The sequence below is a fragment of the Streptomyces sp. NPDC001914 genome (assembly GCF_042891215.1).
Classification (GTDB): Bacteria; Actinomycetota; Actinomycetes; order Streptomycetales; family Streptomycetaceae; genus Streptomyces.
The window spans coordinates 1-56,844 of record NZ_JBIASW010000010.1; the positions used below are offsets into that span (position 1 = coordinate 1).

The window sequence follows — 56,844 nt, forward strand, 5'->3', positions numbered from 1 at the left end:
AGCGAACAAGCCCCACGGGGCTCCCTACGTTGTCTAGGCCCACCGTCAGGCATCGCCTGGGACCAGAACGTCAGGCATCAGCTGGGATCCGACAGGGACGAGGCGCTTCCCGTTGAGGCTCCGCATCTAGGGCCTGTTGCCGTTCGAGGCATCCAGTACTGGGATCGCGAAGACCTCGGACATGCGCTCCTGGACTTCATCGGGCGTGAGTCATGGAACGGCAGTGGACTCGCTGGTTGTGCGCACGGTGCCGGCCGATGGCGCGCAGCGGAGGACCAGCCTCGGTGACGTCCGCTTTCACGATCTCCGGCACACCGGGAACACCCTCGCCGCGACCGGTGGCGCCACCACCCGCGAGCTGATGCAGCGCATGGGCCACTCGTCGGTGCGGGCCGCGCTGGTCTATCAGCACCTCGTCAACGGGCGTGACCACGACGTCGCGGACTACGTGGACGGGCAGATCAGGAAGGTGAAGCGGCCTCCGCGCGGCCCATCTGGCACGTGAGTGGCACGGCGGCTCCGGACGGTCCGAAACGACAGAGGCCCAGATCACCGGATTCACACCGGTTGACCTGGGCCTTGTTCGTGTCCTGCGACTGGTGGGCGCGGACGGTTTCGAACCGCCGACATCCGCCTTGTAAGGGCGGCGCTCTACCGCTGAGCTACGCGCCCAGGACGAGTCGACAGCCTACATCGCCCGGGGGTGTGCCCCGCAAACCCGTATCGGGCGAGTTGGTGGTGGGGGCGCTGGTGGCGGGGCGGGGGTTATCCCCACCTCTCATTCGGGAGCGGTCCGGATCGTTCGGGGGGCCGTGCGCGCCTACCGTCGAAAGGACTTCGGCGACCGGCCTGGGAACAGGTGCCTGGGCACCCATCCAGCCCCGGGCGCCCATCGGACCCCGGGCGCGGATCGGGCCCGGGTCCGCATCGAGCCCGGCAGTCGCTGTGCCGAAGCGTCGACTTTTTCGTAGACCGTCCGTCACCAGGGGGAGATCGATCATGGCCCGCACGCGCACCCGCGGCACCAGCACCAGCACCAGCACCAGCACCAGCACCAGCAGGACCCGTACCCAGAGCGTCGCCCGCAAAGCCGGCCGCACCGGCGCCCTGGCCGCTCTCGTCGTCGGGATCGTCGCCGGTGTCTCCGCGTGCGGGGCGTCCGCCGGGGATGACAAGGAGCCCGAGCAGCGGTCCTTCGGGATGCACGGGCGGACCCTGACCGTGGACTCCGACGACTCCGCGCTCGACCTGGTGGTGTCGGACTCCGCGAAGGCCGGTGAGGTCCGGGTCACCCGGTGGTTCCAGGGGCACGTCGCCCTCGGTGGCGACCCCCGGGTCACCTGGGCCATGGAGGACGGCGACCGGCTGGTGCTGCGCATGAAGTGCTCCGGTGTCGTCGCCGACTGCTCGGCCCGGCACCGGATCGTGGTGCCGCGGGGAGTCGCGGTCAAGGTCGACGACGGGGACGGGCGGGTGACCGCGAAGGGCTTCACCGAGGCGCTGAGCATCCGTACGGCGGACGGCTCGGTACGGGTCAGCGACTCCTCGGGAGCCCTCGATCTGCGCAGCGGCGACGGCTCCATCCGGGCCGTCGGCGTGACCGCGCGCAGCGTGCGGGCCCGTACCGACGACGGCTCGGTGCAGCTCGAACTCGGCACCGTGCCGGACCTGGTGGACTCCCGCAGCGGCGACGGCTCCCTCTCGATCGTGCTGCCCCGGGCCACGTACCGGGTGACGGCCGGGAGCGGCGACGGTTCGGTGAACGTGGACGTGCCGCGCGACGGTTCCAGCTCCCACCAGGTCTCCGCGCACACCGAGGACGGAAAGATCACGGTACGAACAGCGAACTGACCGGCCCGTGTGTTCGTCTTCAACCGGTGGGAGAATGACAGCCGGGCAAGGCGGATGACAGCACGGGAGAGGGATGTGACGGCGACACCTTCGCGGCCGTATTCGCCGTTCGCGGGATCCGCGCGGCCTGCGCACCTCCTCGGCTTCCGGCGGGGGCGCCCACCGATCTCACGGGCCACGCCGAGGCAGGCATCCGAGCCGACCTCGCCGCCGGTACCGAGGACAGAGGCGACACGGACGACAAAGGCACCCCAGGTGATGCCATCAGCCTCTCCGGCCCCGCCCACCCAGGCGATGCCGGCAGCCCCGCCCACCCAGGCTCCCCAGCCCGCCTCACCGACCCAGGCGACCCAGGCAGTCTCTCCGGCCTCGCCGACCCAGGCTCCCCCGTCAGCCTCGCCCGCCCCGCCGGCCCAGGCGCCCCCACCGGTTCCACCGGCACACACGCCCCGGCCGAGCGAGCCGACCCGGTCGGCACAGCCGGGGCACCCCCCGCGCCCGCACCGCGCCCGCGCACCCCGCCCGCACGGCGCCGCCCGTGACGTGCTCACGCTCGTCGCTCTGCCCCTGCTCGCCGCTCTCGCGCTGCCCGCGGCCTTCGCGGCGGGCGGCGGCACCCGGCGCTGGTTCGGCGGGCGGTCCGAGAGTCAGCGGGCCGAGGCGCAGGCCGCCAAGGACGCCGCCGCGGCCGCGTTCTACGAACTCGACACCGCCCAGCGCGACCTGCGGATCTCGATCGAGACCATCACGGCCGTGGACGACACCCCGGCCGCCCGGCGCGTGGTCTCCGACTTCGCCGCGCTCGGGCGGCGGATCGACGAGGCGAGCCAGAAGTACATCACCGCCGTCGACGCCCACGACCTCGACCGGGACGAGCTGGAGGCGTCGGTCGCGGCGCGGGCCCGCACCGAGCTCGTCGCCGCGAAGGACGAACTCGGCCGTGTGAAGGCCGATCTGGACCGGTTCGAGCAGAGTCTCGGACCGCTGCTCGGCAAGGCCGAGACCCAGCTCGCCCGACTGGCCCCGGCCGTCGAGCGCGCCCGGCAGGCACTGCTCGCCGCCTCCAACGCCCTTGATTCCGTACGGCAGTCGGGGCTCAAGGCCGACGATCTCGCCGCCCGGCTGGCCGCCCTCGCTCCCGAGCTGACCAAGCTCAACCAGGGCGCCGGACAGCACGGCGTACCGGAGACGCTGGAGCGGGCCGAACGGGTTTCGCGCGAGGCCGCGGCGGTCCGCTCTGAGGCGGAGCGGCTGCCGGAGCGGGCCGCCGAGATCGATCACCGGCTGGTGTCGCTGCGGACCCGGGCACAGGCACTGACGACCCGCTCGGGGCAGGTGGAGCCGGTGCTGAGCGAGCTGCGGCGGCGGTTCTCGGCGGCGTGCTGGCAGGACCTCCAGCACGTACCGGATCAGGCCGCGGAGAGCGTACGGCAGGCCGAGGCGAAGCTGAACGAGGCGCGGACCGCGCGTGAGGCGCAGCGCTGGCCGGACGCGACCGCGCTGCTGGCGACGGTGCGGGCGCTGCTGAACAGCACCGACGAGGCGGTGTCGGCGGCCGGTGACCGGCTGCGGCGGCTGAACGCCGTGCAGAAGGATCCCCAGCAGGAGATCGACCGCACCCGGTTCGCGATCCGGGACGCGCAGCGCCTCGCCATGGCGGGCCGTTCGACGCCCGATCCCCGGCAGGCACGCCCGCTCGACGAATCGGTCGCCCGGCTCGACCGGGCCGTGGCCACGCTGGAGGGCCGGCACCCGGACTACTGGCACTTCCTCACCGAGACGGAGGCGGTGCGGCAGACGGTGGCCCGCGTGGTCGCGCAGATCCGCGAGGAGCGCGGCGGCGCCTGAGGAGGTGAGGAGGTGAGGTAACGGGGTCCGAGGTCGTGTCAGGGGCGCCGTGGAGCATCCCCCACCGGTCTCACGCCATGGACGCCATAGCCCCGTCCAACCCCTCACGCCGGGGCCCCACCGGCCTCACGCCGTAGACCCCACGGGCCTCACCCCGACACCCGACCGGCCTCACGCCGACGCCCCACCGGCCTCACGCCGACGCCCCACCGGCCTCACCCCGCAGCCCCCTCCGACCTCACGCCAAGCGTCCCCTCCCCGGCACCTTCACCTTCGCCGGGGAGAGGACTCGGGTCACCGGTCACCGGTCAGGTGCGGTACCCGTAGTACGCCGCGTTCGGGTACGCCGCGAGGAGGCTCGACAGGGAGCGGCGGTAGGTGTCGGCGTCGTGGTACGTCAGGTACGGGACCCCGCCGCTGCTGCGGTAGGACGTGATCATGGAGTGGTCCTTGGACCCGTCCTTGTCGAAGTCCATCTGCATCACGTCGCCGACGTCCATCTGGTAGACGTTCGCCAGGGGCGTGGAGCGCCGGGCGGTCTGGGTGAACCAGGACCACTCGTTGACGCCGACCCAGGTGTCGGTCTGGGTGGACGCCGTGTAGTTCCAGGTGCCGTACTCCTCGCCGGAGCTCGCGACCGTCGCCCAGCCGCCCGCCTTCAGGACCTGGCTGAGGTAGTTGGTGCAGTCGCCGCCGACGGAGTTGAACTTGCGGTAGGCGGGGTTGTAGTTCTTCCAGTACGTCTCGGCGTACGTGGCCATGGCCGCGTAGTCGTACGGACCGCCGGTGAGCGTCTTGGGGTTGGCGGGCGCGGGGTACGTGGTCGCTGCCCGGGGGGCGTCGACAGCGGCCATCGTGGCCCTGCGGAGCGTCGTCGTGACGGGCTCGTTGATCTGCCGGGGGCCCTTGTCCGTCGCGCGCTCGCCCGTCAGCTTCCAGGTGCCGTCGGTCCGGGCGGCGAAGGTCAGGACGTGGTGCGCGCGAAAGCCCGTGGTGGCGGGCTCGTCTCCGCGGATCCTGCGGTAGGTGAGAGTCGTGGTCTCGGTGACCCAGGCGGTGGCGACCCGGCCCGTGACCCGGGTCCGGTCCACGGCGACCGTGGTGTCGGCGGCGCTGTAGGCCTCACCGAGCGCGGCGAGGCGCGACCGGGTGCCGTGCAGCGCGGAGAGAGCGGTGCTCTCGGTGTGCGCGATGGTGTCGGGGACCCGGATGCCGGCCGTGGTCGCCTTGAGGGCCGTACGGGCCTTCGGGGCCGTGTCCAGCAGGGCGGCCGTGCGGTCGGTGAACACGGCGTCGGCCACGCGGCCGAAGGCGTCGGCCGTGGACGCGGTCACCCGGGGGGCGGGGGCCGCCGCGTGGGCGGCGGACAGGGGCAGCAGGAGGGCGGAGAGTGTGATCGCCCCCACGACGGAACAACTGCGGCTTAAGTTCTTCGGTGTCACTGACGATTCTCCTTGATCCCCGGTCGGACTCCAGGGAAGGGAATCTTTACATGTCCCACTCAAGTGTGGTGACTCCGGGTGGAGTTCGCGTCGAGTACAACCAAGTCCTTTATGTCGGAGGTAAGTTGATCTCGATGCGGGGCCGGGGTCACCGCCCGGACGGCGGGCCCTACTTCACCACGGTCGACCAGTCCGGCGACTGTGCGGGGTCCAGGCCACGCAGTCGTTCCAGGGTCTCGGGCTTCTGCACGTCGAGCCAGTCGGCCAGCTCCTGGAAGGACACACATTTCACGCCCTTCTTCGTGCACACGTTCTTGATGACCTGGTCGATGGACTTCATGTAGATGCCGCCGTTCCAGTCCTCGAAGTGGTTGCCGATGAACAGCGGTGCCCTGCTGCCGTAGTAGACGCGGTTGAAACCGGCCATGTAGGAGTTGACCGTCTCCTGCTCCCACTGCGGGTACTGCGCCGGGTCCCCCTCGGTCTCACCGTCGGACTGGTTGTAGAGGAAGTTGAAGTCCATGGACAGGCCTTGGTACTTGCCGTTCTCGTAGGGGAGCATCTGGAGCGGGAAGTCCCAGATGCCCTCCTTCTTCGTGGGCCATATCTGGAAGTCTCCGGCGGAGCTGGCGTCGTAGCGCCAGTTGTACTTCTTGGCCGTGGCCTTCATGGCCTTGAGCAGGTTCTTCTGCCCTTCGAGGCAGGGTGCGCGCCCGCCGCTGATGGCCTTGGCCGGGTCGAAGGGGAGCGACGCCAGGTCCGTGTAGCCGGTGTTGGTCCTCCACTTCTCCACGAAGGAGAAGAACTGGTTGATCTCGCTCTCCCACTCCTCGACGCTCCAGTCCCCGCCGCCCTTGTCGCCGCAGAAGTGGCCGTTGAAGTGGGTGCCGATCTCGTTGCCGGCCTTCCACGCCTTGCCGAGCTCCTCCAGCGTGGTGCGTATGTGCTCGTCGGTGGCGTAGCTGATGGCCGCCGAACCGGGCGAGTGCATCGGCGGTTCGTAGAGCGTCTTCTTGTCCTTGGGCAGCAGATAGATGCCGGTCAGGAAGAACGTCATGTGGGCGTTGTACTGCTCGGCCAGCTCCCGGTAGTGCGAGAAGAGCCCGTCGTCGCCCTGGAGGGCGCCGTCCCAGGAGAAGACGACGAACTGGGGAGGCTTCTCACCGGGCTTGAGCGGTACGGCCTTCAACTCGCCCTTCTGCGGGCCGGTGTAGGACGTGGAGCCGTCGCCCAGCACATGGGTCTTGCCGTCCCAGACCGGTTCCTTCTTCGTCTTGGTGGCCGGGCCGTGCGCGCGGGCCGACGCCGCCGGGGTGGTGTGGTCGGTGTTGAGGGCCAGGTAGGTGGCGGCCGTGGACGTGACGACGAGGAAGGCCGTCATGGCCGCGAAACCCTGGCGTGCGGAGGCGGCGGCGGAGGCGGGATCGGACTCACGGCGTCGGCGCCGGCTGTGCTTCGAGTTCATACGGGGCACATTCTGCGAGGGGGACGGAAGGAGGCTGGCGCGGCCACCGGGTGGCCGTCGGCGGGGGCCGAGCCGCAGGGCCGGCCGACGGGATCAGCGAAGCGGGCTCATGGCACCGGACCAGATGCCGTACGGCACGTCGGCGACGGGCGCGCCTGCGATCCCCTTGAGCGGCAGCGGTTCGAGGCTCTTGGTCAGGTCGATGCGGTACAGGACCACCGCGGTCGACACCGAGGCGTTCGAACCCACGTACCAGGCGGACTTGTCGTCCGTCGTGGCGCCCCGCTTGCCGGCCACCTTCGCCGAGAGGGGGGCCGCGCCCGGGTGGCCGATGCGGAAGGAGTCCGAGAGCGCGTCGGTGACCTGGCGGGCCACCTCGGCGCGCATCGCGCGGTGGGGTGCGGGCATGTCCAGCCGGACACGGGAGCCGTTGCGGGTGAGGCGCTTGACCGAGTACGGCTCGTAGTGCGTTCCGTCGGCGGCGAAGGTGGCGTAGGCGCTGGCCATGCGGATCGCGCTGGGGGTGGCGGTGCCGAGGGACATGCCGGGCACCTGCGGGCCGATGCTGGAGGACAGCAGGCCCGAGGCCTCGGCGGTCTTGCGCACCTTGTCCAGGCCGGCGTCCATGCCGAGCTGCATGAACGGGGTGTTCACGTTCTGGGCGAGCGCCGAACGCAGCGAGATCTGGCCGTAGTTCTTGTTGCCCTCGTTGTGGGCGGCGACCTTCTTGCCGCCGCGGTCCCAGTAGGGGCCCTCGGGTGTGCTGACCGGGACGCCGTCGTTGCCGTCGTACAGGGTCTCGGGGGTGACCGGTGTGGCCGCGCCCTCGCGGGTCTTGTGGACGCCGTTCTCCAGGGCTGCGGCGTACACGAAGGGCAGGAAGGCCGAGCCGGCCGGGACGGTGGTCGCGTTGGACTCGTTGTAGCCCTGCTTGCGGTGGTCGGGGCCGCCGTAGACGGCGAGGATCCGGCCGTCGTCGGCGATCGAGGCGGCACCGTAGTGGGCGGCCTTCGCGGTGTCCGGGTCGTCCTTCTTCGCCTGCTTGCGGGCCTTGGCCACGGCGTCGGTCAGCGCGGTCTCGCGCTTGCGGTCGAAGGTCGTGTAGATCTGGTAGCCGCCGAGGTCGAAGTCCCGGTCGGAGATGTGCCCGGCCTTCTTGGCGTACTGGGTCGCCAGCTCGACCAGGTAGTCGCTCTGCTTTCCGGTGTCGTAGCTGCCGCTCTGCTTGATCGGCTCGGGGAACTTCGTGTACTTGGCCCGCTCGGCGGCCGAGATCTTGCCGGTCTTGACCATGCGGTCGAGGATCCAGGACCAGCGTTCCACGGCGCGCTTGTGGTTGGCCTCGCTCAGGGTGGGGTCGTAGAGGCCCGCGCCCTTGAGGAGCGAGGCGAGGAAGGCGCCCTCGCTGGCGTTGAGGTGGCTCACGTCCTTGCCGTAGTAGGCCTGCGAGGCCCGCTGGAGTCCGTAGGTGCCGCGCCCGAACCAGCTCGTGTTGAGGTAGCCCTCGAGGATCTTGTCCTTGCTCATCTTGTTGTCGAGCTTGAGGGCGATCATGGCTTCGGTGAACTTGCGGGTCAGCGAACGGTTCTGGGTCAGGTAGACGTTCTTGACGTACTGCTGGGTGATCGTGGAGCCGCCCTGGGTGTCCCCCTGGCCGACCGTCTTCACCAGGGCGCGGGCCAGGCCCTTGCCGGAGATGCCGGGGTCGCTGTAGAAGCTCTCGTTCTCCGCCGCGAGGACCGCCGCGCGCACGTCCTTCGGGATGTCCTTCAGCGGCATGGCCTGGCGTCGCACCCAGCCGGTACGGGCCATCGGGGTGCCGTCCGACCAGAAGTAGACATTGTCCTGCTGGGTGGCATATGTGTTCAGGTTCTGGGGTATGTCCGTTGCGGCGTAGGCTATGGCGAGCAGCGAGAAGCTCAGGCCTATGGACAGCGCGAAGGCGCCGAGCCACTGCCGCCAGGAGGGCACCCAGCGCCGCACACCGGTCCGGCCGGGGCGCGGATAGGCGGGCTTGAGGCGCCGGGCGTACGGCTTGACGCGCGCGGCCAGCCGGGCGGGCGCGGAGGGCTGCGAGGGCTTGCGGCGACGACCGCGCTGCGGTCCGGCGGTGTCAGCCATGGCGCACCCCTGCACCTGGGCGGCTCAAAGACAGGGGATTCGAGGCATCGTTGTGATGCCATGTCCTGGTCACGACTGCGTCTCCCTCCGCACTCCGGATCTGCGCGCGCGGGTAGTTGCAGCGGCCGCTTTCGCGGCTGCGAGCCCCCCATCCCCGACCTTGCGGCTCGTCGCGGCCCTATTAAATTATCAGCGACCAATGCAATCCCTTCGATCAGCAACGAGACAAAAAAGCTCAAGCGTCAACGAGCTTCACGTGTTCACCCTGCGCGAGCATCCGTCACCCGCGTCCCGGAGGGCTCGTCGCGCCACGCACGAGGAAGGCTTCCGGGCCCTCCGGACGGCGGCCCGTTCCGGCTAACCTGTGCGCATGCCTCGCTACGAGTACCGCTGCCGGACCTGCGGCGACACCTTCGAACTGAGCCGTCCCATGGCCGAGTCGGCCGCCCCCGCGGCCTGTCCCGCCGGGCACGACGACACGGTCAAACTGCTCTCCGCGGTCGCCGTCGCCCGAGGAGGTTCGGCGTCCGCGCCGGCACCCGCGCCGCGTTCGAACGGCGGCGGAGGCGGTTGCTGCGGCGGCGGCTGCTGCGGCTGAACGCGGACATTTCTTACCAACTCTTCAGCCACACCAGCATCACCCCCGGCGTGTCGCGACAGCATGTTCTCTGTCACATCAACAGGACGGCGCCGGGGGTGAGTTTCGCGTTTCTCTCGAAATCTACCGAACCGGGCACGTCGCGGATCCCGGTTCCACGGGATCCCGACCCGACGGGAACACGCCGGAGTCGGGCGGTCCGGGCCCTTCTCGCCGAACAAGGTTCGGTATACCGATCGAAAAGACACCGGTCCCGGGCCGGTGCGCCAAGGAGTGGATCACTCCCGGCGCACCCGTCACCACGGGACCGGAATCCGGAAAAGGAATTACCTGTTCCGTAAATCGCTCAGACAGTTCCCCGGCCGGCCTCGGTGCAGACGCCCACGAACTCGCGCAGGATCCGCTCCCCCGCCATGACACCCCGCTCCGGCAGCACCGCGATCGCCGGTGCCGTCCAGTCGGCCTCGGCGAGCTCACCGTGTCCCGGACGCCAGCCGCGGTCGGCGGCGAGCAGCAGATCGGCGTCGAGCAGCGAGTCCCCGGCGGCGAGGGTGAGCAGGGCGCCGGTGCGGCGGGCGACCTCACGCACGGCCGCGCTCTTGGTGAGCGGCCGGGGCACGGCGTAGATCTTGCGGCCCTGCAACGAGACCGTCCAGCCGCGGCTCTCCGCCCACACGGCCAGGTCCTTGACCCACTGCTCGGGCAGCAGTTCCCGCTCGACCACCAGGTAGGCGAACAGGTCCTCGGCGATGCGGTGCTTGCGCACCCACAGGGGGTCCGCGGTCCGCTCCAGGTGCTCGCGCACCTCGTCGAGCGGCGCGCACTCGGCGGCGAGCCGCTCCTGCACGGCCCGGTGCCAGTCGAGGTCGGAGACGCCGTCGACGAGCAGGTGTCCGCCGTTGGCGCAGATCGCGTACTCGGGCTCCGGGCCGGGCAGGTTGATGCGCTGGTACTGCTTGCGGGTGCGGGTCGTGGTGGGCACGAAGTACGCGATGTCACCGAGTTCGGTGAGCAGGCCCGCGGCCGTCTCCGTCATGTAGGAGAGGGGTTTGTTCTCGTGCACCTCGACGCTGAGCAGCCGGGGCGCGCGGGCGTCGGGCATGGTGAGCGCGAGCGCGGCGGAGGAGTAGATGAGTGTGCGGTCGAGGTCGCTGGCGACGAGCACCTTGGGCGCGGACATCAGAGCGTCACCGCCTTGCCGTCGGCACCGGTGGCGCCGCGCGTGTACTTCGGGTGGATCAACCCCACGCAGGTGTACGGGAGTTCCTCGACCTCCTCGACGGGCACCCCGCGCTGTCCGGCGAGCAGCCGGACGTGGTCGAGGTCGGCGCCCGCTCCGGCACGCGCGAGGATCTTCCAGGGGACCCGGCGCAGCAGGACCCGGGTGGTCTCGCCGACGCCCGGCTTGACGAGGTTCACGTCGTGGATGCCGTACTCCTCGCTGATCCGCTCGACGGCCGCCCAGCCCTCCCAGGTGGGTTCGCGGTCGGCGGCGAGGAGTTCCTTCGCCCGGTCGCGGGCCGCTTCGGCGACGTCGGGGAAGTGGGCGGCGACGGCGTCCAGGAAGGCGACGGAGACGTCGGAGCCGGCGAGTTCGCGGTAGAACTTCGCGCCGTGGAAGTCGTGTTCGCCGACGAGGTCGGAGCGCAGGACGGTGCGTGAGATCAGCCCGGAGACGGTGGAGTTGAGGCAGGCGGAGGGGATGAGGAAGTCCTCGCGGGTGCCGTAGGTGCGCACGCAGGAGCCCGGGTCGGCGAGGACGGCTATCTCCGGGTCGAAGCCGGTGATGCCCTCGGCCGCCTCGAACTCCTCGATGGCGTCGGCGAGTTCGCGGGTGATGGCGCCCTTGCCGGTCCAGCCGTCGACGAAGACGACGTCGGCGGGGTCGTGGTGGGCGGCGAGCCAGCGCAGCGCGTTGGCGTCGATGCCGCGGCCGCGGACGATGGAGACGGCGTAGTGCGGCAGGTCGAGGCCGTGCTGGTGCTGGGCCCAGCGGCGCATCAGGATGCCGACGGGGGTGCCGGCGCGGGCCAGGGACACCAGGACGGGGCACGGGGACCGGTCGGCGAGGACGAGTTCGGTCACGGCGCCGACGGCCTCGGCGATCCGGGCGGCGGAGGCGTCGAGGGCGGCGTGGAAGAGCTCCTGGTACTCCGCGCTCGGCTGGTACTCGACCGGCAGCGACTCGGCGTAGTGGGCGCCGCCGCTCTGGATGGCCTCCTCGCGCTCCTCGGTCGGTGCCTCCAGCGTCACGTCCGACAGGTCCTGCAGCAGCCAGCCGACCTCGTCGGGGGCGTACGAGGAGAAGGCGGGGCCGCGGAGGGGCTCGGGCAGCATGGAGGGCCTTTCGGTGGACGGCCGTGCGGGCACGTACGAGGGCACGACGGCGAGCAGGAGGTGCGGGGTGTGCGCCGCCAACTGTGCCAACAGACCGTCGGGCGCGTGCAGTTCGGGGGTGTCGGCGGCGGAGTCGACGACCGCGACGACGGCGTCGAAGCCGGCTCCGGCGACGTTGTAGGCGTAGCGCTCGCCGGGACCGTCGTCGGGGTCGTCGTGGGCGGGGAAGGCGATGCGGCTGCGGATGGCGTAGCCGGGGTCGTCGAGGGCGAGCACCGGGGAGCGGGTCGTGGTGGAGAAGTACACGTCGGCGGGGACCGAGCGCTCCAGCTCGTGGGCCAGTCGCAGCGGCGCGTACATCAGTTCCTCGAAGCCGAGGACCAGGACGCGGCCCGCGTCGTCGGGCAGGGCGTCGGCGAGGCGCCCCGCCATCGCGGGCAGGGCCGCCTCCAGGCGTATTCGGTGCCCGGGGGTGAATCCGTGCCGTCCGCCGTCGGGGAGGCCGTGGGGCCAGCCGAGGCCGACGCGGACGGCCGGGCCGGCGTTCCGGGCGGCGGGGGTGCCGGGCGCCGCCGGTTCGTGGCGGGCGACCAGGGCGGCGCCCTTGGCGAGGACGTCCTCGGGCAGGCGTACCGTGCCGGACGCGGCCGCGATCAGGTCCACGCGGGCGCCGATGTCCCCGGCGAACTTCTCGAAGCGGGCGTGGTCGGCCGCCGAGCGCATGTCGACCAGCGCCACGACGACATACCGCTCGCGCGGGTAGCGGCGGTGCAGGTCGCGGATCGTGTTGAGGACGGTGTTGCCGGTGGAGAACTCGTCGTCGACGAGGACCAGCGGGCCGGAGCCGGCGAGCAGGCCCGGGTCCTCGGGCAGCAGGAGGTGCGAGGTGGCGTGCGAGTGGGACTCCTCGAAGCCGCCGGCCTGCCGGACTCCGCGGACCGGGCGGCGGGTGGAGTGCAGGTACGGGGCGACGCCGATCCCGTCGGCGACGGAGTGGCCGAGCCCGGTGGCCGTCTCGGCGTAACCGAGGACGACGGCCGCGCGGGCGTCCTCGGTGCCCAGCAGCGCGCGCACGCGCCGGCCGAGCTCGACTCCGTATCCGTGGACCACGGCCGGGGACTGCGGCACGTGCTTGCCGAGGACGTTCGAGACGAGCAGGTGGGCGCGCTTGGGGTTGCGCCGCAGCGCGAGCCCCAGCAGGCCGCTGAGCCCCTCGTCGCCGACGAGCTCGACGCCGAGCCGTTCGGCGACCCAGGTCCCGGTCCACACCGCGTCGGCTGCGGCGCCGGCGGCGGGTGAGGGGTCCGGGCCGTTCTCACGGTCCGGGCCGTTCACGCCGTCCGCTCCGCCGCCGTCGGGGTGGTTCGGGTCGTGTGCTGGGGTGTTCATCTGGTCCTTGCTGTCGGGGGTGCGCGTCGCTCGGCCGGCCCGGCTCACTCAGGCAGTCCGGCGGTGAGCAGCTCGACGAAGCCGATGTCCTCGCGGGCGACCCCGAAGACCTCCGCGCGCAGCAGGGTGCGCTCGGCCCAGGCGCGATGCGGCTTCACCTCGTTCATTTTGTTCGTGTACGCCGATCTCAGTACACCCCCGCCGCCGCTCTCCGGCCTGAGGATGTCCTGGGCGTCACTGAATTCCTCGTGGCTGACCACGGACAGTGCGTGGACGGGGGTCACGTGGGAGGGGTGGATGCAGGTCTTGCCCATGAGGCCGTTGGCCTGGTCGAGGGCGATCTCGCGCAGCAGTCCGTCCATGGCGTGTTCGAGCAGCTTCTCGCGCAGTTCCTCGGCCTCTCCCTCCAGGAAGGGGCTGCGGCGGAGCTGCGGCTTGAACATGCGTTCGGGGACGCGGAAGTACTCCCAGACGGGCCCGGTGACGGTGAAGCCGCTGCCGTCGGCCCGCCCCAGCATGTTCACCACGTCGGCGATCACGGAGGCGACGACCTGGACGTCGTAGGCGGTCATGTCGGGGGCGCGGCGCAGTCCGTAGGAGGAGCAGAAGTCGGTCACGCCGAGGCGCAGCGCGAGCACCCGGTCGCGGTACTTGTCGACGGCGCGGAAGATGCCCTCCAGGGTCTCCACGCGTGATTCGCGGTAGAGCAGCTCGGGCGACTCCAGGACGGGCATGGCGAAGAGCCGTCTGCCGCTGTCCGCCTCGGCGGCGGCGAGGGCCTCCAGGAAGGGTGTGCCGCGTTCCTCGGTGAATTTCGGCATCACGAAGCCGGACAGCAGCCGGACGGCGGGGCCGAAGCGGCGTACGAGGTCGGGGATCTGGTCGGGGTGGCGGACGCGTACGAACAGCAGGGGCAGCTCGCCGGTGTCCGGGCGCTCCGCGAGCGCGGTGAACTGGCGGACCAGGTTCTCCTCGGCGTCCTCGACCTCGGAGTCGTCGATCGAGTCCTCGAGGCACAGCACCATGGAGACGACACCGCGGGAGGCCTGCTTGACGATGTCGTCGGCGAGTGTGGGCCGGGTCGCCGGGCTGTACAGCGTCGCGCCGAGGGCGGCGGCGAGCACCCTGGCCGGGGAGCCGGACGTGAAGACGCCGGGCTCCTGGTGGAAGAGCCGCTGCCGCTCCTCCGGGGTGACGTGACCGAAATGACGCATGGGACTCCCCCGCGGCGGCTAGGTGGCCGAATGTGATGTGGCCGGTAATGGTACGTACGTTTCCGTGTCAGGGATTCCCACCGGGCGTGAAGTTCAGGTAACTCCACCATGTCCAACACCGGCCGGTTCCGGAACGACCCCACATTGTCGTGACCAGGACCGACAGGGCAGGATGACCGCATGACGCACGCGATGCTGAAAGGGTCGAACGTCCCGCTGGACGCCACAGCGGTGCGCGCCGTCCTGCGCTGGACGCCCGGCCAGGGTGTCCCCGATGTCGATGCCTCGGCGCTGCTCCTCGGTCCCGACGGTCGTGTGCGATCCGACGAGGACTTCGTCTTCTACAACCAGCCCCGCCACCCGTCGGGCAAGGTCTGGCGGCTCGGCAAGAAGCGCGGCGCCGAGGGCCTCACCGACACGATCCAGACGGATCTGACGGGTGTCGAGCCCGGCGTCGGCCGGATTCTCCTGGTCGCATCGGCGGACGACGTCACCTTCGACCGCGTACGTGATCTGCGCATCGTGCTGTACGACGCGGCCGTCGCCGACGGTGAACCTGTGGCGTACTTCGACATCAAGCCGGAGACCGGTGCGGAGACCGCGCTGATCTGCGGCGAGCTGTACCGGCGCGGGGACGGATGGAAGTTCCGGGCGCTCGGCGAGGGCTACTCCAACGGTCTGGTGGGGCTCGCGACCGATTTCGGGATCTCGGTGGACGAGTCGGAGGCGGCTGCGGCCGCTGCCGGGTCCGCGCCTCAGACGGCCGCCTGGGCCGCGCCCGCCACGGCTCCCGAGACCTCGATGCCGCTGCCGCCCGAGCACGCGGCCCCGGTCACGGTGCAGCAGACCGCCCCGGTCCCGCAGCAGCCCGCGTACGGCTATCCCGGGCCCGCCGCGGCGGCCTCGACCGGCCCGGCGTACGGCTACCCGCAGCCCGCCGGACGGCAGGAGGATCCTTCCGCCTACGGCTACCCGCAGCCGCAGAGCGCGCCGGCCACGCAGCCCGCGTACGGCTTCCCGCAGGCGGTGGGATCGGGTCCCGACCCGGACTTCCGGCTGCCGCCGCAGGGGCCGCAGTTCCTCTCCCGCTGAGTCCGGCGGGCGGGAAGGCCACGGGACGGCCGGGCGGGAGCACCGCGGCCCGGCCGGGGCCGGCGGGGCGCTAACGGTCGGCCTTCGACTTGTAGCCGCGGCCCCACTGGAGCCCCCAGCCGTAGAGGCGGTCGAGTTCGGCCTGGAAGCCGTACACGAATCTGACCTCGCGGCGCACGGTCACCTCGCCCTTGTTGCACTCGATCATGACGACGGCGCAGGAGCGGGCCTGCGGATGGCGTTCCTCCAGGCCGATCTCGATGCGCGGGCCGTTGCTCGGGTAGAGCGTGATGATGGCGTGCGTGCGGTCGAAGGCCGGGGTCTGGTCGTAGATGTAGACGAAGACCAGCAGGCGCTTGATGTCGTCGCGGTGGTCGAGGTTGACGTAGGCCGTCTCGCCGGAGCCGGAACCGAAGCGGTCGTCGCCGCTGAGCTTCACGAACGGCGGGGCGTTGAGTTCGCCGAAGAAGCTGCCGAGCGGCTGTACGACGCCCTTGGTGCCGTCGGTCAGCTCGTACATGACGCCGAGGTCGAGGTCGACGTTGACCATGCTCTGGGTGTGCGCCTGGACCATCTCCGGTTTGAAGGTCCGCAGGGGGTTGCGCAGCAGGCTGCCGCGCTGGGGACCGCCGATGTCGGAGGTGCGCATCCGCCAGGACAGGTTGATGCGGAGGTTGCCGCCGGCCGCGCCCTGCCGGGTGAGCGAGACCGTGTGGTTGCGCTTGGTCATTTCGATGGAGTTGGAGGCCGCGCTGCCGGAGTCGAAGTCCGCCGAGCGGCCGCGCCACAGGTCCTGCCAGATGCCCATTCGGCCCCCCACGTGTCTCGTATGCGGCGGGGCGGCCGACGAGGACTCGTCGACCGCCCCGCTCAGAGCGTTCCTCAGCCGGAGGGGTGTCACACCCCGGACGAGACCTCAGCCTTCTCGTCCGAGGTCGGGCCTTTTCCCTCGGCCTCGGCGAGCGCCTTGTTGCGGCGCACGGACGACCAGAAGGACCAGCCGATCAGGACGACGCCGACGAGGCCGGTGATGACCTCGTTGATCTCGTACTGGATGGTGACGAGCAGGATCGCGGCGAGGGCGCCGATGGCGTAGTGCGCGCCGTGCTCCAGGTAGACGTAGTCGTCGAGGGTGCCCTGGCGGACCAGGTAGACGGTGAGCGACCGGACGTACATGGCGCCGATGCCGAGGCCGAGCGCCATGAGGACGATGTCGTTGGTGATGGCGAAGGCGCCGATGACGCCGTCGAAGGAGAAGGAGGCGTCCAGCACTTCCAGGTAGAGGAACATGAAGAACGCGGCCTGGCCGGCGAGGACGACGGCCGGCTTCTTCTTGCCGGTCCGCTCGGCCTCCTCCTCTTCCTCGTGCTCGCGCTCCTCCTCCTCTTCGAGCTTGTCCTCGAAGTAGCCGGAGAGACCGCCGACGATCATGTACGTGATCAGGCCCGCGACGCCGGAGATCAGGACGGTCTGGGCCTTGTCGACGTGTCCGCCGCCGTGCTGGTGGGCGTGGACCGCGAAGGTCATGGAGGTGATCAGCAGGACGATCAGGGCGATGCAGACCGACAGCATGTCGACCTTGCCGAGCTTGGCCAGCGGCCGCTCGATCCAGCGCAGCCACTGGATGTCACGGTCCTCGAAGATGAAGTCGAGGAAGATCATCAGCAGGAACATGCCACCGAAGGCGGCGATCGAGGGGTGCGCGTCGGTGACGAGCTGCTGGTACTGGTCCTTGTCGTTCAGCGCGAGATCGACCGCATCGATCGGGCCGATCTTGGCGCTGATCGCGACGATCACGACGGGGAAGACCAGGCGCATGCCGAAGACGGCGATCAGCACACCGATCGTGAGGAAGATCTTCTGCCAGAAGGCATTCATCTTCTTCAGGATTCCGGCGTTGACCACCGCGTTGTCGAACGACAGCGAGATCTCCAGGACGGCCAGGATCGCCACGATGCCGAAGGCGGTCCACCCCCCGTAGAAGGCCGCTGCGACCAGGCCGAGCGCGGTGATCGCGAACGACCAGCCGAAGGTTTTCAGAAGCACTGGCTACCCAATCATCGTGTGGTGGGGGCACCCCCAAGCGGTGGCTCGGAGGGTACGCAACCCCCGTGCCGTACTCGGCTTTACCTACTGTTGACCACGAAGTCTAAGGGGCCGCCTTCTGCTGATACAGGTGGGTCTAGGAAACATTGACCCCGAAGTCGAGTGCGATACCCCGCAGTCCCGACGCGTACCCCTGACCGACGGCGCGGAACTTCCACTCGGCGTTGTAGCGGTAGACCTCGCCGAAGATCATCGCCGTTTCGGTGGAGGCGTCCTCGGAGAGGTCGTAACGGGCGAGCTCCTGGCCGTCCGCCTGGTTGACGACGCGGATGAAGGCGTTGCTGACCTGGCCGAAGGTCTGGCCGCGGTTGTCCGCGTCATGGATGGACACGGGGAAGACGATCTTGTCGACCACGGCGGGGACCTTGGCGAGGTCGATCAGGATCGACTCGTCGTCGCCCTCGCCCTCACCCGTGAGGTTGTCGCCGGTGTGCTCCACGGAGCCGTCCGGGCTCTTGAGCTGGTTGTAGAAGATGAACCATTCGTCCCCGAGCACACGGCCGCCGCTGCACAGCAGCGCGCTCGCGTCGAGGTCGAAGTCGGCTCCGGTGGTGGAGCGCGCGTCCCAGCCGAGCCCGATCATCACGTGTGTGAGGTTCGGTGCGGCCTTCGAGAGGGAGACATTGCCCCCCTTGGCGAGCGTGACGCCCATGATGCTGGTCCTCCCGAGGTGCGATCTTCTGTTGGTACGGCCGGTCCGGTGCCGCACCGAGCGGTGCGGCACCGGACCGGGATGCCCGAGGGCCTGCGGACCTAGACGTTGACGCCGAAGTCCTGCGCGATGCCGCGCAGACCCGAGGCGTAGCCCTGGCCGATGGCACGGAACTTCCACTCGGCGCCGTTGCGGTAGAGCTCGCCGAAGACCATCGCGGTCTCCGTCGAGGCGTCCTCGGAGAGGTCGTAGCGTGCGATCTCCGCTTCGCCGGCCTGGTTCACGACGCGGATGAACGCGTTGCGGACCTGGCCGAAGGACTGCTGGCGGTTCTCGGCGTCGTAGATGGAGACCGGGAACACGATCTTCGTGACGTCGGCGGGAACGGCGGCGAGGTTGACCTTGATCTGCTCGTCGTCGCCCTCGCCCTCACCGGTGATGTTGTCGCCGGTGTGCTCCACCGAGCCGTCCGGGCTCTTCAGGTTGTTGAAGAACACGAAGTTCGCGTCGGAGCTGACCTTGCCGTCCGCGTTCGTGAGGATGGCGCTGGCATCGAGGTCGAAGTCCACGCCGGTGGTCGTACGGGCGTCCCAGCCCAGACCGACGATGACCGCGGTCAGTCCCGGGGCCTCCTTCGACAGCGATACGTTGCCGCCCTTGCTGAGGCTGACTCCCACGAGTCCTCCCAATGGTGTTCAGGGGCGGGGAGCCCCGTAGGTGCGTTGGTATCGGATCAACGGTTCGATCCTAGTGACGGGTTCCCGTGCCTTGCAGGGCTTGGAACCGAAGAATCACAGGGTGTCGAGCGCCTTGACGTACTCGTTCAGGTCACGCGCGTCCGGCAGGGCGTTGACGACGGTCCAGCGGACGACGCCCTCCTTGTCGATGATGAACGTGCCGCGCACCGCGCAGCCCTTGTCCTCGTCGAAGACGCCGTACGCGCGCGAAATGTTGCCGTGCGGCCAGAAGTCGGAGAGCAGCGGGTACTCCAGGCCCTCCTGCTCGGCGAAGACGCGCAGGGTGTGGATGGAGTCGTTGGAGACCGCGAGGAGCTGGGTGTCACGGTCCGTGAACTGCGGCAGGTTGTCGCGCAGGGAGCACAGCTCTCCGGTGCACACGCCGGTGAAGGCGAAGGGATAGAAGAGCAGCACGACGTTCTTCTCGCCACGGAAGTCGGACAGCTTCACGGTGGCACCGTGGTTGTCCTTCAGCTCGAAGTCCGGGGCCTTGGTGCCGACCTCGACGGCCATAGTCACTCGCTTCCCTTCCAAGGGTCTGTTCGGGTGACGACCAGCGTACGCAGTGATCGCCTCCGGGCGACGGCGCGACCCCCGCCCGGTCCCCCGGGTGCCGGCTCCGGGCATGCGTGAGGCCCCCGCCGAGGTGGCTCGGCGGGGGCCTCACGGATGCTCTGCTTGCAGACGGGGCTGCAGCTCAGCGCTTCGACTTGGGGGTGGCCAGGCGGGTGCCCGACCATTCCTTGCCGACGGAGATGCTCTTCGTCTGGGAGAGGCCGGCTGTCTGTGCGGCATCGCTGATGTCGCTGGGCTCGACGTAACCGTCCCTGCCGGTCTTCGGGGTCAGCAGCCAGATGTTGCCGCCGTCCTCGAGGAAACTGATGACGTCCACCAGTGCGTCCGTGAGATCGCCGTCCTCGTCCCGGAACCACAACAGCACCACGTCGGCGACGTCGTCGTAGTCCTCGTCGGCCAGTTCCTGGCCGATCAGCGATTCGATGCCTTCACGGAGCTCGTGGTCAACGTCGTCGTCGAAGCCGATCTCCTGGACCACCTGTCCGGGCTCGAACCCCAGCCTGGCGGCCGGGTTGGTCCGCTCCTCCGCGTGGTCCGCGGTCGCGCTCACGGCTTGCCTCCTGATCATGTTTCGGAATGGGGGTCTCCCCCTGCTCGTCCAGAGCGGGGGGATCTCAGCCACGCGCGTACGCGAAGCGTTGGCCGTAGTCCACACGGGCGGAGCGGATCGCGCAAGTACCCGGCCGTCGAGACCGCCGAAACGGTGACGATCCTGGCAGTGCCGACGCAACTCCCGACGGGCCATCATGACGCCGCGTGACGGGCACCACACACTTCTGCCCCATTTATTCCCTTCGGAACCCTCGGGGCGTGCGAAAGCCGAACGGCTTTGCGGAACGCGTCACCCCCTGAGCGTATCGTTACGTTTTGGTCGAGACCGTCCCAACGGTCCGCACGAGCGTCTCGGTTACCCCCTGGTAGAGATGACGTACGCGTTCGCGGGGTACACGATGGGGATCGGTGCAGATGCAGGGAAAACCCACGAAGACAGCCCTCTGACAGCGAAGGAACAGCGTGGCTTCCGGATCCGATCGCAACCCGATCATCATTGGCGGCCTTCCCAGCCAGGTCCCGGACTTCGACCCTGAGGAGACTCAGGAGTGGCTCGACTCCCTCGACGCCGCCGTCGACGAGCGCGGCCGCGAGCGGGCCCGCTATCTGATGCTGCGGCTGATCGAGCGAGCGCGCGAGAAGCGCGTGGCCGTGCCCGAGATGCGCAGCACGGACTACGTCAACACGATCGCGACCAAGGACGAGCCGTTCTTCCCGGGCAACGAGGAGATCGAGCGCAAGGTCCTGAACGCGACCCGCTGGAACGCCGCCGTGATGGTCTCCAGGGCGCAGCGCCCCGGCATCGGGGTGGGCGGCCACATCGCGACCTTCGCCTCCTCCGCCTCGCTCTACGACGTCGGCTTCAACCACTTCTTCCGCGGCAAGGACGAGGGCGACGGCGGCGACCAGATCTTCTTCCAGGGACACGCCTCCCCGGGCATCTACGCCCGCGCGTTCCTCCTCGACCGGCTCTCCGAGCAGCAGCTCGACGCGTTCCGCCAGGAGAAGTCGAAGGCGCCCTACGGACTGTCCTCGTACCCGCACCCGCGGCTGATGCCCGACTTCTGGGAGTTCCCGACCGTGTCGATGGGCCTCGGCCCGCTCGGCGCGATCTTCCAGGCGCGGATGAACCGCTACATGGAGGCGCGCGGGATCGCGGACACCTCCAGGTCCCACGTCTGGGCGTTCCTCGGCGACGGCGAGATGGACGAGCCGGAGTCGCTGGGCCAGCTCTCGATCGCCGCGCGCGAGGGCCTGGACAACCTGACCTTCGTCGTGAACTGCAACCTCCAGCGCCTCGACGGCCCCGTCCGCGGCAACGGCAAGATCATCCAGGAGCTGGAGTCGCAGTTCCGGGGTGCCGGCTGGAACGTCATCAAGCTGGTCTGGGACCGCACCTGGGACCCGCTGCTCGCGCAGGACCGCGACGGCGTCCTCGTCAACCGGCTGAACACCACTCCGGACGGTCAGTTCCAGACGTACGCCACGGAGACGGGCGCGTACATCCGCGACCACTTCTTCGGGGACGACCACCGGCTGCGCGCGATGGTCGAGAGCATGACCGACGACCAGATCCTGCACCTGGGGCGCGGCGGTCACGACCACAAGAAGATCTTCGCGGCGTTCTCGGCGGCCAAGGCGCACGCGGGCCAGCCGACGGTCATCCTGGCGCAGACGGTCAAGGGCTGGACGCTGGGCCCGAACTTCGAGGGCCGCAACGCCACGCACCAGATGAAGAAGCTGACGGTCGCCGACCTCAAGGGCTTCCGCGACCGGCTGCATCTGCCGATCTCCGACAAGGAGCTGGAGGACGGCGCGCCGCCGTACTACCACCCGGGCCGGGACTCGGAGGAGATCCAGTACATGCACGACCGCCGCAAGGGCCTCGGCGGTTACGTGCCGACGCGTGTCGTGCGGTCGAAGCCTCTGGTCCTGCCCGAGGACAAGACGTACGCGAGCGTGAAGAAGGGCTCGGGTCAGCAGTCCATCGCCACGACCATGGCGTTCGTCCGGCTGCTCAAGGACCTCATGCGGGACAAGGAGATCGGCAAGCGGTTCGTACTGATCGCGCCCGACGAGTACCGCACGTTCGGCATGGACTCGTTCTTCCCGAGTGCGAAGATCTACAACCCGCTCGGCCAGCAGTACGAGTCGGTGGACCGTGAACTGCTGCTCGCCTACAAGGAGTCGCCGACCGGCCAGATGCTGCACGACGGCATCTCGGAGGCGGGCTGCACGGCCTCGCTGATCGCCGCGGGTTCGGCGTACGCCACGCACGGCGAGCCGCTCATCCCGGTCTACGTCTTCTACTCGATGTTCGGTTTCCAGCGCACGGGCGACCAGTTCTGGCAGATGGCCGACCAGCTGGCGCGCGGTTTCGTGCTGGGCGCGACCGCCGGGCGGACGACGCTGACCGGCGAGGGTCTCCAGCACGCGGACGGCCACTCGCAGCTGCTCGCCTCGACGAACCCGGGCTGTGTCGCCTACGACCCGGCGTTCGGCTTCGAGATCGCGCACATCGTCCAGGACGGTCTGCGCCGGATGTACGGCTCGTCCGAGGAGCACCCGCACGGCGAGGACGTCTTCTACTACCTCACCGTCTACAACGAGCCGCTCCAGCACCCGGCCGAGCCGGAGAACGTGGACGCCGAGGGCATCCTGAAGGGCCTCTACCGCTTCAGCGAGGGCACGTCGGGCACCATCCCCGCGCAGATCATGGCGTCCGGCATCGGCGTCACGTGGGCGCTGGAGGCGCAGAGGATCCTCGCCGAGGAGTGGAACGTCAGGGCCGACGTCTGGTCGGCGACCTCCTGGAACGAGCTGCGGCGCGAGGCGGTCGAGGTGGAGCGGCACAACCTGCTGCACCCCGAGGAGGAGCAGCGCGTCCCGTACGTGACGCGGAAGCTGTCCTCCGCCCAGGGTCCGTTCGTGGCCGTCTCCGACTGGATGCGATCGGTTCCCGACCAGATCTCCCGGTGGGTGCCGGGCACCTACCAGTCGCTCGGCGCGGACGGCTTCGGCTTCGCGGACACCCGCGGCGCGGCCCGGCGCTTCTTCCACATCGACGCGCAGTCGATCGTGGTCGCCGTGCTGACCGAGCTGGCCCGTGAGGGCAAGGTGGACCGGTCGGTGCTCAAGCAGGCGGTCGACCGTTACCAGCTGCTCGACGTGAGGGCGGCCGACCCGGGCGCTGCGGGCGGCGACGCGTAGGGCCCTGAGCGGGCGGGAGCGACGAGGGGCGGCGGGCCTTGGGCCCGCCGCCCCTCTCCCGATTTCTTTCTACGATGCGGGCATGAACGAAGAATCGGCGCAGGCCCGCTGGGAGCTGCGGACCCAGCGGCCCCTGCTCGTCCTCGCGGTGGCGTTCGCCCTCGCGTACGCCGTACCGATCGTGGACAGCGGCGCCGGCCACACCGTCACGTTCACCTGCACGGTGGTGGAGTGGGTGGTGTGGGGGGCCTTCGCGACCGACTATCTCGTGCGGCTCGCTCTCGCCCCGGAACGGCTGTCCTTCGTCCGCGGCCACTGGATGGACCTGTGCGCCGTGATCCTGCCGATCCTGCAGCCGCTGCGGCTGCTGCGGCTCGTGTCCACGCTGATGCTGGTGGGGCGGCGGGCCCGGATGGCCTCCCAGATACGGCTGACGACGTACGTCGGGGGCGCGGTCGTCGGGCTGCTGATGTTCGGCTCGCTCGCCGTGCTGTCGGTGGAGCGGGACTCGCCCAACGGGAACATCAAGACACTGGGTGACGCGGTGTGGTGGTCGTTCACGACGATGACGACCGTGGGGTACGGCGATCACGCCCCGACGACGGGGATGGGCCGCGTCCTGGCGGTCGGCCTGATGCTGTCCGGGATCGCGCTCCTCGGTGTGGTCACCGCGAACATCGCCGCCTGGTTCATCGCGCGGTTCGAGAAGGACGACGTGGAGGAGCGGCGGCAGACCGCGGCGATCGAGGCGCTCACGGCCGAGGTGCAGGCGCTGCGGGCCGAGGTCGCCGCGCTGACCGGCGGCCCGGGAATCCTGCCGCACCCCCTGACGGCAGCGGGGTCCGAGGAGCACTCCCCCACCTGACGCAGGCGGGCCCGCGCCCCACTCGAAGGGGGCACGGGCCCACCGGTGCCGGCCTCACTGCCGGCACCGGCAGCATCCGGTTGGTGTCGCGGCCGGGGTCAGAGCAGGCCGTTGCCTGATCCGCCGGCCAGCCAGAGGACCGCCAGGAGGGTGTCGATCGCTCCCAGCACCAGGGCTATCAGTGCCGGTACCGGCCCCGATCCGGTCCAGCGGCGGCCCATCGCGAGCCAACCGCAGACCATCGCGGCCGGTCCGAGAACGATGCCCAGCGTGAAGAAGCCGGCCACCGCGCACACCACACCGATGATCCCCAGGGTCGCGCTGTCCGGCCCGGTCCGTGATCCTGTACGGCCACGTGAACGGGGGTACCTGCGCGTACCGTTTCCGAAGCCCGCCATCATCAACTCCTGAACTCCCGTGACCTCGCGGTCGGTTCGGGTCGATGACCGGGTACCCCCGTTTCACGCGCACAGACCCGCCCGGGTCCGGACGGGTCTGTCGACGGAGAGGTCCGTCGGCGGCGGGGTCCGTCAGATGTGACCGACGCCCGCGCCGGCCTCGGCGTTCTGGCCGCGCTTGGTGAGCAGGGCGACGAAGACGGCCACGACGGCGACACCCGCAGCGACGAGGCACGCGAGGCTCATGCCGGAGATGAACGTGTCGTGCGCGACCGCCGCGATCTTGCCGGCGATGGCCTCCGGCGTGCCCTTGGGCACCGGCGCGCCACCCTGCTGCACGGCCTGCGAGGCCAGGGCCTGCTGCGCGTCGGTGAGCTTGGGCAGGCCGGCCTCGGCCCAGTTGCCCGCGAGGTCGTTGTCGACCTTCGACGCCATCACGGCACCGAGCACGGCCGTACCGAGGCTGCCGCCGATCTGCATGGCGGCCTGCTGGAGACCGCCCGCGACGCCGGAGAGCTCCATCGGGGCGTTGCCGACGATGACCTCGGTCGCGCCGACCATGACCGGCGCGAGGCCGAAGCCGAGCAGGGCGAACCAGATGGACATGAGGCCGCTGGAGGTGTCGGCCTCCAGCGTCGACATGCCGTACATGGCGATCGCGGTGGCCGCCATGCCGCTCGCGAGCGGGATGCGCGGGCCGAGCTTGGTGATGGCCAGACCCGCGAGCGGGGAGCCGACGATCATCATGCCGGTGAGCGGCAGCAGGTGCAGGCCCGCGTCGACCGGGCTCATGCCGTGCACGTTCTGCAGGTAGAACGTCACGAAGAACAGTCCGCCCATGAACGCGATGGCCATGAGCACCATCAGCACCACACCCGCGGACAGCGGCACGGAGCGGAAGAGGGCGAGCGGGATCAGCGGCTCCTTGACGCGCTTCTCCCAGAGGGCGAAGGCCACGAAGCCGAGGACCGAGGCGCCGAGGAAGGACCAGGTCTTGAGGTCGCCCCAGCCCCAGGCCGGGGCCTTGATGAGCGCCCAGACCAGGCAGAACATGGCGCCGGAGAGCAGCGCGATGCCGAGCAGGTCGAAGGAGCGCGGGGCGTTCTCGGCGCGGTGGTCCCGCAGGATCAGCACACCGAGGACCAGCGCGACGGCGCCGACGGGCACGTTGATGAAGAACACCGACTGCCAGCTCACGTGCTGGACGAGCAGACCGCCGAGGATCGGGCCGCCCGCGGTGGAGGCGCCGATGACCATGCCCCAGATACCGATGGCCATGTTCAGCTTCTCGGCCGGGAAGGTCGCCCGGAGCAGGCCGAGCGCGGCAGGCATGAGCAGCGCGCCGAACAGACCCTGGAAGACGCGGAAGGTGACCACGAAGGCGATGCTGTGCGACAGGCCGATCGCTCCGGACGCGGCGGCGAAGCCGGTCACGCCGATCAGGAAGGTCTGCCGGTGGCCGAAGCGGTCGCCGAGCTTGCCCGCGGTGATGAGGGAGACCGCGAGGGCGAGGAAGTAGGCGTTGGTGATCCACTGGACGTCGGCGAAGGTCGCGCCGAGGTCCTTGGCGATGGCCGGGTTGGCGATGGCCACGATGGTGCCGTCCAGGGCCACCATCATGACCCCGACGGCCACGGTGATGAGGGTGAACCACGGATGGCCGCGCAGGCCCGTGGACGGAGCCTGGTCCAACGGCGGGACCGGAGTCTTGTCCTCCGGGCCCGTCTTGTCGATGGTGGTCTGACTAGTCATTTCGCGAGGCTAGTGACAGCCGCTGACAATTGACAAACCGATTCACAAGTCGGTAACTGTCACGTCACTCACAGATAGGCTGAACTGGGCGAACAGTTCGGTTGGGAGAGAACGCGACACCATGACGGAGACGGCGGACACGGCGGACACGGCGGACACGGCCGGGGCGGCGAACACGCCGGGCACGACGGCACGGGCGGAACCGGCGGCCGCGACGGCGGCGCGCACCGAACCGGTGGCCGGGTCGACGGAGCGCACCGGACCGGCGGCCGGGACGGAATCGGTGGTGTCGCGGCCCGGCCTGCGGGAGCGCAAGAAGCAGCGCACCCGGGACGCGCTGCTGCGAGCCGCCCTCGAACTGTTCACCACCCAGGGCTACGAGCGGACCACGGTCGACGAGATCGCCGAGGCCGTCGACGTCTCCCAGCGCACCTTCTTCCGCTACTTCGCGGGCAAGGAGGACGCCGCCCTGTTCCTCCAGCGGCTCACGGAGTCGCACTTCATCGCCGCGGTGCGCGAACGGCCCTCCCACGAGGCCCCGTTGGAGGCGCTGCGCCGCGCCGTGCTGGAGAGCTGGGACACCATCGGCGAGGCGATCGAGGAGGTGGTGCCCATCGAACTGCACATGCGCACCTACCGATTGATCGAATCGACTCCCGCGCTGCTCGCCGCGCACCTGCGCCGCTCGGAGGAGATCGAGGAGGAGATCGCGCGGCTCATCGCCGAGCGTGAGGGCCTCGACGTGGACACCGACCCGCGCCCGCGCATCGCGGTCGCGGTGTTCGGCGGGGTGATGCGGGTGACGGGCCGGATGTGGGGGGCCGGGGAGGACACCAGCGTCGAGGCGATCCGTGAGCTGACGGCGGCCTATCTCGACCATGTGGGGCCCGCGTTGGCGGAGAAGTGGGGCACCGCGCCGCGGTGACGGAACGCCGCCGCCCCATGACACCGGGCCACCGGAACCGGCCAGGGCTCACCGGCGCGATCCGACGACTCCGCGCATACGTCACCTGACGTAGGCCCGCGTACGGAACCTTGCGCGGACCCGCACTCGTTGTACCGACGACGCCCGCGCGGGACGTTCAGTGAAAGCCCCCGGGGCCATCACAACGCCCCCACACAGAGCGTCACATATCGCACACACATGGCAGAAACACATGCACAGAGTGTCACCATTTAACTCAAACTGAACCCGGTTTGCCCGAATCACCCCATCAGAAACGTGATCCCAGTCACTCGTTTAACGGGAGGCTCTTCACTTCTCCTAGGGTGTCCTCTCAGTGACTTCCTTCGACACCACCCCCCAACTCAACGTCTGGCGCGCACTGCTCGCGCTGGCCGTGGTGTTCGTGATGCTGGCCACCAGTGGCTGGACCGCGCTCCACAGCCACCGGGCACCCTCCCCGCTCCAGGCGTCCCGCTCCGCGTGGGAGCGCGGCAGCATCACCGGACGCGAGCTGCCCGACACGGACTCGGCTCCGGCGCTGCTGGCGCACTTCTTCACCACGCTCGACGCGCACCAGCGTTCGGAGCTCGCCCACCGCTACCCGCTCGCGGTCGGCAACATGAACGGGGCGCCGGTGACCCTGCGTTACACGGCGAACCGTCTCGCGCTGAAGCACCAGCGCACGGTCGAGCGCGGGCGCATGCACGACAGCCGGCTGTCCTCGCTCGGCCAGTACGACGCGGGCCGCCGCATGCACCGCTACGAAGCGCTGCTGCGCAAGGACCGCAAGATCCTCGCCTTCGACCCCAACGGCTCCGGCCGGGTCGCCGAGGTCTTCGGCGACCTCGACAGGGCCGACCGCGTCTCGGTCGTGGTCCCCGGTGTCGACACCGACCTGCTCAGCTTCCAGCGCACGTACAAGCAGTACTCGGCGCCGGTCGGCATGGCGAGTGCGCTCTACCGGGCGGAGCGCGAGGCGGACCCGGGCACGCGTACGGCCGTGATCGCGTGGGCCGACTACACGACGCCCAGCGGACTCGGCATCGACTCGGCCACCGCGATGCGGGCCGAGAACGGCGCGGTGCGGCTGAACGCGCTGCTGGGGGCACTGCCGGGCAGCTCCGAAGTGGCGCTGTACTGCCACAGCTACGGCTCGGTCCTGTGCGGGGTGGCCGCCTCGTCGCTGCCCGCCCGGGTCTCCGACATAGCGGTGGCGGGCAGCCCCGGCATGCGGGCGTCGAAGGCGGCGAACCTGCGCACCACCGCCCGGGTGTGGGCGATGCGCGACGCGGACGACTGGATCCAGGACGTGCCGCACATGGAGGTCGGGGGCCTCGGGCACGGCGCGGACCCGGTCTCGAAGGGGTTCGGGGCCCGGGTGCTGTCGGCCGAGGGCGCGAAGGGTCACGCCGGCTACTTCGAGCCGGGCACGGAGAGTCTCCGCAACTTCGCGGAGATCGGGATCGGCGCGTACCGTGCCGTCAGCTGCGCGCGTGATGATGACGCCTGCCGGACGGGTTTGTCCGCCGGTGCGTCGGCCTGACGCGCGTAGAGGACGAAAAACTGCGGTCCGCCCAGAGAGGCGACGGAGGCTTGCGTGCCGCATACGATGGCCCGCATGGGTGACGTACTGGCCGGATTTCATGCCGCCTGGGAGTTCGAGTCCGACTCCGTGCTCATCCGCTTCGAACGGGGGATCCGTACACCGAAGCTCTTCCAGGCGCTCGGCGAACGCCGTGTCCCCCTGGAGGCGATCGCGGCGGTGACGCTGACGCCCGGGAAGCGAGGCACGGTCGTTCTGCGTGCGGTGCCGCGGCCCGGCGCCGATCCGCTGATGGAAGCGGCGGCGGGACAGCTCAAGGAGGGGTGCGACCCCTATCGGCTGGTGCTGCCGGCCGACCGCGAGACACTGGCCGAGTACTACGCGGACGAACTGCGCGCACAGCTCACCAAGGACGAGGAGCCCGCCGAGCGTTTCCTCGTGAAGCCGCCCGAGGGGCCGCTGACCTTCAAGGCGTACGACGGGAAGGCCACCTTCGACGGCAGGACGGTGTCCTTCCGGTGGTTCTGGACGGGCGCGTCCTCGGCGAAGTGGAAGGCCGGCGACCAGACCTTCCCGGTCTCCTCGCTGTGCGGGGTCGAGTGGCGCTCCCCCGAGGTGTTCGAGGGGCATCTGCGGCTGCTGCGGCGGGAGCCCGCCCCGGCGCATCCCGCGCAGGCGGACCAGGACCCGGCGGCGGTCGTCTTCGGGCTCGGGTACGGGCCCGTCCACGAGTCGCTGCCGTTCGCGGCGGCCGTGCTCGCCGCCACGCGCTCCGCGAGTCCGACGCCCGTGGACGCGGTCCCTGCCGCGCACCGGGACCCGGCCGACATCGCCGACCGGATCCGGCACCTCGGGGAACTGCACGAGGCGGGACTCGTCACGGACGAGGAGTTCTCCGTGAAGAAGGCGGAACTGCTCGCCCAGCTCTAGGGCCGGCACCTCCTGGGTGCCGGCCGTGTCCGTGCGGGAACGGGCCGTCCGGTGTCCCGAGGGCCGTCCGGTGTCCCGGGCGCTTCGGTGGTCAGCTGCGCTCGGACGCCAGGGCGCGGCTCGCGTCCCCGTAGAAGCCGATCTTCCGGTCGAGCACGGCCAGGGTGTCCTGGAGTTCGGCGATCCGGGCCCGGACGTCCCGGCGGGTCGCCTCCAGGAGTTCGTAGCGCTCCATGTACGTGTGGTCGCCGGCGCGCACCATCTCCGCGTAGCGGACCATGTCGGCGACGGGCATGCCGGTGAGCCGGAGCTTGCCGACGAGGCCGAGCCAGTCCAGGTCGCGGTTGCTGTAGCGGCGCTGGCCGGTGTGCGAGCGGTCGATGTGCGGCATCAGCCCGATGCGTTCGTACCAGCGCAGGGTGTGCGCGCTGAGGCCGGTGAAGGCGACGACCTCGCTGATCGTGTAGTTGTCCCGGCCGTCCGGGCGTCGCAGCTCCCGCTCGGAGGGCGCGGCGCAGGTGTCGGCCCCTGTGGCCTCGGCTGTGGTCTCCATCACCGTCATGTCCTCCACGCTAAAACCTTGGAGTGCACTCCAGGCAACCCGAACCGGCCGAAAACACGAGGACGTGGCCGGGAGACGACGGTTACCGTGCGGATCATGAGTCTCGTACGCCGTGCCACGCCCGAGGACGCCTCCGAGGTGCTGCGCCTGCGCCAGGTGATGATCGACGCGGTCTTCGGCTCGGGCTCCGGTTCGTCCAGTGCGTGGCACGCGGAGTCGCTGCCCACCGTACGCGCGAGGCTCGCCGACGCCGAGGGAGCCTTCGCCGCGTTCGTGATCGACCACCCGGAGCGGCCGGGGGCTCTCGCGGCACTCGTCGCGGGGTCGGTCGAGTACCGGATCGGACGGGCGGACAATCCGCACGGCGCGGTCGGGTACGTCTTCAGCGTGGCCACCGACCCGGACGCCCGGTACCGCGGTTACGCCCGTGCCTGCATGGAGACGCTTCTCGACTGGTTCCGTGAGCGGGGTGTCGCCCAGGTCGACCTCAACGCGTCCGCCGAGGCCGAGCCGCTCTACACGGCGCTCGGATTCGTCCGCAAGCCCGACCCCTCGATGCGGCTGAGTCTGTGAGCGGCTTAGGCTCGTGGGCATGTCCTTGCAGAGTTTGGCGCTGATCTCCGGCTGGCCCGTTCCCACCGCCGCGGCGGCGGTCGTCCGGGCGGACGGCAGCGTGGCCGGGGCGCACGGGCCGGGCGGGCACCGGTTCGCGCTGGCCTCCGTCACCAAGCCGCTCGCCGCGTACGCCGCGCTCGTCGCGTACGAGGAGGGGGCGATCGAGCTCGACGAACCCGCCGGTCCGGCCGGTTCGACGGTCCGCCATCTGCTCGCGCACACCTCGGGTCTGGCCTTCGACGAGCACCGGGCGATGTTCACGCCCGGGGAGCGGCGGCTGTACTCCAACGCCGGCTTCGAGGTGCTCGGGGACCACATCGCCAAGGCGGCGGACATGCCCTTCGCGGAGTATCTGCGCCAGGCGGTCCTCGAACCGCTCGGCATGACGGCGACGACGGTGGACGGGTCACCCGCGAAGGACGGCGTCTCGACGGTGGACGATCTCGTCCGCTTCGCCGCCGAGCTCCAGGCGCCGCGACTGCTCGACCCGCGCACGGTCGCGGAGGCGATGACCGTCCAGTACCCCGGTACCAAGGGCGTCCTTCCGGGCTACGGCCACCAGAACCCCAACGACTGGGGGCTCGGCTTCGAGATCCGCGACTCCAAGTCGCCGCACTGGACGGGGAATGCGTCCTCGCCGCGCACCTTCGGCCACTTCGGGCAGGCCGGTACGTTCCTGTGGGTCGACCCGGCCGCGGGCGCCGCCTGTGTCGCACTGACCGACCGGAACTTCGGCACCTGGGCCATCGAGGCGTGGACGCCGTTCACGGACGCGGTGCTGGCCGACCTCGCCTCCTGACGCGGTCCTGCGGCGGCCGGGGCACGGCGGGGCCGGCCGGGGACCGCCGCCTCACGCCTCCCGGCGTCAGACGACCGCCATCTCCCACACCAGCAGTTCCGCCGGGGCTCCCGCGACCAGTTCCAGGTCCTTCGCGTCCGTGATCCGGGCCGCGTCCCCCTCCGCCAGTTCCACGCCGTCCAGCCGCACCTCGCCGCGCACGACGTGGACGTAGACACAGGACGCGTCGGGGACGGCCGTGCGCTCGCCCGCCGTCAGCCGGCGCACATGGAGCATGGCGCCCGCCTCGGGGACGGCGTACGGGGTGGAGTCGGCGATGCCGCGGACGGTCTCGTAGGCGGGGTCGCCGCCCGGTTCCAGCGGGGCCAGCCACATCTGGACGAAGACCAGCGGCAGTTCGCCGTCGTTGCGCTCGACGTGACGGACCCCGCCCGCCGAGCTCAGCCGCTGGACGTCGCCGTGCCGCAGCACCGACTCGTTGCCCGCCGAGTCGCGGTGGGTCAGTTCGCCCTCCACCACCCAGGTGACGATCTCCGTGTGGCTGTGCGGGTGCTCGTCGAAACCCGCGCCGGGGGCGAGCCGCTCCTCGTTGCAGGCGATGACCGCGCCGAAGCGGAGATTGTCGGGGTCGTAGTGCGGGCCGAAGGAAAAGGCGTGGAGCGAGGAGATCCCGGCCGCCGGGTCCCCTCCGCGGTAGCGCTCGTCGGCGCGGCGGACGTCCATCACCCCACCACGGTAGCTCCGGCACCGCTGCGGCTCCTCGCTTACTTGCGACCCGCCGCCGCACGGCCGCGTCCGGATAAGGCAGTCTTGTCCCGTGCCCGAACCCGAAGCCAGCAACACCGAGCGCCCAGCGCACGACGTCGACTCGCACACCGCGACCCTCAAGCGGCTGGAGAAGTCGGCGGGCAGTCTCGCCGCCCAGGCCATCACGCGGATGGACGAGACACTGCCCTGGTACCGGGCCATGCCACCGGAGAACCGGTCGTGGATCGGGCTGGTCGCCCAGGCCGGTATCGCGGCCTTCACGGAGTGGTTCCGGCACCCGGACGCCCCGCAGGCCATCTCCACCGACGTCTTCGGCACCGCGCCACGCGAGCTGACCAGGGCCATCACGCTGCGCCAGACGGTGGAGATGGTGCGGACGACAATCGAGGTCATGGAATCGGCCATCGACGAGGTGGCGGCGCCCGGCGACGAGTCCGTGCTGCGTGAGGCGCTCCTCGTGTACGCGCGCGAGATCGCCTTCGCCACCGCCCAGGTGTACGCGCAGGCGGCGGAGGCACGGGGTGCCTGGGACGCCCGGCTCGAATCGCTCGTCGTGAACGCGGTGCTCTCCGGCGAGGCCGACGAGGGCGCCGTCTCCCGGGCCGCCGCGCTCGGGTGGAACTCGCCCGACCATGTCTGCGTGGTGCTGGGCACGGCACCCGACGGTGACAGCGAGCTGACGGTCGAGGCGATCCGGCGGGCGGCCCGGCACGCCAAGCTGCAGGTGCTGACGGGGGTGCTCGGCGACCGGCTGGTCGTCATCGCGGGCGGCAGCGACAACCCGCTCGCCGTCGCCAAGTCGCTCATCGGCCCGTACGCGGCCGGATCGGTCGTCGCGGGCCCGATCGTGCCCGATCTGCTGGCCGCGACCCGGTCGGCACAGGCCGCGGCGGCCGGGCTGAAAGCGTGTTTCGCCTGGCAGGACGCCCCGCGCCCGGTTCTGGCGGACGATCTGCTGCCGGAGCGAGCGATCGCGGGAGACCCGGCGGCCCGCGAGCAGTTGGTGGAGGAGATCTACAGACCGCTGGAGGAGGCGGGCTCCGCGCTCCTGGAGACGCTCAGCGTCTATCTGGAACAGGCGAGCAGCCTCGAAGGCGCCGCCCGGATGCTGTTCGTCCATCCCAACACCGTGCGCTACCGGCTTCGACGTGTGACTGACGTCACCGGCTGGTCGCCCTCCGATGTTCGATCGGCGTTCACGCTGCGGATCGCGCTGATCCTGGGGCGTCTGGCCGATGGAGATCCACAAACCTAGGCTTTTGTCGGGCCCCTACAATTCCCCCTCGTGTTCTTCGTCCCTGTCCCCACGGGCGGCCGTGGCCGTCCACAAGAGAGAGTGTGAGAGTGCTCGTACTCGTCGCTCCCGGCCAGGGCGCTCAGACGCCCGGCTTCCTGACTCCTTGGCTCGACCTCCCCGGCGCCGCCGAACGCCTCGCCGCGTGGTCGGACGCCATCGGGCTGGACCTTGCCCACTACGGCACCCAGGCCGACGCGGACGCGATCCGTGACACGGCCGTCGCGCAGCCGCTCCTGGTCGCCGCCGGTCTGCTGTCCGCCGCGGCTCTCGGTGACGTGACCCCCGGTGCCGTCGCCGGCCACAGCGTCGGCGAGATCACCGCTGCCGCGTTCGCGGGAGTGCTCGACGACACCGTCGCGCTGGACCTCGTGCGCAAGCGCGGCCTCGCGATGGCCGACGCCGCCGCCATCACGCAGACCGGTATGTCGGCGCTGCTCGGCGGTGACCCCGACACGACGGTCGCGCACCTGGAGAGGCTCGGGCTGACCCCGGCGAACGTGAACGGCGCCGGCCAGATCGTGGCCGCCGGCACGCTGGAGCAGCTCGCCGCCCTGGAGGCGGACAAGCCCGAGGGTGTCCGGCGGGTCGTGCCGCTGAAGGTGGCGGGCGCGTTCCACACGCACCACATGGCCACCGCGGTGGACGCGCTGGCGAAGGCCGCCGAGGAGCTGACGCCCGCGGACCCACGGTTCACGTACGTCTCGAACCGTGACGGCCAGGCCGTCGCCTCCGGTGCCGAGGTCGTCTCCCGTCTGGTCGGCCAGGTCGCCAACCCGGTCCGCTGGGACCTGTGCATGGAGACCTTCCAGGAGCTCGGCGCGACGGCACTGATCGAGGTGTGCCCCGGCGGCACGCTGACCGGTCTGGCCAAGCGCGCGCTGCCCGGTGTCACGACGCTGGCCCTGAAGACCCCCGACGACCTGGACGCGGCTCGCGAACTCATCGCCGAGCACGGCGCCGCCTGAGGAGCCCGAGAGCATGACGAAGATCAAGGCACCCAAGGGCGCTCCGTTCGCGCGCATCCTCGGCGTCGGCGGCTACCGCCCCGTCCGGGTGGTGCCCAACGAGGTGATCCTGGAGACGATCGACTCGTCCGACGAATGGATCCGTTCGCGCTCCGGCATCGAGACCCGGCACTGGGCCTCCGACGAGGAGACCGTGGCCGCGATGTCGATCGAGGCGTCCGGCAAGGCCATCGCCGACGCCGGGATCACCGCCGAGCAGATCGGCGCCGTGGTGGTCTCCACCGTGTCGCACTTCGCGCAGACCCCGGCCATCGCCACCGAGATCGCCGACAAGCTCGGCACGAACAAGGCCGCGGCCTTCGACATCTCGGCCGGCTGCGCGGGCTTCGGCTACGGCCTGACCCTCGCCAAGGGCATGATCGTCGAGGGTTCGGCGGAGTACGTCCTCGTCATCGGCGTGGAGCGGCTGTCCGACCTGACCGACCTGGAGGACCGCGCGACGGCCTTCCTGTTCGGCGACGGCGCCGGCGCGGTCGTGGTGGGTCCCTCGCAGGAGCCGCACATCGGCCCGACCGTGTGGGGCAGCGAGGGCGACAAGGCCGGCACGATCAAGCAGACCGTGCCGTGGGACCGCTTCAAGGTCGGCGACGTCTCCAACCTCCCGCTCGACTCCAAGGGCGAGATCAAGTTCCCTGCCATCACGCAGGAGGGCCAGGCGGTGTTCCGCTGGGCCGTGTTCGAGATGGCGAAGGTCGCGCAGCAGGCGCTGGACGCGGCCGGGATCAGCCCGGACGACCTGGATGTCTTCATTCCCCACCAGGCCAACGAGCGGATCATCGACTCGATGGTGAAGACGCTGAAACTGCCGGGACACGTCACGGTCGCGCGTGACGTGCGCACCACCGGCAACACCTCGGCCGCCTCGATCCCGCTCGCGATGGAGCGGCTCCTGGCGACCGGTGAGGCGAAGAGCGGCGACACCGCGCTCGTCATCGGCTTCGGGGCGGGTCTCGTGTACGCCGCGACGGTCGTTACCCTCCCCTAGGCACTCCGTACCGGATCATCCGGTCCGTACGGATAATCGCCACCCCTCTGGAAACACACCGAAGGAGCGCCTGACATGGCCGCCACTCAGGAAGAGATCGTCGAAGGTCTCGCCGAGATCGTCAACGAGATCGCCGGGATCCCCACCGAGGACGTCCAGCTGGACAAGTCCTTCACCGACGACCTGGACGTCGACTCGCTGTCCATGGTCGAGGTCGTCGTCGCCGCCGAAGAGCGCTTCGACGTCAAGATCCCGGACGACGACGTCAAGAACCTCAAGACCGTCGGCGACGCGACCGACTACATCCTCAAGCACCAGGCCTGATCTTCCGGTCACCTGGGCCGACCGTCCGGGTCCGCCGGGGCCGCGCGCCCTGGTTCCCCCGGGCTGATGCCCCGCCACCCGGCGGTGGCGCCGCTGAATCCTCGTATCCGTTGGAGAAAGAATTCCCGTGAGCCCGACCAATCGCACCGTGGTCGTCACCGGTATCGGCGCAACCACACCGCTGGGTGGCGACGCAGCCTCTACCTGGGAGGGCCTGATCGCCGGACGCTCCGGCGTCCGCCCTCTCGAGCAGGAGTGGGCCGCCGACCAGGCCGTCCGTATCGCGGCGCAGATCGCCGTGGAGCCGAGCGAGGTCATTCCCCGCCCGCAGGCCCGCCGACTGGACCGCTCGGCGCAGTTCGCGCTGATCGCGGCCAAGGAGGCCTGGGCCGACGCCGGTTTCACCGACAAGGCGGGCGAGGACCCGAGCGTCGACCCCGACCGGCTGGGCACGGTCATCGCCTCCGGCATCGGCGGTGTGACGACCCTGCTCGACCAGTACGACGTGCTGAAGGAGAAGGGCGTACGCCGTGTCTCCCCGCACACCGTTCCGATGCTGATGCCGAACGGTCCGTCCGCCAACGTGGGTCTCGCCGTGGGCGCCCGCGCCGGTGTGCACACCCCGGTCTCCGCCTGCGCCTCCGGCGCCGAGGCCATCGGCTACGCCATCGAGATGATCCGCACGGGCCGCGCCGACGTCGTCGTCGCCGGTGGCACCGAGGCGGCCATCCACCCGCTTCCCATCGCCGCGTTCGGCAACATGATGGCGATGTCGAAGAACAACGAGGACCCCGAGGGTGCCTCGCGCCCCTACGACACGGCCCGTGATGGCTTCGTCCTCGGCGAGGGCGCCGGCGTGATCGTCCTGGAGTCCGCCGAGCACGCCGCCAAGCGCGGCGCCCGGGTGTACGCCGAGGCGGTCGGCCAGGGCATCTCGGCCGACGCGCACGACATCGTGCAGCCGGAGCCGGAGGGCCGCGGCATCTCGCACGCCCTGCAGAACCTGCTCGACAACACCGACCTGGACCCGGCCGAGATCGTGCACGTGAACGCGCACGCCACCTCGACGCCGGCCGGTGACGTGGCCGAGCTGAAGGCGCTGCGCAAGGTGTTCGGCGACGAGGCCGACCACTTCGCGGTCTCGGCGACGAAGTCGATGACCGGTCACCTCCTCGGTGGCGCGGGCGGTATCGAGTCGGTCGCGGCCGTGCTCGCCCTGTACCACCGTCTGGCGCCGCCGACCATCAACGTGGAGAACCTCGACCCCGAGGCCGAGGCCGCCGCCGACATCGTCCGCGGTGAGGCCCGCAAGCTGCCCGTCGAGGGCCGTATCGCCGCGCTGAACGACTCGTTCGGCTTCGGCGGACACAACGTGGTGCTGGCGTTCCGTTCGGTCTGACGCCGGTTCCCTCTTCCGTACGGCGTGTGGCCCGTACCCCTGGTCAGGGGTACGGGCCACACGCCGTTTCCCGTCCGGTCACGTCGGCGCGCCCCTGACGGGGCGTCACGCCGTCGCGTCACACCACCTGGTGCAGCCAGCGGACCGGGGCGCCCTCGCCCGCGTAGCGGAAGGGCTCCAGTTCGTCGTCCCAGGGCTTGCCGAGGAGCTTGGCGAGGTCGGCCTCCAGGTCGCTCTCGCCACGCTGGGAGCGCAGCAGCGCGGCGCGCAGCCGGTCCTCGGGGATGAGGATGTCGCCGTGGATGCCGGTGACGGCGTGGAAGATGCCGAGCTCGGGGGTGCAGCTGTAGCGCTCGCCCTCGGCGGTGGGGCACGGTTCGGCGGTGACCTCGAAGCGCAGCAGGTGCCAGCCGCGCAGCGCGGAGGCGAGCTTGGAGGCGGTGCCGACCTCGCCCTTCCAGGAGAACTCGGATCTCCAGGTGCCCGGAGCGGCGGGCTGCCGGATCCAGTCGAGGTTGACGCGTGTGCCGAGCACCCCCGCGACCGCCCACTCGACATGCGGACACAACGCGCGGGGCGCGGAGTGCACGTAGAGAACTCCACGTGTCGTCACTGGGGCCTCCGGACAGAGCGAGACATCTTGTAACTTAGCGGAACGGCAGTGGCAGGGCGGCCACGTGGCGAGGCTACCCTGCGGCGGCGCAAGGAGTGTGACGTACCGTCGGTCCAAGCGCCGTGAACCTCCGAGGTTTCACCCGGCGGGACGTGTCCGGACTCCCCTGCCGGGGCTCCGGACCCGCCTGCCGGGCGGAGCCGGCCACACCGCGGAATCGCGGCGCGACCGACCGTGTGCGAGGTGGTGCGACCGACCGCGCGGAGCGGGTGCCGACCAACCCTGTACAACGAACGAGGAGACCAGGGGATGCGGAATCGCAGCCACCGTTCGCGGGCCGTCCTCGCCGTCGCCGCGGCGGCGGCTCTCCTGGGGGTGGCCGGCTGCGACGCCGCCGGTGGCGGCTCCTCGGCGTCCGGCGGGACGACGGGGGCCCGGCCCTCGCCGAAGCCCACGCCGGTCTGGGACCGCAGCCCGGACTCCATGGCCGCGGTCGGCGACTCCATCACGCGCGGTTTCGACGCGTGCAGTGTGCTGTCCGACTGCCCCGAGGTGTCGTGGGCGACGGGCAGCGATCCTCAGGTCGACTCCCTCGCCGTACGGCTGCTCGGTACGGCCGGGGCGGCCGAGCGGAGCTGGAACTACGCGGTGACCGGCGCGCGGATGGCCGACCTTCCCGCCCAGATGGCCCGGGCGGCGGCCCGCAGGCCGGAGCTGGTGACGGTGATGGCGGGCGCCAACGACGCGTGCCGGTCCTCCGCGTCGGCGATGACGTCGGTCGCCGACTTCCGCGCCGGGTTCCAGGACGCGATGGACACGTTGCGCGACACCCTGCCCAAGACGCAGGTGTACGTGTCGAGCGTGCCGGATCTGAAGCGGCTCTGGTCCGAGGGGCGGGGCAGCGCGCTGGGCAAGCAGGTGTGGAAGCTGGGCATCTGCCCCTCGATGCTCGGGGACGCGGACTCGCTGAACACGGCGGCGACCCTGCGGCGGGGGCAGGTGCAGGACCGGGTGAAGGCGTACAACCAGGTGCTGCGCGAGGTGTGCGCCAAGGACCGGCGCTGCCGCTTCGACGGGAACGCCGTCTTCGACTTCCGCTTCGGCACCGGCCAGTTGAGCCACTGGGACTGGTTCCATCCGAGCAGGGACGGCCAGGCGCGACTCGCGGAGATCGCCTACCGGACCGTCACGGCACGCGAACCCGTGACCTAGGGTTTCTCTCATGAGTGAACTTTTCGGCACACTTTCCGACGGCACCCCGGTCCACCGCTGGACTCTGGAGCGCGCCGGGGTCCGGGTGCGTGTGCTCACGTACGGCGGGATCGTGCAGTCGGCCGAGGTGCCGGACCGGGACGGGCGGGCCGTGGACGTGGTCCTGGGCTTCTCCGCCCTGGAGGGGTACACGGCCCATCCCGAGCCGTATCTGGGCGCGCTGGTCGGGCGGTACGCGAACCGGATCGGGGGCGCCTCCTTCCCGCTGGACGGGGTGACGTACCGCCTGGAGCCGAACAACGGGCCCAACTCGCTGCACGGCGGCGACGGCGGTTTCGACAAGCGCGTGTGGGACGCGGAGCCGGTCGGACACGGGGTCAGGCTCTCCCGGGTCAGCCCGGACGGCGAGGAGGGCTTCCCGGGCCGTCTGGAGGTCTCGGCGACGTACACGCTCGACGAGCGGGGCGCGCTGCGGATCGCCTACGAGGCGGTGACCGACGCGCCGACCGTGGTGAACCTGACGAACCACACGTACTGGAACCTCGCCGGCTCCGGTTCCGGCAGCGCGCTCGGGCACGAACTCCGGCTCGACGCCGCGCGGTTGACGCGGGTGGACGAGCACCTCGTCCCGACCGGGGAGCTGGACCCGGTCGAGGGCACCCGCTTCGACTTCCGGGAGCCGCGCAAGACCGGCGCGGGCTACGACCACAACTACGTGCTCGACAAGGGGGTCACCGCCGGTCCCGTGGAGGTCGCCGAGCTGTACGAGCCGGCGTCCGGGCGGGTGCTCACGGTCGCGACCACCGAACCCGGCCTCCAGCTCTACACCGCGGACCACCTGGGCGACCCCTTCGCGCCCAACGACGGCATCGCGCTGGAGACCCAGCACTTCCCCGACTCCCCGAACCGGCCGGACTTCCCGGGCACGGTGCTGCGGCCGGGCGCGGTGTACCGGTCGCAGACGGTCTACGGGTTCTCCGTACGGCCCTAGGGAGACCGGCCCTAGGGGGACCGGCCCGAGGCGCGGCCCGGAGGCGCGGTCCCGGAGGGCTCCGCCGGAGCAAACGGCGAGCCCCGGTCCGGATGTCAGGTTCCGGGCCGGGGCCGGCCGAAGGGGGGCGCGAAGATTACGCCTCGATGATCGTGCTCAGACGAGGGTCCAGAAGGGAACGACCTGCCTGAACCTCGTACAAACCCTTCACGAACGCCCACGCGTCCGCCTCGGTGTCCCAGACCTCGAAAGCGCGCTGCGGGAGTTCCACGACGGCCTCGGCGCTCTCGCCGGGCGCGGCCTCGATCCCGGCGAAGCCGGCGAGCGCCCGCGCGGGCCGGTCGGTGCCGGGTTCCACCGGGGCGAGGTAGACCTGCACGACCTCCCGGCCGGACCGCTCCCCGGAGTTGCGGACCCGGACGGTGACGGTCGAGCCCTCGACCTCGATCGACTCGTACGTCCACTCCGTGTATCCGAGACCGTGGCCGAACGGGTACGCGGGGGTCCTGCCCTCCTTTTCCCAGGCGCGGTAGCCGATGAAGACGTCCTCGGTGTAAGGGAGTTCGCCGTCGGCCGGGCGGACCCGGGTGACCGGGGCGTCGGCCAGGGAGCCCCAGGTGGTGGGGAGACGGCCGCCCGGCTCGTGGGCGCCGGTGAGGACGTCGGCGAGGGCCGCGCCGCCCTCCTGGCCCGGGAACCAGCTCAGGAGCACGGCGGCGACCTCGTCGCGCCACGGGAGTTCCACCGGGGAACCGGAGTTGACGACCACGACGGTGTTCGGGTTGGCGGCGGCCACGGCGTGGACCAGGTCGTCCTGGCGGCCGGGGAGCCGGAGGTCCGCGCGGTCGAAGCCCTCGGACTCGACGCGGTCGGTGGTGGCGACCACGACGACGGCGGTGTCGGCGGCGCGGGCCGCCTCGACCGCCTCGGCGATCAGCTCGTCCGCGTCGCGCACGGGCTCCTGGTGGGCGAGCGAGAAGCCGACGACCCTCGTCGGGACGTCCTCGGGGACCGTGACGACATGGGTGAGCGAGACCTGCACCGGTTCGCCCGCGGTGAGTTCGGCCCGGCCGCGCGGAACGGGGGCGCCGAAGAACGTCACGAACGGGCCGTCGTCGTCGGCGCGCTGGACGCCGTCGAAGTACGTCGTGCCGTCGACGGTGAGCGTGAACGCGCCGAGGCCCTTGACGCCGAAGGTGTGCGCCCCGCTGTCGCGCGGGGTGAGGGTGCCGGTGAGTTCGACGCTGTGGAGGTTCGCGTGGGTGACCCCCTCGGGCAGGTCGTCGCCCATCCACTGGATCTGGCCGTTGGGGGCGGAGGCGGTGGCGATGACCTCGCCCGCGGCGTCACGGCACACCGCGACCAGCTCGAACCCCTTGTGGGCGACGGGGAGTTCGACGGCGAGGTCGGCGCCCACGGAGTAGGTCACCGTGCCCTCGGCGAGGGCGGCGGTGAGGCCGTCGAGGGGCGATACGGTCCGGGCGGGGAAGACGGTGGCCGAGCCGCCGCCGAGGATGCGGGCGTCGCGGGCCGCGGCGCCGATGAGGGCGACCCGGTGCCCCGCGGGGAGCGGCAGGGCGCCTTCGTTGCGGACGAGGACGAAGCCGCGGCGGGCGACCTCGCGGGCCAGTGCCTCCCCGTCCACCGGCGCCGGCGGCGAGGTCACGACGGGTTCGGCGCCCTCCAGGATGCCGACGCGGGCGGCGAGCCGGAGCACGTTGCGCACGGCCGCGTCGACCGTGGCCTGCGTCACCTCCCCCGCGCGCACGGCGGCGGCGAGCGGTTCTCCGTAGACGGTGAGGGGGCCGGGCATGGCGACGTCGAGGCCGCCCTCGATCGCGGCCCGGGTGGAGCGGGCGGCCCGCCAGTCGGAGACGTTGAACCCGTCGAAACCCCACTCGCCGCGCAGGACGTCGTTCACGAGACGGCGGTGCTCGCTCATGGTCGTGCCGTTGACCGAGTTGTAGGCGGTCATGACGCCCCAGGGGCGGGCCCCGGCGACGATGGTCTCGAAGGGTGCCAGGTACAGCTCGCGCAGGGCGCGTTCGGAGACGAGGTTGTTCACCGTGAAGCGGTCGGTCTCGGCGTCGTTGGCGACGAAGTGCTTGACGGTGGTGGCGACCCCGCCGGACTGCACGCCGCGGACGTAGCCGCTGCCGATCGCGCCGGTCAGGAACGGGTCCTCGCTGTAGGCCTCGAAGTGGCGGCCGCCGAGCGGTGAGCGGTGGAGGTTGACGGTGGGGGCGAGCAGGACGTGGACGCCCTTGCGGCGCGCCTCCTGGGCGAGCAGCACGCCGGCCCGGCGGGCCAGCTCCGGGTCCCAGGAGGCGGCGAGCGCGGTGGGCGAGGGGAGCGCGACGGAGGGGTCGTCGGCGGTCCAGCGGACACCGCGGACCCCGATCGGGCCGTCGGACATGACGAGGGACCTGAGCCCGATCCCGGGGAGTGCGGGCAGCGTCCACATGTTCCGCCCGGACAGCAGCCGGGCCTTCTCGTCCAGGCCGAGCCGGCCGAGCGCCGCCTCGACGACGGCCTCCCGGGCCGCGTCCGCCTCGTCGTTCCCGGGGCCGTTCGCCGTCTCCACCGCAGCGTCCGCCATGCCGGCACCTCCTCGTCGAAAAACGTCGGTCCCCAACATCGCGCACTCGGCTCCGCCCGGCGAGGGCCTTGCGGCGGGCACCCGGCCCGGGCGGTGCACGGGCGACGGTGCGGGGGCGGCCGCCGACGCGGGTGGCGTGGGCGGGTGGCGTGGGGGTTCCCGGCCGCCGCGGGAGTCGGCGGCGAGGATTCCCGCCCGATCAGGGACGGCCGGGCTCCGCGGTGAGCGGGACGGTGACGGCGACCGCGACTCTCCCGGTCAAGGGGCGGTGCTCTGCTCCTCGGACGTCTCCTCGGAGTCCTCGTCGGCGGCGCCCTCGCGGATCTCCTCGCCGAGCAGGTCCCGGGCCATCAGGGTGGCGCCCGCGACCGCTCCCGGCATCAGGAACACCGCGACGAACGGGACGAGGAAGGCGAGGCCCAGCGGGGTGCCGAAGCCCCAGACCAGTGTCTTGCGGGAGCGGAGCAGGGCGAGGCGCGCCCGCAGGTCGACGTCGCGGCGCTGGAGGGCGACGGCGACGAGTTCCTCGGTGAGGAAGAAGCCCGTGACGAGGAAGCCGAGCACCGGGACGACGGTCTGGCCGACGAACGGGACGAAGCCGAGCGCGAAGAGGAGGACCGCCCACACGAGGGCCCGCACAAGGATGCGGAGGCTGTCGCGAGCGGAGATCCACAGCTCGCGCCAGAGCGGCAGTCCGGACTCGGGTGCCGTGCCGTCCGGGGAGACGTCGCGGTCGACCTTCTCCGAAAGGCTCTCGTAGAAGGGCTGGCCTATCAGCAGGGTGACCGCGGTGAAGGTGAGGACCGCGAGGAGGAGGGCCAGCGCGAACAGGACGGCGGTGAGGAAGCCGCGGAAGAGGCCTCCCCAGGGGCTGCTCCAGTCGTCCGCGAACGGCGTCGCCCAGGTGACGAAGTCCTCCCCGTAGACACCGAGGGCGACGAGCGCCGCCGCGTAGAGAACGAGCGTGATGAGTCCGGGCAGCAGCCCGAACCCGAAACTCTTCCCGTGCCGGGCCACCCACCGCTGGCCGCGCAGCAGATATCCGAAACCCACCCCAAGATCGCGCATGGGAAGACCCTATCGGGGTGCCGCGCCGGGCCACAGCCGGTGGTGGCGGCGCCCGCGAACGCGGACCGCCGCCACCGCGGAAGCGGTCGCCGTCCGCGGCCCGCCACCCCTTCGCGGCGGCCACCGTCCCCGGCGGGCCGCCGCCTCGCCCGGGTCAGAGCTTGACGATCATCTTTCCGATGTTGTCGCCGCGCAGGACGCCGAAGAACGCCTCCACGTTGTTCTCGATGCCCTCGACGATCGTCTCGGCGTACTTCAGCTCGCCGGAGCGGATCCAGCCGCCGACCTCGCGCACGAACTCCTGCTGGAGGTCGTAGTGGTCGCCGACGAGGAAGCCCTGGATGCGGCCGCGCGTCTGGATCAGCCGGGCCAGGTTCCGCGGGCCGGGGGCGGGCTCGGTGCTGTTGTAGACGGAGATCATGCCGCAGATCGCGATGCGGCCGTCCCGGTTCAGCGAGCCGATGGCGGCCTCCAGGTGGTCGCCGCCCACGTTGTCGAAGTAGACGTCGACGCCGTCGGGCGCGGCCTCGCGGAGCTGCTGGGAGACCGGGCCGTTCTTGTAGTTGAAGGCCGCGTCGAAGCCGTACTCCTCGACGAGCAGCTTGACCTTCTCGTCGGACCCGGCGGAGCCGATGACGCGCGAGGCGCCCTTGAGGCGGGCGATCTGGCCCACCTGGCTGCCGACGGCACCGGCGGCGCCGGACACGAAGACCGAGTCGCCCTCCTTGAAGGAGGCGGTGCGCAGGAGCCCGGCGTACGCGGTCAGTCCGGTCATGCCGAGGACGCCGAGGTACGTCGACAGCGGCGCGGCCTCCGGGTCCACCTTGACGGCCTGCTTGGCGTCCACGACGGCGTACTCGCGCCAGCCGAGGAAGTGCAGCACGTGGTCGCCGGGCTCGATGCCCTCGGCGTTCGAGACGATGACCTCGCCGACCGCGCCGCCCTGCATGGTCTTGCCCAGTTCGAAGGGGGCGACGTAGGACTTGGCGGCGCTCATCCGGCCGCGCATGTACGGGTCGACGGAGACGTAGGCGTTGCGGACCAGGACCTCGCCCGGACCCGGCTGCCGGACCTCGGCCTCGACCAGGGCGAAGTCGGAGGGCTGGGGCCAGCCGACCGGACGGCTGACCAGGTGCCATTCACGGCCGGTGGAGGGAAGCTGGGGGGTCTCGGACATGAGGGTGCGCCTTTCACGGTGACCGGCGGGCGGCTGATGCCGAATGCTTCAGCACATGAAACAACGATGCTCATGGATATTTCATGATGTCAAGTAACGCGGTACGATCGAGGGCATGGCCACCCACAAGAGACCACGGATCGACCCTTTGACCCTGGAGGTCGTCGAACTGATCGGCACGGTCGTGGCCCGCTACCACGAGGAGTACGAGGACGCCGCGGCCGCGCACGCCCTCACCGGCGCGCAGGCACGGCTGCTGAGCCTGCTCTCCCTGGAGCCGCTGCCGATGCGCCGTCTGGCGCAGCAGCTGAGGTGCGAGCCGTCGAACGTCACGGGGATCGTGGACCGGCTGGAGACGCGGGGGCTGGTGGAGCGCCGCCCCGACCCGGCGGACCGCCGGGTGAAACTGGCCGCGGCGACGGCCGAGGGCCGCAGGGTCGCCGGAGGGCTGCGCGACTCGCTCGACTTCGCCCGCGAACCCCTCGCGGAGCTCTCGGACCAGGAACGGCTGGCCCTGCGCGACCTGCTGCGCCGCATGCTGGGCGGGGCCCCGGGCGGCAGCACGGGCGACGACGCCTGAGGGGTCGTCGGACGGCGCTGTTCGAGGGGTCGTCGGGCGGCGCTGTTTCGAGGGGTCGTCCGGGCGACGACGCCCGAGGGATCACCCGGGTGGCCACGCCCGAGGGGCTCACCCCGTCCGGGCCGGTACCTCTGCCGTTACGTGCACCACCACAGGAATCGGTTGCAGTCGTCCGAGGACGAGGGCCCCGGCGTGGGTGCCGACGTCGTCGGGTCCGTGCCTGCGGGGGCCGATGTGGCGGGAGCCGGGGCCGCGGTCGCCGTCGCCGAGGGGGTCCGGCCCGGAAGGGTGCCAGCGGTCGAGGACTCCCCGCTCCCCGCGCTCTTGTCGCTCGTCGCCGTGGCGGACACGGAGGCCGAGGCGGAGCCCGAGGCCGAGGCCGACGGCGAGGAGGACGTACGGCCGGCCGAGGGGGACTTGGAGGCGGAGTCCTTCTTGAGCAGGGACGCCGTCGGCGAGGCCGAGCCGTCGGGCGACTCCGCCGCGGCGGGGCTGGGGCCGAGACCGGGGGCGTCCACGCCGAGTTCGGCGAGGCTCAGACCGCCGGACGCGAGGACGAAACCCACCGCTATGTACAGGGTGCGGCGGCGCCTGCGGCGGTGCGCGGCGGCCTTGCGGTCGCGCCGGCTGGCACCGGCCGGAGCCCTCGCGCCCCGAGGCCCACCCGGGCTGTCGCTCTCGGCGTCCAGGACGGGGCCTCCGCGCCGGCGCGCGGCGCGCCGGGAGCGCCACTCGACGTCGTCGCTCTCGCCGTGGCGGGCGTCGGCGTCGGCGTCCGCACCCGTCGGCGGGTGCGCCCCGGCCCCTTCGGCGTCCGCGCCGAGTTCGTCGACCGGGGTGCCGCACCCGGGACAGGCGAGGGCGCCGTTGAGGTGCCTGCGGCACACGTGGCAGTAGTCCATGACGCGGGAAGACTAGGGTCACCGCCGGTAACGTTCCTAGGCGCAGTTGTGAAGGTCTTGTGCGGAATCCAGTATTCCGGTCCGCCGGACCCAGGCATCCCCGAACATTCCCCGCCATCCTGACGCCCATCCGACGCCCTCCGCGTCGAAACCGTTATCTGCGCGACCCATTGACACCCCCCGGGCCGCATCCTTACTGTCACGCCAGCATTTCGAACATGTGACGAAATTTCGAACAGAGCTGAAAGCACAGGGGGCAACTGCCGTGCGCATCACGGGAATCACGACACACGTGGTCGGGACACCCTGGCGGAACCTGACCTATGTCCAGGTGCACACCGACGAGGGCATCACCGGGGTCGGCGAGACCCGCATGCTGGGCCACACCGACGCGCTGATCGGCTATCTGCACGAGGCGCAGGCCAACCATATTCTCGGCTCCGACCCGTTCGCCGTCGAGGACCTGGTCCGCCGCATGAAGTACGGCGACTACGGTCGGGCCGGCGAGATCGTGATGTCCGGCATCGCGGTCGTCGAGATGGCCTGCTGGGACATCAAGGGCAAGGCGCTCGGGGTGCCGGTCTGGCAGCTCCTCGGCGGCAAGGTCACCGACCGGGTCAAGGCCTACGCCAACGGCTGGTACACCACCGAACGCACCCCGGAGGCCTATCACAAGGCCGCTCAGGAGGTCGTCGCGCGGGGCTACAAGGCCCTCAAGATCGACCCCTTCGGCACCGGGCACTTCGAGCTCGACCACGAGGCCACGCTGTACTCGGTGTCGCTCATCGAGGCGGTGCGCGACGCGATCGGGCCCGAGACCGAGCTGATGCTGGAGATGCACGGCCGTTTCTCGCCGTCCACCGCCGTCCGCCTCGCCCGCGAGCTCGCGCCCTTCAAGCCCGCGTGGCTGGAGGAGCCGGTGCCGCCGGAGAACCTCAAGGCGCTGGAGAAGGTGGCCGCCAAGGTCGACATGCCCCTCGCCACGGGCGAGCGGATCCACGACCGCATCGAGTTCCGCGAGCTCTTCGAGAGCCAGGCGGTCGACATCATCCAGCCCGACGTCGGCCACATCGGCGGCATCTGGGAGACCCGGAAGCTGGCCGCGACCGCCGAGACCCACTACATGCTGGTCGCACCGCACAACGTCGGCGGTCCGGTGCTGACCGCCGCCTCGCTCCAGGTCGGCTTCACCTCGCCGAACTTCAAGATCCTGGAGCACTTCAACGACTTCGCCGACGCGGAGATCAAGAAGGTCGTCAAGGGCGCCCCGCAGGTCGTGGACGGCTACTTCGAGCTGTCCCACGAGCCGGGACTCGGCGTCGAGCTGGACGTCGACGCGGCGGCCGAGTTCCCCCAGCAGCAGGCCCGGTTCGACCTGTGGGCCGACGGCTGGGAGCAGCGCAGGCCCAAGGGGTCGCAGTGAGCACCGCGGTCGTCGTCGAGGGTCCGGGCGAGTACCGGCTGGTCCCGCACGAGCCGGTCCGGCCCGCCGCGGGCGAGGCGCTCGTGCGGGTGCACGCGGTCGGCATCTGCGGCAGCGACCGCGAGGTCTACCAGGGCAACCGGCCCGAGGGCTACGTCCGCTATCCCCTGACCCCGGGTCACGAGTGGTCCGGGACCGTCGAGGAGGTCGGCGCCGGAGTCCCGGTGACGCTCGTCGGCCGCAAGGTCGTCGGCGAGGGCTTCCGCAACTGCCAGGTCTGCGACCGCTGCCACGCGGGCGAGACGACGTTGTGCACGGCCGGGTACGAGGAGACGGGCTTCACCGTGCCCGGCGCCATGGCGAGCACGCTGACCCTGCCGGCCCGGCTGCTGCACGTCCTGCCCGACGACGCCGATCTGAGCGCCGCCGCCCTGCTGGAGCCGGCCGCCTGCATCGCGGCCGCCGCCCTCAAGGCGAACGCGCGGCCCGGTGAGCGGGTGGCCGTGGTGGGCACCGGGACGCTCGGGATGTTCGCCGTGCAGTTCCTGAGGGCGGGCTCCCCGGCCGAGCTGCTCGTGGTGGGCACACGCCCCGACCGGGCGGCGCTGTCACGGGAGTTCGGCGCCACCGGGTTCCGCACCCGGGACCAGGAGCTTCCCGGCGGCTTCGACGTCGTGATCGAGACCGCCGGGTCCGCGTCCGCCGCGCGCACCGCCGCCTCCCTGCTGCGGCGCGGCGGACGCCTGGTCCTCACGGGGATCCCGGCGCCGGGCGCCGAGGGTCTCGACCCGACGGATCTGGTCGTACGGCAGCTGGAGGTGCACACCGTGTTCGGGGCTCCGCCGGATGCGTGGGCGCACACCGTACGGGTCTTCGGCGCGGGTCTGCTGGACCCGTCCCCCCTGGTGACGCACGAACTGCCGCTCGACGCGTTCCCGGAGGCCATCGACCTGGTGGGTTCCGGTGATCCCAAGGTCGGCAAGGTCCTGCTGAAGCCGTGACCACCCGAGCCGTACGCCGGTACGGGGTTCCCTGACGGCCCCGTACCGGCGTACTCCAGGCCCCGCGCGGCCAGCGTCACGAACCATGACCGAAATATCGAACAATGAAGGACAGCTTGTGACCGACGCCCCTCCCACGGCGCCCCGTCGACCCGGCGAGCCGGCACTGGCCGCGCTCGGCCTGGGCGCCCCCGCCCCCTCCCCCGACGACGCCTCGCCGCACACCTTCCCCGGAGGCGGCCGCTGGCGCACCGAGGTTCCCTCCGTGGAGGGGCCCGAGGCGCTCGCCGTGGTCCTCAAGGAGGCCTCGCGGCTCGATGTGCCGATCCACCGGATCAGCCAGGGCAGCGGTGTCTGGATGCTGACCGACGCCGAGATCACCGAGATGGTCGAGGCCACCGGTGAACGCGACATCGAACTCTGCCTGTTCACGGGACCGCGCGGCACCTGGGACATCGGCGCCTCCACGCGCACCGACTCGCGCGGCGGCGGGCTGCGCGCCCGCGGCCACGACGCGATGGCCGGCTGTGTCGAGGACGCCGTCCGGGCGACGGAACTGGGCGTCAAGTGCCTGCTCGTCGCCGACGAGGGCGTGCTGTGGACGCTGCACCGGGCGCGCGTCGCCGGGATCCTCCCGGCCGACACGACGTTCAAGGTCTCGGCGCTGATCGGTCCGGTCAACCCGGCCTCGTACGCCGTGTACGAGAACCTCGGCGCCGACTCGCTGAACGTGCCGAGCGACCTGACGCTCGATCACCTCACCGAGATCCGGCGGGTCTCCGCCGCCCCCATGGACATGTACATCGAGGCCCCCGACGATCTCGGCGGGTACATCCGGATGTACGAGGTCGCCGAGCTGATCCGGCGCGGCGCACCGCTGTATCTGAAGTTCGGGCTGTCCAAGGCCCCCGGGATCTATCCGTACGGACACCATCTGCGGGACCTGACCCTGAGCACGGCCCGGGAGCGGGTGCGGCGCGGCCGTCTCGCCCTTGACCTGCTGACACGGCACGGAGCGGGCCACGACATGGCCCCGCTGGGCTCCCGTCTGCCCGGGGCGCTCTCGCGGTTCGACACTCCCGCATAACGTTCGCACAAACCCCCTTCACACAAGCAGACACAGTCGCGCACAATCCAACACACCTTCTCGTGCCTCACCCGTAACACTCCCGGAACGTCCCCGCTCCGTGAGATCCAGCCCGGTCCCAGACATCAAGGATGATGATCATGCGTAACCGCAGAGCCGCACTCGCCGCCATAGCCGGAGCCGCCTCCCTCGCCCTGACCCTCACCGCCTGCGGCCAGAGCGGCGAAGGCGGCAGCAAGGAGGACAAGGGCAGCAGCAAGGGCGGGACGATCGGTATCGCGATGCCGACCAAGTCGTCCGAGCGCTGGATCGCCGACGGCAACAACGTTGTCAAGAACCTGCAGGCCAAGGGGTACAAGACCAAGCTGGTCTACGGCGAGGACGACCCCGACCAGCAGGTCTCGCAGATCGAGAACCTGATCACGCAGGGCGTCAAGGCGCTGATCGTGGCGGCCATCGACAACAAGTCGCTGAACAACGTGCTCCAGCAGGCCGCCGACGCCGACATCCCGGTCATCGCCTACGACCGTCTGATCCTCGGCACGAAGAACGTCGACTACTACGCGTCCTTCGACAACTCGAAGGTCGGCGAGCTCCAGGGCAACTACATCCTGCAGAAGCTCGGCCTCGCGGACGGCTCCAAGAAGGGCCCGTTCAACATCGAGCTCTTCGCCGGCTCGAACGACGACAACAACACGAAGTACTTCTTCGGCGGCGCGATGAAGGTGCTGCAGCCCTACATCGACAAGAAGCAGCTCGTCGTCCAGTCCGGCCAGACCGCGCTCAACCAGGTCACCACCCTGCGCTGGGACGGCGCCACCGCCCAGAAGCGCATGGACGACATCCTCACCAAGTCGTACTCCAGCAAGAAGGTCGACGCGGTCCTCTCCCCGTACGACGGCATCTCCATCGGCATCCTGTCGGCGCTGAAGTCGGACGACTACGGCTCCAAGAGCAAGCCGCTGCCGATCCTCACGGGCCAGGACGCGGAGCTGGCGTCGGTGAAGTCGATCATCGCGGGCGAGCAGACGCAGACCGTCTACAAGGACACCCGTGAGCTCGCCAAGATCGCCTCGACGATGGTCGACTCGGCCCTCAACGGCAAGAAGCCGGAGACCAACGACACCACGACGTACGACAACGGCGCGAAGGTCGTTCCCGCCTACCTGCTCCAGCCGGTGAGCGTCGACAAGTCCAACTACCAGTCGGTCCTGGTCGACGGTGGCTACTACACGGCGGACCAGCTCAAGTAAGCGTCGAACCTCACGGATTGGAAGGCACGACCATGGCGGGACCCGTCCTGGAAATGCGCTCGATCGTCAAGACCTTTCCCGGCGTCAAGGCGCTGTCGGACGTCACCCTGACCGTCCAGCAGGGCGAGGTCCACGCCATCTGCGGTGAGAACGGCGCCGGCAAGTCCACCCTGATGAAGGTGCTCTCCGGCGTCCACCCTCACGGCAGTTACGAGGGCGAGATCCTCTTCGAGGGAGAGGTCTGCCGCTTCAAGGACATCCGGGCGAGCGAGCACCACGGCATCGTCATCATCCACCAGGAACTGGCGCTGTCGCCCTACCTCTCCCTCGCGGAGAACATCTTCCTCGGCAACGAGCACGCCAAGCGCGGGTTCATCGACTGGAGACTGACGCTCCGTCACGCCACCGAACTGCTGCGCCGGGTGGGCCTGAACGACCATCCCGAGACCCGCGTCGCCGACATCGGCGTGGGCAAGCAGCAGCTCGTGGAGATCGCCAAGGCCCTCTCGAAGAAGGTGAAGCTGCTCATCCTCGACGAGCCGACCGCGGCGCTCAACGACGAGGACAGCGAGAAGCTCCTGGACCTGATCCTGGAGCTGAAGAAGCAGGGCATCACCTCGATCATCATCTCCCACAAGCTCAACGAGATCCGCAGGGTCGCCGACTCGGTGACGATCCTGCGGGACGGCCAGACCATCGAGACCCTCGATGTGAAGGCGCCCGAGACGACCGAGGACCGGATCATCAGCGGCATGGTCGGCCGCGACCTGGAACACCGCTTCCCCGAGCGCACCCCGCACCACGCCGAGGAGGGGGCGGCTCCCGCGCTGGAGATCCGCGACTGGACCGTGCACCACCCGATCGACCAGCAGCGCAAGGTCGTCGACGACGTGTCGATCCAGGCGCGGCGCGGGGAGATCGTCGGCATCGCCGGGCTGATGGGCGCGGGCCGCACCGAACTCGCGATGAGCGTCTTCGGGCGGACCTACGGCCGGCACGCCGGCGGCACGGTCCTCAAGGACGGCGCGGAGATCCGTACGAAGACGGTCGCGGAGGCCGTCGGCCACGGCATCGCCTACGTCACCGAGGACCGCAAGCACTACGGCCTCAACCTCATCGACACGATCAACCGCAACATCTCGTTGTCCGCGCTCGGCAAGGTGGCCCGGCGCGGGATCGTCGACGAGCACGAGGAACGCCAGGTCGCCGAGGGCTACCGCACGTCGATGAACATCAAGGCGCCGACCGTCTTCGAGCCGGTGGGCAAGCTGTCCGGCGGCAACCAGCAGAAGGTCGTCCTCAGCAAGTGGATCTTCGCGGGTCCCGATGTGCTCATCCTGGACGAGCCGACCCGCGGCATCGACGTCGGCGCCAAGTTCGAGATCTACACGGTCATCGACAAGCTGGCCGCCGAGGGCAAGGCGATCATCTTCATCTCCTCCGAGCTGCCCGAACTGCTCGGCATGTGCGACCGCATCTACACCATGGCCGCCGGGCGGCTGACCGGTGAGTTCTCGCGCGCCGAGGCCACCCAGGAAGTGCTGATGCGTCAGATGACGAAGGACAAAGAGGTAACGCGATGAGCACCGATGTGACCAACGTCCCGGCCGAGGCGCCACCGGGCAAGGACGGGAGCGGCGACACCGGCGGGAACCTGCTGCGGGTGATGCTCGGCGGCCTGCGCCAGAACATGCGCCAGTACGGCATGCTCCTCGCGCTCGGCCTGATCGTCGTCCTCTTCGCGGTCTGGACCGACGGCCAGCTCCTGCTGCCGCGCAACGTCTCCAACCTGGTCCTGCAGAACAGCTACATCCTGATCCTCGCGATCGGCATGATGCTGGTGATCATCGCGGGCCACATCGACCTGTCGGTCGGCTCGCTGACGGCGTTCGTGGGCTCGTTCGCGGCCGTACTGATGGTGGAACACCGGATGGCGTGGCCTCTCGCCCTGCTGCTGTGCCTGGTGGTGGGCGCCGTGGCGGGCTCGGTCCAGGGATTCCTGATCGCCTATCTCGGCATACCGTCCTTCATCGTCACCCTCGCCGGCATGCTGCTCTTCCGCGGTCTGACGGAGATCCTGCTCAAGGGGCAGACCCTCGGCCCGTTCCCGGACGGCCTGCAGAAGGTGGGCAACGGCTTCCTCCCCGAGGTCGGCCCGACCACGAACTACCACAACATCACCCTGCTGCTCGGCTTCGCGGTGATCGTCTTCGTGGTCCTCCAGGAGGTCCGCGACCGCAGGCGCCAGCAGGAGTTCACCCTGGACGTGCTGCCGGCCAAGCTGTTCCTGCTCAAGCTGGTGGCACTGGTCGCCGCGGTCCTCACCGTCACGATGCTGCTCGCCAGCTACAAGGGCGCGCCGGTCGTGCTGCTGATCCTCGGCGCGCTGGTCGTCGGCTACGGCTACGTCATGCGCAACGCCGTCTTCGGCCGGCACATCTACGCGATCGGCGGCAACCTCCCGGCGGCGAAGCTGTCGGGCGTCAAGGACAAGAAGGTCACCTTCTACGTCTTCCTGAACATGGGCATGCTCGCGGCCCTGGCGGGTCTGGTGGTAGCCGCCCGCCTGAACGCGGCCTCTCCGAAGGCCGGCCTGAACTTCGAGCTGGAAGCCATCGCCTCGTCGTTCATCGGCGGCGCGTCCATGAGCGGCGGTGTCGGTACCGTCCTCGGCGCGATCATCGGCGGTCTGGTCCTCGGCGTGCTGAACAACGGTATGAACCTCCTCAGTGTCGGCACCGACTGGCAACAGGTCATCAAGGGCCTGGCCCTGCTGGCCGCGGTCGGGTTCGACGTGTGGAACAAGCGCAAGGTCGGTTCGTAAGTCAGCCGGGGCCCCGCCAGGAGGCGGGGCCCCCTCCATGGGGCAGGAGCCGCGAAATGGAAACGAGCAGACGTACGGTCATCGCAGCGGCGGCGGCGGGGTTAACCGCGGCCACCATCGGCACGGCGCACGCATCGGGCGGGAGGAAGCCCGTGAGGGAACTGTTCGGCAGGCTCGCCGACGGGACGAAGATCCACCGGTGGTCGCTGGAGAACGGCGGCACACGGCTCAAGGTCCTGTCGTACGGCGGAATCGTCCAGTCCCTGGAGATCCCCGACCGGCACGGCAGGTACGAGAACGTCTCCCTGGGCTTCGACAACATCGAGGACTACGTCGCGAAGACGCCGTACTTCGGTGCCCTCATCGGCCGGTACGGCAACCGCATAGCCAAGGGGCAGTTCACCCTCGACGGCACGAGCCACCAGCTCTCCGTCAACGACGGCGTCAACAGCCTGCACGGCGGCGCCAAGGGCTTCGACAAGAACATCTGGGACGTGGAGGGCTTCACCTCCGGATCCGACGTCGGACTCGTCCTGCACTACACCAGCATCGACGGCGAGATGGGCTATCCCGGCACCCTCCGGGCGAAGGTCACCTACACCCTGACCCGGCACGGCGACTGGCGCATCGACTACGAGGCCACCACCGACAAGGCCACCGTCGTCAACCTCACCAGCCATGTGTACTGGAACCTCGCCGGTGAGGGCAGCGGCTCGGTCTACGACCACGAACTCGAGATCCCGGCCTCCCGTTACACCCCCGTCGACTCGGGCCTGATCCCCAACGGGGAACTGGCGAAGGTCGCCGGCACCCCCTTCGACTTCCGCCGGACCAAGACGGTCGGCCGGGACATCCGGGTGGCCCACCAGCAGCTCCTGTACGGCAAGGGCATCGACCACAACTGGGTCCTCGACAAGGGGATCACGGCGAAGCCCGAGCATGTCGCGACGCTCCGCGACCCGTCCTCCGGCCGCACCCTGAGGATCGCGTCGAACGAGCCCGGCCTGCAGTTCTACTCGGGCAACTTCCTGGACGGCACCCTGGTCGGCACCGGCGGTCACATCTACCGCCAGGGCGACGCCCTGTGCCTGGAGACCCAGCACTTCCCGGACTCCCCGAACCACCCGTCGTTCCCCTCGACGGTGCTGCGGCCGGGGCAGACCTACCGGACCAGCACGGTTCACTCGTTCGGTACGTGACCGGACCTCACAGCCGGTTCACAAAATCCGCACGACCTCACAACGATTGAACAGCGCCCCATCCGTATCCGTATGAGAGGGCGGCCCGTGCTCCCCCGCGCGGGCCACCCAAAGAACGGGGGCCCGTCCTCCCCAACGGGCTCGCCTTATACGGAGGTTCCATGGCCGGCAATGTCACCTCGCTCTTTCGCGGCACAGCGGCGCACAGTCCGTCGATGGCCGCACTGACGCGGGAGGGCGACGGAGCCGGTCCGGTCGACTTCTGCATCCCCTGCAACCCGTACTTCCCCACCCCGGCGATGTTCGACGAACTCGCCGGCCGGCTGCGCGAGATCATCACCTACTACCCGAGCAGCGCCGACACGATCACCAGCGAGCTGTGCTCGCTGCTCCAGCTTCCGCCGCAGTGCGTCGCGATGGGCAACGGTTCGACCGAACTCATCACCTGGATCGATCACCTGCTGGTCCGTGAGTCCCTCGCGATACCCGTCCCCACGTTCGGCCGCTGGACCGACCAGCCGATGGAGACCGGCAAGCGGGTCGACATGTTCCCGCTCCAGGAGTCCAACGGCTTCGCCCTCGACCTCGCCGCCTACGCCAAGTTCATCCGCTCGCGCGGCACCAAGGTCGCCGTCATCTGCAACCCGAACAACCCCGACGGCGGCTTCCTGCCGCGCCAGTCGGTCATCCAGTTCATGGACGCGATGGCCGACCTGGACCTGGTCGTCATCGACGAGTCCTTCCTGGAGTTCGCCGACGCCGAGTCGGAGCCGAGCGTGGTCGAGGACGCGGTCATGAGACCCAACGTCATCGTGCTGCGCAGCCTCGGCAAGAACTTCGGCCTGCACGGCATCCGCTTCGGCTACATGGTCGCCAACCCCTCGCTCGCCGGCAAGGTCCGCTCGATGCTGCCGAAGTGGAACCTCAACTCCTTCGCGGAGACCGTGGTGTTCATGCTCAAGAACCACGGGAAGGAATACATGGAGAGCCTGCACATGGTCCGCCGTGACCGGCTCGACATGGCCCGCCAGCTCTCCGCGCTGCCCGGCCTGACCATCTACCCCTCGCAGGGCAACTTCCTGTTCGTACGTCTTCCCGTCGGCGCCGAGGGAACCGTCGTCCGGGACCGGCTGCTCACCGAGCACCGCATCCTGGTCCGCGAGTGCGGCAACAAGGTCGGTTCGTCCAGCCGCTTCCTGAGACTCGTCGTACGTCCCCAGACGGATGTACGACGCCTGGTGGCGGGCCTGGAGCAGGTCCTCTACGGGTCCCGGAAGGAAGCCGCCGTACCCGAGCTGAGCACGTCGACCGGCTACGGCTCGGGTTCGGCCATGGTGGACCGTCTCGTCGGCTCGACCAACGGAGCGGGCGTGCAGGGGCTGGCCGCGCAGGCGAACGCGTGGCCCGGACAGCCCGCCCCGGCGCCCCAGCCGGTGGCCGCCGCCGCCCCGCAGCCCAGCCTGCCGGCCGCCGCGCAGCCGCGGCCCGCCGCCGCGTCGCCCTACCCGGTCCAGCAG

General features: G+C 70.4%; 49 protein-coding genes, 1 tRNA gene and 2 pseudogenes (1 of these 52 only partly in view). 28 read left to right on the forward strand and 24 right to left on the reverse strand.

Features of this window, described 5'->3' with window-relative positions:
• The first annotated feature begins 223 nt into the window (after window positions 1–223).
• Window positions 224–505 carry a hypothetical protein gene (locus ACFYYF_RS26585; protein ID WP_388779977.1) on the forward strand — a complete coding sequence of 94 codons (282 nt, stop codon included), beginning with the start codon at window positions 224–226 and terminating at the stop codon, window positions 503–505.
• Window positions 506–597: 92 nt separating this feature from the next.
• On the opposite strand, the gene ACFYYF_RS26590 is transcribed toward ACFYYF_RS26585, so the two are convergent.
• Window positions 598–672, reverse strand: a tRNA-Val gene (locus tag ACFYYF_RS26590).
• A gap of 327 nt (window positions 673–999) precedes the next feature.
• Here ACFYYF_RS26590 and ACFYYF_RS26595 point away from each other — a divergent pair.
• Window positions 1,000–1,851: a DUF4097 family beta strand repeat-containing protein gene (locus ACFYYF_RS26595; protein ID WP_388779979.1), complete on the forward strand. Its 852-nt coding sequence runs from the start codon at window positions 1,000–1,002 to the stop codon at window positions 1,849–1,851.
• Between the two features lie 543 nt (window positions 1,852–2,394).
• Window positions 2,395–3,699 carry a hypothetical protein gene (locus ACFYYF_RS26600; protein WP_388779981.1) on the forward strand — a complete coding sequence of 435 codons (1,305 nt, stop codon included), beginning with the start codon at window positions 2,395–2,397 and terminating at the stop codon, window positions 3,697–3,699.
• 308 nt (window positions 3,700–4,007) lie between these two features.
• On the opposite strand, the gene ACFYYF_RS26605 is transcribed toward ACFYYF_RS26600, so the two are convergent.
• From ACFYYF_RS26605 to ACFYYF_RS26615, 3 genes are all read right to left on the reverse strand, one after another.
• Window positions 4,008–5,105: an amidase domain-containing protein gene (locus tag ACFYYF_RS26605; RefSeq protein WP_388779982.1), complete on the reverse strand. Its 1,098-nt coding sequence runs from the start codon at window positions 5,103–5,105 to the stop codon at window positions 4,008–4,010.
• A gap of 205 nt (window positions 5,106–5,310) precedes the next feature.
• Window positions 5,311–6,606, reverse strand: coding sequence for a hypothetical protein (locus ACFYYF_RS26610; RefSeq protein WP_388779984.1), 1,296 nt, complete (start codon window positions 6,604–6,606; stop codon window positions 5,311–5,313).
• Between the two features lie 93 nt (window positions 6,607–6,699).
• Complete coding sequence (locus ACFYYF_RS26615; protein ID WP_388779986.1) at window positions 6,700–8,727, reverse strand: transglycosylase domain-containing protein; 2,028 nt, start codon at window positions 8,725–8,727, stop codon at window positions 6,700–6,702.
• A gap of 370 nt (window positions 8,728–9,097) precedes the next feature.
• Here ACFYYF_RS26615 and ACFYYF_RS26620 point away from each other — a divergent pair, with 370 nt between their 5' ends.
• Entirely contained in the window at window positions 9,098–9,325 is a 228-nt protein-coding gene (locus tag ACFYYF_RS26620; RefSeq protein WP_388779988.1) for a zinc ribbon domain-containing protein, read from the forward strand.
• Window positions 9,326–9,671: 346 nt separating this feature from the next.
• Here the strand turns inward: ACFYYF_RS26620 and ACFYYF_RS26625 are convergent, their stop codons facing one another.
• The 3 genes from ACFYYF_RS26625 to ACFYYF_RS26635 are packed head-to-tail and all read right to left on the reverse strand — an operon-like array spanning window position 9,672 to window position 14,265.
• Window positions 9,672–10,505, reverse strand: coding sequence for an HAD family hydrolase (locus ACFYYF_RS26625; RefSeq protein WP_388779990.1), 834 nt, complete (start codon window positions 10,503–10,505; stop codon window positions 9,672–9,674).
• A complete protein-coding gene (locus ACFYYF_RS26630; protein ID WP_388779992.1) occupies window positions 10,505–13,051 on the reverse strand; it encodes a phosphoribosyltransferase in 2,547 nt (848 codons plus the stop codon). The genes ACFYYF_RS26625 and ACFYYF_RS26630 overlap by 1 nt, the downstream gene beginning before the upstream one ends.
• Window positions 13,052–13,095: 44 nt before the next feature.
• Window positions 13,096–14,265 (reverse strand): HpcH/HpaI aldolase/citrate lyase family protein, encoded by a 1,170-nt coding sequence (locus ACFYYF_RS26635; protein ID WP_388779994.1) that lies wholly within the window; start codon window positions 14,263–14,265, stop codon window positions 13,096–13,098.
• A 180-nt stretch (window positions 14,266–14,445) separates the two neighbouring features.
• On the opposite strand from ACFYYF_RS26635, the gene ACFYYF_RS26640 reads away from it, so the two are divergent.
• The gene (locus ACFYYF_RS26640) at window positions 14,446–15,357 is read left to right on the forward strand and encodes a TerD family protein (RefSeq protein ID WP_365483915.1); all 912 of its coding nucleotides are present in this window, start codon (window positions 14,446–14,448) and stop codon (window positions 15,355–15,357) included.
• A 70-nt stretch (window positions 15,358–15,427) separates the two neighbouring features.
• Here ACFYYF_RS26640 and ACFYYF_RS26645 read toward each other — a convergent pair whose 3' ends face one another.
• From ACFYYF_RS26645 to ACFYYF_RS26670, 6 genes are all read right to left on the reverse strand, one after another.
• Window positions 15,428–16,165, reverse strand: a complete 738-nt coding sequence (locus ACFYYF_RS26645; RefSeq protein ID WP_361677832.1) for a Tellurium resistance — start codon at window positions 16,163–16,165, stop codon at window positions 15,428–15,430.
• 89 nt (window positions 16,166–16,254) lie between these two features.
• Window positions 16,255–17,403, reverse strand: a complete 1,149-nt coding sequence (locus tag ACFYYF_RS26650; protein WP_361677829.1) for a DUF475 domain-containing protein — start codon at window positions 17,401–17,403, stop codon at window positions 16,255–16,257.
• Between the two features lie 136 nt (window positions 17,404–17,539).
• On the reverse strand, window positions 17,540–18,115 hold the full coding sequence (locus ACFYYF_RS26655) for a TerD family protein (RefSeq protein ID WP_361677826.1): 576 nt from the start codon (window positions 18,113–18,115) through the stop codon (window positions 17,540–17,542).
• 101 nt (window positions 18,116–18,216) lie between these two features.
• Window positions 18,217–18,792 carry a TerD family protein gene (locus ACFYYF_RS26660; RefSeq protein ID WP_361677823.1) on the reverse strand — a complete coding sequence of 192 codons (576 nt, stop codon included), beginning with the start codon at window positions 18,790–18,792 and terminating at the stop codon, window positions 18,217–18,219.
• Window positions 18,793–18,906: 114 nt separating this feature from the next.
• Window positions 18,907–19,365: a peroxiredoxin gene (locus tag ACFYYF_RS26665; protein WP_365483906.1), complete on the reverse strand. Its 459-nt coding sequence runs from the start codon at window positions 19,363–19,365 to the stop codon at window positions 18,907–18,909.
• 184 nt (window positions 19,366–19,549) lie between these two features.
• Window positions 19,550–19,978, reverse strand: coding sequence for a DUF3052 domain-containing protein (locus tag ACFYYF_RS26670; RefSeq protein ID WP_361677817.1), 429 nt, complete (start codon window positions 19,976–19,978; stop codon window positions 19,550–19,552).
• A gap of 464 nt (window positions 19,979–20,442) precedes the next feature.
• Here ACFYYF_RS26670 and aceE point away from each other — a divergent pair, with 464 nt between their 5' ends.
• Both aceE and ACFYYF_RS26680 read left to right on the forward strand, forming a co-directional pair.
• Window positions 20,443–23,190 carry a pyruvate dehydrogenase (acetyl-transferring), homodimeric type gene (gene aceE, locus ACFYYF_RS26675; RefSeq protein WP_388779998.1) on the forward strand — a complete coding sequence of 916 codons (2,748 nt, stop codon included), beginning with the start codon at window positions 20,443–20,445 and terminating at the stop codon, window positions 23,188–23,190.
• 82 nt (window positions 23,191–23,272) lie between these two features.
• Complete coding sequence (locus ACFYYF_RS26680; protein WP_388780000.1) at window positions 23,273–24,055, forward strand: potassium channel family protein; 783 nt, start codon at window positions 23,273–23,275, stop codon at window positions 24,053–24,055.
• A gap of 98 nt (window positions 24,056–24,153) precedes the next feature.
• Here the strand turns inward: ACFYYF_RS26680 and ACFYYF_RS26685 are convergent, their stop codons facing one another.
• Together ACFYYF_RS26685 and ACFYYF_RS26690 are read right to left on the reverse strand one after the other, a co-directional pair.
• The gene (locus tag ACFYYF_RS26685) at window positions 24,154–24,456 is read right to left on the reverse strand and encodes a small hydrophobic protein (protein WP_361677808.1); all 303 of its coding nucleotides are present in this window, start codon (window positions 24,454–24,456) and stop codon (window positions 24,154–24,156) included.
• Between the two features lie 129 nt (window positions 24,457–24,585).
• Window positions 24,586–26,205 (reverse strand): MFS transporter, encoded by a 1,620-nt coding sequence (locus tag ACFYYF_RS26690; RefSeq protein ID WP_388780002.1) that lies wholly within the window; start codon window positions 26,203–26,205, stop codon window positions 24,586–24,588.
• A gap of 283 nt (window positions 26,206–26,488) precedes the next feature.
• Here ACFYYF_RS26690 and ACFYYF_RS26695 point away from each other — a divergent pair, with 283 nt between their 5' ends.
• The 3 genes from ACFYYF_RS26695 (at window position 26,489) to ACFYYF_RS26705 (ending at window position 29,624) form a co-directional block, all read left to right on the forward strand.
• Entirely contained in the window at window positions 26,489–27,130 is a 642-nt protein-coding gene (locus ACFYYF_RS26695) for a TetR family transcriptional regulator (RefSeq protein WP_388780339.1), read from the forward strand.
• 355 nt (window positions 27,131–27,485) lie between these two features.
• A complete protein-coding gene (locus ACFYYF_RS26700) occupies window positions 27,486–28,694 on the forward strand; it encodes an alpha/beta hydrolase (protein ID WP_388780004.1) in 1,209 nt (402 codons plus the stop codon).
• A 66-nt stretch (window positions 28,695–28,760) separates the two neighbouring features.
• Window positions 28,761–29,624 (forward strand): DUF4429 domain-containing protein, encoded by an 864-nt coding sequence (locus tag ACFYYF_RS26705; protein WP_361678254.1) that lies wholly within the window; start codon window positions 28,761–28,763, stop codon window positions 29,622–29,624.
• A 91-nt stretch (window positions 29,625–29,715) separates the two neighbouring features.
• Here the strand turns inward: ACFYYF_RS26705 and ACFYYF_RS26710 are convergent, their stop codons facing one another.
• Entirely contained in the window at window positions 29,716–30,186 is a 471-nt protein-coding gene (locus ACFYYF_RS26710) for a MerR family transcriptional regulator (protein WP_361678251.1), read from the reverse strand.
• A gap of 96 nt (window positions 30,187–30,282) precedes the next feature.
• On the opposite strand from ACFYYF_RS26710, the gene ACFYYF_RS26715 reads away from it, so the two are divergent.
• Both ACFYYF_RS26715 and ACFYYF_RS26720 read left to right on the forward strand, forming a co-directional pair.
• A complete protein-coding gene (locus tag ACFYYF_RS26715) occupies window positions 30,283–30,759 on the forward strand; it encodes a GNAT family N-acetyltransferase (protein ID WP_388780006.1) in 477 nt (158 codons plus the stop codon).
• 19 nt (window positions 30,760–30,778) lie between these two features.
• Window positions 30,779–31,600 (forward strand): serine hydrolase domain-containing protein, encoded by an 822-nt coding sequence (locus tag ACFYYF_RS26720; protein ID WP_388780008.1) that lies wholly within the window; start codon window positions 30,779–30,781, stop codon window positions 31,598–31,600.
• Window positions 31,601–31,666: 66 nt separating this feature from the next.
• On the opposite strand, the gene ACFYYF_RS26725 is transcribed toward ACFYYF_RS26720, so the two are convergent.
• A complete protein-coding gene (locus ACFYYF_RS26725) occupies window positions 31,667–32,323 on the reverse strand; it encodes a pirin family protein (protein WP_361678248.1) in 657 nt (218 codons plus the stop codon).
• A gap of 94 nt (window positions 32,324–32,417) precedes the next feature.
• Here ACFYYF_RS26725 and ACFYYF_RS26730 point away from each other — a divergent pair, with 94 nt between their 5' ends.
• From ACFYYF_RS26730 to fabF, 5 genes are all read left to right on the forward strand, one after another.
• Entirely contained in the window at window positions 32,418–33,623 is a 1,206-nt protein-coding gene (locus tag ACFYYF_RS26730; protein ID WP_361677793.1) for a helix-turn-helix domain-containing protein, read from the forward strand.
• A gap of 89 nt (window positions 33,624–33,712) precedes the next feature.
• Window positions 33,713–34,630 carry an ACP S-malonyltransferase gene (locus tag ACFYYF_RS26735; protein WP_388780011.1) on the forward strand — a complete coding sequence of 306 codons (918 nt, stop codon included), beginning with the start codon at window positions 33,713–33,715 and terminating at the stop codon, window positions 34,628–34,630.
• 13 nt (window positions 34,631–34,643) lie between these two features.
• Complete coding sequence (locus ACFYYF_RS26740; RefSeq protein ID WP_361677787.1) at window positions 34,644–35,675, forward strand: ketoacyl-ACP synthase III; 1,032 nt, start codon at window positions 34,644–34,646, stop codon at window positions 35,673–35,675.
• 75 nt (window positions 35,676–35,750) lie between these two features.
• The gene (locus ACFYYF_RS26745) at window positions 35,751–35,999 is read left to right on the forward strand and encodes an acyl carrier protein (RefSeq protein ID WP_028800941.1); all 249 of its coding nucleotides are present in this window, start codon (window positions 35,751–35,753) and stop codon (window positions 35,997–35,999) included.
• A gap of 127 nt (window positions 36,000–36,126) precedes the next feature.
• Window positions 36,127–37,398, forward strand: coding sequence for a beta-ketoacyl-ACP synthase II (fabF, locus tag ACFYYF_RS26750; protein ID WP_361677784.1), 1,272 nt, complete (start codon window positions 36,127–36,129; stop codon window positions 37,396–37,398).
• Between the two features lie 118 nt (window positions 37,399–37,516).
• Here the strand turns inward: fabF and ACFYYF_RS26755 are convergent, their stop codons facing one another.
• The gene (locus tag ACFYYF_RS26755) at window positions 37,517–38,011 is read right to left on the reverse strand and encodes a DUF3145 domain-containing protein (RefSeq protein WP_261702513.1); all 495 of its coding nucleotides are present in this window, start codon (window positions 38,009–38,011) and stop codon (window positions 37,517–37,519) included.
• Window positions 38,012–38,320: 309 nt separating this feature from the next.
• On the opposite strand from ACFYYF_RS26755, the gene ACFYYF_RS26760 reads away from it, so the two are divergent.
• Both ACFYYF_RS26760 and ACFYYF_RS26765 read left to right on the forward strand, forming a co-directional pair.
• Window positions 38,321–39,223 (forward strand): SGNH/GDSL hydrolase family protein, encoded by a 903-nt coding sequence (locus ACFYYF_RS26760; protein WP_388780014.1) that lies wholly within the window; start codon window positions 38,321–38,323, stop codon window positions 39,221–39,223.
• A gap of 10 nt (window positions 39,224–39,233) precedes the next feature.
• Entirely contained in the window at window positions 39,234–40,214 is a 981-nt protein-coding gene (locus ACFYYF_RS26765; protein WP_361677777.1) for an aldose epimerase family protein, read from the forward strand.
• 136 nt (window positions 40,215–40,350) lie between these two features.
• Here ACFYYF_RS26765 and ACFYYF_RS26770 read toward each other — a convergent pair whose 3' ends face one another.
• The 5 genes and pseudogenes from ACFYYF_RS26770 to ACFYYF_RS26790 form a co-directional block, all read right to left on the reverse strand.
• Window positions 40,351–40,593, reverse strand: coding sequence for a fibronectin type III-like domain-contianing protein (locus ACFYYF_RS26770; protein WP_388780342.1), 243 nt, complete (start codon window positions 40,591–40,593; stop codon window positions 40,351–40,353).
• Between the two features lie 102 nt (window positions 40,594–40,695).
• A pseudogene (locus ACFYYF_RS26775) lies at window positions 40,696–41,940 on the reverse strand (glycoside hydrolase family 3 C-terminal domain-containing protein); the annotation flags it as partial.
• Window positions 41,932–42,852, reverse strand: a pseudogene (locus ACFYYF_RS26780) (glycoside hydrolase family 3 protein); the annotation flags it as partial. The pseudogenes ACFYYF_RS26780 and ACFYYF_RS26775, both read right to left, overlap by 9 nt.
• Window positions 42,853–43,071: 219 nt before the next feature.
• Window positions 43,072–43,881: an EI24 domain-containing protein gene (locus tag ACFYYF_RS26785; protein WP_388780017.1), complete on the reverse strand. Its 810-nt coding sequence runs from the start codon at window positions 43,879–43,881 to the stop codon at window positions 43,072–43,074.
• Window positions 43,882–44,035: 154 nt separating this feature from the next.
• On the reverse strand, window positions 44,036–45,058 hold the full coding sequence (locus tag ACFYYF_RS26790; RefSeq protein ID WP_388780019.1) for an NADP-dependent oxidoreductase: 1,023 nt from the start codon (window positions 45,056–45,058) through the stop codon (window positions 44,036–44,038).
• Between the two features lie 115 nt (window positions 45,059–45,173).
• Between ACFYYF_RS26790 and ACFYYF_RS26795 the strand changes: the two genes are divergently transcribed.
• Entirely contained in the window at window positions 45,174–45,638 is a 465-nt protein-coding gene (locus ACFYYF_RS26795; RefSeq protein WP_388780021.1) for a MarR family winged helix-turn-helix transcriptional regulator, read from the forward strand.
• Between the two features lie 137 nt (window positions 45,639–45,775).
• Here ACFYYF_RS26795 and ACFYYF_RS26800 read toward each other — a convergent pair whose 3' ends face one another.
• Window positions 45,776–46,540, reverse strand: a complete 765-nt coding sequence (locus ACFYYF_RS26800; protein WP_388780023.1) for a hypothetical protein — start codon at window positions 46,538–46,540, stop codon at window positions 45,776–45,778.
• Window positions 46,541–46,805: 265 nt separating this feature from the next.
• Here ACFYYF_RS26800 and ACFYYF_RS26805 point away from each other — a divergent pair, with 265 nt between their 5' ends.
• The 8 genes from ACFYYF_RS26805 to ACFYYF_RS26840 form a co-directional block, all read left to right on the forward strand.
• The gene (locus ACFYYF_RS26805) at window positions 46,806–47,963 is read left to right on the forward strand and encodes a mandelate racemase/muconate lactonizing enzyme family protein (protein ID WP_361677759.1); all 1,158 of its coding nucleotides are present in this window, start codon (window positions 46,806–46,808) and stop codon (window positions 47,961–47,963) included.
• Window positions 47,960–48,964, forward strand: a complete 1,005-nt coding sequence (locus ACFYYF_RS26810; RefSeq protein WP_361677756.1) for an alcohol dehydrogenase catalytic domain-containing protein — start codon at window positions 47,960–47,962, stop codon at window positions 48,962–48,964. The genes ACFYYF_RS26805 and ACFYYF_RS26810 overlap by 4 nt, the downstream gene beginning before the upstream one ends.
• Before the next feature lie 85 nt (window positions 48,965–49,049).
• Window positions 49,050–50,051 carry a hypothetical protein gene (locus ACFYYF_RS26815; RefSeq protein ID WP_388780026.1) on the forward strand — a complete coding sequence of 334 codons (1,002 nt, stop codon included), beginning with the start codon at window positions 49,050–49,052 and terminating at the stop codon, window positions 50,049–50,051.
• Window positions 50,052–50,191: 140 nt separating this feature from the next.
• Window positions 50,192–51,304: a multiple monosaccharide ABC transporter substrate-binding protein gene (chvE, locus tag ACFYYF_RS26820; protein WP_388780028.1), complete on the forward strand. Its 1,113-nt coding sequence runs from the start codon at window positions 50,192–50,194 to the stop codon at window positions 51,302–51,304.
• Window positions 51,305–51,336: 32 nt separating this feature from the next.
• On the forward strand, window positions 51,337–52,887 hold the full coding sequence (mmsA, locus tag ACFYYF_RS26825; protein ID WP_361677747.1) for a multiple monosaccharide ABC transporter ATP-binding protein: 1,551 nt from the start codon (window positions 51,337–51,339) through the stop codon (window positions 52,885–52,887).
• Window positions 52,884–54,128, forward strand: coding sequence for a multiple monosaccharide ABC transporter permease (gene mmsB, locus ACFYYF_RS26830; protein ID WP_361677744.1), 1,245 nt, complete (start codon window positions 52,884–52,886; stop codon window positions 54,126–54,128). Before mmsA ends, mmsB begins: the two co-directional genes overlap by 4 nt.
• A gap of 56 nt (window positions 54,129–54,184) precedes the next feature.
• Window positions 54,185–55,327 carry an aldose epimerase family protein gene (locus tag ACFYYF_RS26835; protein ID WP_388780030.1) on the forward strand — a complete coding sequence of 381 codons (1,143 nt, stop codon included), beginning with the start codon at window positions 54,185–54,187 and terminating at the stop codon, window positions 55,325–55,327.
• A gap of 161 nt (window positions 55,328–55,488) precedes the next feature.
• Window positions 55,489–56,844: the 5' portion of an aminotransferase class I/II-fold pyridoxal phosphate-dependent enzyme gene (locus ACFYYF_RS26840; protein WP_388780032.1), read on the forward strand. 351 nt of this gene lie beyond the right edge of the window; only the first 1,356 of its 1,707 coding nucleotides appear in the window; the start codon lies at window positions 55,489–55,491; its stop codon lies off the right edge, out of view.

Bases quoted from the DNA above. Each gene is read 5' to 3' on its own strand.
- ACFYYF_RS26595 (WP_388779979.1), top strand. From the start codon at position 1,000: ATGGCCCGCACGCGCACCCGCGGCACCAGCACCAGCACCAGCACCAGC.
- ACFYYF_RS26610 (WP_388779984.1), bottom strand. From the start codon at position 6,606: ATGAACTCGAAGCACAGCCGGCGCCGACGCCGTGAGTCCGATCCCGCC.
- ACFYYF_RS26615 (WP_388779986.1), bottom strand. From the start codon at position 8,727: ATGGCTGACACCGCCGGACCGCAGCGCGGTCGTCGCCGCAAGCCCTCG.
- ACFYYF_RS26620 (WP_388779988.1), top strand. From the start codon at position 9,098: ATGCCTCGCTACGAGTACCGCTGCCGGACCTGCGGCGACACCTTCGAA.
- ACFYYF_RS26625 (WP_388779990.1), bottom strand. From the start codon at position 10,505: ATGTCCGCGCCCAAGGTGCTCGTCGCCAGCGACCTCGACCGCACACTC.
- ACFYYF_RS26630 (WP_388779992.1), bottom strand. From the start codon at position 13,051: ATGAACACCCCAGCACACGACCCGAACCACCCCGACGGCGGCGGAGCG.
- ACFYYF_RS26635 (WP_388779994.1), bottom strand. From the start codon at position 14,265: ATGCGTCATTTCGGTCACGTCACCCCGGAGGAGCGGCAGCGGCTCTTC.
- ACFYYF_RS26640 (WP_365483915.1), top strand. From the start codon at position 14,446: ATGACGCACGCGATGCTGAAAGGGTCGAACGTCCCGCTGGACGCCACA.
- ACFYYF_RS26645 (WP_361677832.1), bottom strand. From the start codon at position 16,165: ATGGGCATCTGGCAGGACCTGTGGCGCGGCCGCTCGGCGGACTTCGAC.
- ACFYYF_RS26655 (WP_361677826.1), bottom strand. From the start codon at position 18,115: ATGGGCGTCACGCTCGCCAAGGGGGGCAATGTCTCCCTCTCGAAGGCC.
- ACFYYF_RS26665 (WP_365483906.1), bottom strand. From the start codon at position 19,365: ATGGCCGTCGAGGTCGGCACCAAGGCCCCGGACTTCGAGCTGAAGGAC.
- ACFYYF_RS26680 (WP_388780000.1), top strand. From the start codon at position 23,273: ATGAACGAAGAATCGGCGCAGGCCCGCTGGGAGCTGCGGACCCAGCGG.
- ACFYYF_RS26685 (WP_361677808.1), bottom strand. From the start codon at position 24,456: ATGATGGCGGGCTTCGGAAACGGTACGCGCAGGTACCCCCGTTCACGT.
- ACFYYF_RS26690 (WP_388780002.1), bottom strand. From the start codon at position 26,205: ATGACTAGTCAGACCACCATCGACAAGACGGGCCCGGAGGACAAGACT.
- ACFYYF_RS26705 (WP_361678254.1), top strand. From the start codon at position 28,761: ATGGCCCGCATGGGTGACGTACTGGCCGGATTTCATGCCGCCTGGGAG.
- ACFYYF_RS26710 (WP_361678251.1), bottom strand. From the start codon at position 30,186: ATGACGGTGATGGAGACCACAGCCGAGGCCACAGGGGCCGACACCTGC.
- ACFYYF_RS26715 (WP_388780006.1), top strand. From the start codon at position 30,283: ATGAGTCTCGTACGCCGTGCCACGCCCGAGGACGCCTCCGAGGTGCTG.
- ACFYYF_RS26720 (WP_388780008.1), top strand. From the start codon at position 30,779: ATGTCCTTGCAGAGTTTGGCGCTGATCTCCGGCTGGCCCGTTCCCACC.
- ACFYYF_RS26725 (WP_361678248.1), bottom strand. From the start codon at position 32,323: ATGGACGTCCGCCGCGCCGACGAGCGCTACCGCGGAGGGGACCCGGCG.
- ACFYYF_RS26740 (WP_361677787.1), top strand. From the start codon at position 34,644: ATGACGAAGATCAAGGCACCCAAGGGCGCTCCGTTCGCGCGCATCCTC.
- ACFYYF_RS26745 (WP_028800941.1), top strand. From the start codon at position 35,751: ATGGCCGCCACTCAGGAAGAGATCGTCGAAGGTCTCGCCGAGATCGTC.
- ACFYYF_RS26760 (WP_388780014.1), top strand. From the start codon at position 38,321: ATGCGGAATCGCAGCCACCGTTCGCGGGCCGTCCTCGCCGTCGCCGCG.
- ACFYYF_RS26765 (WP_361677777.1), top strand. From the start codon at position 39,234: ATGAGTGAACTTTTCGGCACACTTTCCGACGGCACCCCGGTCCACCGC.
- ACFYYF_RS26785 (WP_388780017.1), bottom strand. From the start codon at position 43,881: ATGCGCGATCTTGGGGTGGGTTTCGGATATCTGCTGCGCGGCCAGCGG.
- ACFYYF_RS26790 (WP_388780019.1), bottom strand. From the start codon at position 45,058: ATGTCCGAGACCCCCCAGCTTCCCTCCACCGGCCGTGAATGGCACCTG.
- ACFYYF_RS26795 (WP_388780021.1), top strand. From the start codon at position 45,174: ATGGCCACCCACAAGAGACCACGGATCGACCCTTTGACCCTGGAGGTC.
- ACFYYF_RS26800 (WP_388780023.1), bottom strand. From the start codon at position 46,540: ATGGACTACTGCCACGTGTGCCGCAGGCACCTCAACGGCGCCCTCGCC.
- ACFYYF_RS26815 (WP_388780026.1), top strand. From the start codon at position 49,050: ATGACCGAAATATCGAACAATGAAGGACAGCTTGTGACCGACGCCCCT.
- chvE (WP_388780028.1), top strand. From the start codon at position 50,192: ATGCGTAACCGCAGAGCCGCACTCGCCGCCATAGCCGGAGCCGCCTCC.
- mmsA (WP_361677747.1), top strand. From the start codon at position 51,337: ATGGCGGGACCCGTCCTGGAAATGCGCTCGATCGTCAAGACCTTTCCC.
- mmsB (WP_361677744.1), top strand. From the start codon at position 52,884: ATGAGCACCGATGTGACCAACGTCCCGGCCGAGGCGCCACCGGGCAAG.
- ACFYYF_RS26835 (WP_388780030.1), top strand. From the start codon at position 54,185: ATGGAAACGAGCAGACGTACGGTCATCGCAGCGGCGGCGGCGGGGTTA.